At 43.6% G+C, this 41,678-nt stretch carries 38 protein-coding genes, 1 pseudogene and 1 other annotated feature; of the genes and pseudogenes, 9 read left to right on the top strand and 30 right to left on the bottom strand.

Annotated features, from left to right (window positions below; all coding sequences use genetic code 11):
- The 9 genes from AC1DSE_RS08915 to AC1DSE_RS08875 form a co-directional block, all read right to left on the bottom strand.
- Positions 1-304 (bottom strand): acyltransferase (locus AC1DSE_RS08915; RefSeq protein WP_477527597.1); only part of this gene is annotated, 304 nt, incomplete at its 3' end.
- Between the two features lie 15 nt (positions 305-319).
- Entirely contained in the window at positions 320-1,669 is a 1,350-nt protein-coding gene (locus tag AC1DSE_RS08910) for a glycosyltransferase family 2 protein (protein WP_477527598.1), read from the bottom strand.
- A gap of 630 nt (positions 1,670-2,299) precedes the next feature.
- Entirely contained in the window at positions 2,300-3,166 is an 867-nt protein-coding gene (locus AC1DSE_RS08905; protein ID WP_477512348.1) for a PHP domain-containing protein, read from the bottom strand.
- Positions 3,157-4,068: a selenium metabolism-associated LysR family transcriptional regulator gene (locus AC1DSE_RS08900; RefSeq protein ID WP_076268257.1), complete on the bottom strand. Its 912-nt coding sequence runs from the start codon at positions 4,066-4,068 to the stop codon at positions 3,157-3,159. The genes AC1DSE_RS08905 and AC1DSE_RS08900 overlap by 10 nt, the downstream gene beginning before the upstream one ends.
- A gap of 132 nt (positions 4,069-4,200) precedes the next feature.
- Positions 4,201-4,626, bottom strand: a complete 426-nt coding sequence (locus tag AC1DSE_RS08895) for a hypothetical protein (RefSeq protein ID WP_372238996.1) — start codon at positions 4,624-4,626, stop codon at positions 4,201-4,203.
- A gap of 287 nt (positions 4,627-4,913) precedes the next feature.
- Positions 4,914-5,177 (bottom strand): YlbG family protein, encoded by a 264-nt coding sequence (locus AC1DSE_RS08890; RefSeq protein ID WP_053375618.1) that lies wholly within the window; start codon positions 5,175-5,177, stop codon positions 4,914-4,916.
- A gap of 200 nt (positions 5,178-5,377) precedes the next feature.
- Positions 5,378-5,872 (bottom strand): YlbF/YmcA family competence regulator, encoded by a 495-nt coding sequence (locus AC1DSE_RS08885; RefSeq protein ID WP_477512350.1) that lies wholly within the window; start codon positions 5,870-5,872, stop codon positions 5,378-5,380.
- A gap of 70 nt (positions 5,873-5,942) precedes the next feature.
- The gene (locus AC1DSE_RS08880; protein WP_477512351.1) at positions 5,943-7,988 is read right to left on the bottom strand and encodes a helicase-associated domain-containing protein; all 2,046 of its coding nucleotides are present in this window, start codon (positions 7,986-7,988) and stop codon (positions 5,943-5,945) included.
- Positions 7,985-9,688, bottom strand: a complete 1,704-nt coding sequence (locus tag AC1DSE_RS08875; RefSeq protein WP_477512352.1) for a DNA repair helicase XPB — start codon at positions 9,686-9,688, stop codon at positions 7,985-7,987. Before AC1DSE_RS08875 ends, AC1DSE_RS08880 begins: the two co-directional genes overlap by 4 nt.
- Before the next feature lie 197 nt (positions 9,689-9,885).
- On the opposite strand from AC1DSE_RS08875, the gene AC1DSE_RS08870 reads away from it, so the two are divergent.
- Positions 9,886-10,731, top strand: coding sequence for a thermonuclease family protein (locus AC1DSE_RS08870; protein ID WP_339208820.1), 846 nt, complete (start codon positions 9,886-9,888; stop codon positions 10,729-10,731).
- 57 nt (positions 10,732-10,788) lie between these two features.
- Here the strand turns inward: AC1DSE_RS08870 and AC1DSE_RS08865 are convergent.
- Positions 10,789-10,977 (bottom strand): annotated as a pseudogene (locus tag AC1DSE_RS08865) (CBS domain-containing protein); the annotation flags it as partial.
- Between the two features lie 36 nt (positions 10,978-11,013).
- Positions 11,014-12,159 carry an amidohydrolase gene (locus AC1DSE_RS08860; protein WP_477512364.1) on the bottom strand — a complete coding sequence of 382 codons (1,146 nt, stop codon included), beginning with the start codon at positions 12,157-12,159 and terminating at the stop codon, positions 11,014-11,016.
- A gap of 335 nt (positions 12,160-12,494) precedes the next feature.
- On the opposite strand from AC1DSE_RS08860, the gene AC1DSE_RS08855 reads away from it, so the two are divergent.
- Together AC1DSE_RS08855 and ftsW are read left to right on the top strand one after the other, a co-directional pair.
- Complete coding sequence (locus AC1DSE_RS08855) at positions 12,495-12,839, top strand: YugN family protein (protein ID WP_076268251.1); 345 nt, start codon at positions 12,495-12,497, stop codon at positions 12,837-12,839.
- A 10-nt stretch (positions 12,840-12,849) separates the two neighbouring features.
- Entirely contained in the window at positions 12,850-13,998 is a 1,149-nt protein-coding gene (gene ftsW / locus AC1DSE_RS08850; RefSeq protein WP_477512354.1) for a putative lipid II flippase FtsW, read from the top strand.
- A gap of 50 nt (positions 13,999-14,048) precedes the next feature.
- On the opposite strand, the gene AC1DSE_RS08845 is transcribed toward ftsW, so the two are convergent.
- Positions 14,049-14,432 carry an Asp23/Gls24 family envelope stress response protein gene (locus tag AC1DSE_RS08845; protein ID WP_076268249.1) on the bottom strand — a complete coding sequence of 128 codons (384 nt, stop codon included), beginning with the start codon at positions 14,430-14,432 and terminating at the stop codon, positions 14,049-14,051.
- Positions 14,433-14,972: 540 nt separating this feature from the next.
- Here AC1DSE_RS08845 and cax point away from each other — a divergent pair.
- Positions 14,973-16,031, top strand: a complete 1,059-nt coding sequence (gene cax, locus AC1DSE_RS08840; RefSeq protein WP_076268247.1) for a calcium/proton exchanger — start codon at positions 14,973-14,975, stop codon at positions 16,029-16,031.
- Positions 16,032-16,061: 30 nt separating this feature from the next.
- Here cax and AC1DSE_RS08835 read toward each other — a convergent pair whose 3' ends face one another.
- The 5 genes from AC1DSE_RS08835 to AC1DSE_RS08815 all read right to left on the bottom strand — a co-directional run bounded on the left by AC1DSE_RS08835 (position 16,062) and on the right by AC1DSE_RS08815 (position 20,852).
- Positions 16,062-16,349 carry an Fpa/YlaN family protein gene (locus AC1DSE_RS08835; protein ID WP_054028048.1) on the bottom strand — a complete coding sequence of 96 codons (288 nt, stop codon included), beginning with the start codon at positions 16,347-16,349 and terminating at the stop codon, positions 16,062-16,064.
- Positions 16,350-16,485: 136 nt separating this feature from the next.
- A complete protein-coding gene (locus AC1DSE_RS08830) occupies positions 16,486-16,728 on the bottom strand; it encodes an HPr family phosphocarrier protein (RefSeq protein ID WP_076268246.1) in 243 nt (80 codons plus the stop codon).
- Positions 16,729-16,866: 138 nt separating this feature from the next.
- Complete coding sequence (locus AC1DSE_RS08825) at positions 16,867-17,982, bottom strand: aminopeptidase (protein ID WP_475448907.1); 1,116 nt, start codon at positions 17,980-17,982, stop codon at positions 16,867-16,869.
- Between the two features lie 35 nt (positions 17,983-18,017).
- A complete protein-coding gene (locus tag AC1DSE_RS08820) occupies positions 18,018-18,755 on the bottom strand; it encodes a hypothetical protein (RefSeq protein ID WP_477512355.1) in 738 nt (245 codons plus the stop codon).
- 123 nt (positions 18,756-18,878) lie between these two features.
- Positions 18,879-20,852 carry a sensor domain-containing diguanylate cyclase gene (locus AC1DSE_RS08815; protein ID WP_477512356.1) on the bottom strand — a complete coding sequence of 658 codons (1,974 nt, stop codon included), beginning with the start codon at positions 20,850-20,852 and terminating at the stop codon, positions 18,879-18,881.
- Between the two features lie 332 nt (positions 20,853-21,184).
- On the opposite strand from AC1DSE_RS08815, the gene rpsD reads away from it, so the two are divergent.
- On the top strand, positions 21,185-21,787 hold the full coding sequence (rpsD, locus tag AC1DSE_RS08810; RefSeq protein ID WP_054028044.1) for a 30S ribosomal protein S4: 603 nt from the start codon (positions 21,185-21,187) through the stop codon (positions 21,785-21,787).
- Between the two features lie 60 nt (positions 21,788-21,847).
- Here rpsD and AC1DSE_RS08805 read toward each other — a convergent pair whose 3' ends face one another.
- The 3 genes from AC1DSE_RS08805 to tyrS form a co-directional block, all read right to left on the bottom strand.
- Entirely contained in the window at positions 21,848-23,368 is a 1,521-nt protein-coding gene (locus AC1DSE_RS08805) for a flotillin family protein (protein ID WP_477512357.1), read from the bottom strand.
- A gap of 26 nt (positions 23,369-23,394) precedes the next feature.
- Positions 23,395-23,925: an NfeD family membrane protein gene (locus tag AC1DSE_RS08800; RefSeq protein ID WP_477512358.1), complete on the bottom strand. Its 531-nt coding sequence runs from the start codon at positions 23,923-23,925 to the stop codon at positions 23,395-23,397.
- Between the two features lie 131 nt (positions 23,926-24,056).
- The gene (gene tyrS / locus AC1DSE_RS08795; RefSeq protein ID WP_477512365.1) at positions 24,057-25,310 is read right to left on the bottom strand and encodes a tyrosine--tRNA ligase; all 1,254 of its coding nucleotides are present in this window, start codon (positions 25,308-25,310) and stop codon (positions 24,057-24,059) included.
- Between the two features lie 57 nt (positions 25,311-25,367).
- Positions 25,368-25,672 (bottom strand) — a binding site (T-box leader).
- Between the two features lie 121 nt (positions 25,673-25,793).
- Between tyrS and AC1DSE_RS08790 the strand changes: the two genes are divergently transcribed.
- A complete protein-coding gene (locus tag AC1DSE_RS08790; protein ID WP_441886041.1) occupies positions 25,794-28,868 on the top strand; it encodes a transglycosylase domain-containing protein in 3,075 nt (1,024 codons plus the stop codon).
- Between the two features lie 100 nt (positions 28,869-28,968).
- On the opposite strand, the gene AC1DSE_RS08785 is transcribed toward AC1DSE_RS08790, so the two are convergent.
- Complete coding sequence (locus AC1DSE_RS08785) at positions 28,969-29,928, bottom strand: aldo/keto reductase (protein WP_477512359.1); 960 nt, start codon at positions 29,926-29,928, stop codon at positions 28,969-28,971.
- Positions 29,929-30,152: 224 nt separating this feature from the next.
- Between AC1DSE_RS08785 and AC1DSE_RS08780 the strand changes: the two genes are divergently transcribed.
- On the top strand, positions 30,153-30,536 hold the full coding sequence (locus AC1DSE_RS08780; RefSeq protein WP_477512360.1) for a VOC family protein: 384 nt from the start codon (positions 30,153-30,155) through the stop codon (positions 30,534-30,536).
- A 95-nt stretch (positions 30,537-30,631) separates the two neighbouring features.
- On the opposite strand, the gene AC1DSE_RS08775 is transcribed toward AC1DSE_RS08780, so the two are convergent.
- From AC1DSE_RS08775 to AC1DSE_RS08755, 5 genes are all read right to left on the bottom strand, one after another.
- Positions 30,632-31,960 carry an IS3 family transposase gene (locus AC1DSE_RS08775; protein ID WP_477511861.1) on the bottom strand — a complete coding sequence of 443 codons (1,329 nt, stop codon included), beginning with the start codon at positions 31,958-31,960 and terminating at the stop codon, positions 30,632-30,634.
- Between the two features lie 122 nt (positions 31,961-32,082).
- On the bottom strand, positions 32,083-32,511 hold the full coding sequence (locus tag AC1DSE_RS08770) for a GNAT family N-acetyltransferase (RefSeq protein ID WP_339202589.1): 429 nt from the start codon (positions 32,509-32,511) through the stop codon (positions 32,083-32,085).
- Between the two features lie 82 nt (positions 32,512-32,593).
- A complete protein-coding gene (locus AC1DSE_RS08765; protein WP_477511860.1) occupies positions 32,594-33,670 on the bottom strand; it encodes a HAMP domain-containing sensor histidine kinase in 1,077 nt (358 codons plus the stop codon).
- On the bottom strand, positions 33,660-34,352 hold the full coding sequence (locus AC1DSE_RS08760; protein WP_477511859.1) for a response regulator transcription factor: 693 nt from the start codon (positions 34,350-34,352) through the stop codon (positions 33,660-33,662). The genes AC1DSE_RS08765 and AC1DSE_RS08760 overlap by 11 nt, the downstream gene beginning before the upstream one ends.
- Before the next feature lie 44 nt (positions 34,353-34,396).
- Complete coding sequence (locus AC1DSE_RS08755) at positions 34,397-34,966, bottom strand: class I SAM-dependent methyltransferase (RefSeq protein WP_477511858.1); 570 nt, start codon at positions 34,964-34,966, stop codon at positions 34,397-34,399.
- A 227-nt stretch (positions 34,967-35,193) separates the two neighbouring features.
- On the opposite strand from AC1DSE_RS08755, the gene AC1DSE_RS08750 reads away from it, so the two are divergent.
- Both AC1DSE_RS08750 and AC1DSE_RS08745 read left to right on the top strand, forming a co-directional pair.
- Positions 35,194-36,033 carry a sugar phosphate isomerase/epimerase family protein gene (locus AC1DSE_RS08750; RefSeq protein ID WP_477511857.1) on the top strand — a complete coding sequence of 280 codons (840 nt, stop codon included), beginning with the start codon at positions 35,194-35,196 and terminating at the stop codon, positions 36,031-36,033.
- A gap of 97 nt (positions 36,034-36,130) precedes the next feature.
- Positions 36,131-36,931 carry a (2Fe-2S)-binding protein gene (locus AC1DSE_RS08745; RefSeq protein WP_477527596.1) on the top strand — a complete coding sequence of 267 codons (801 nt, stop codon included), beginning with the start codon at positions 36,131-36,133 and terminating at the stop codon, positions 36,929-36,931.
- Positions 36,932-37,025: 94 nt separating this feature from the next.
- On the opposite strand, the gene AC1DSE_RS08740 is transcribed toward AC1DSE_RS08745, so the two are convergent.
- The 4 genes from AC1DSE_RS08740 to AC1DSE_RS08725 all read right to left on the bottom strand — a co-directional run.
- Positions 37,026-37,961, bottom strand: a complete 936-nt coding sequence (locus AC1DSE_RS08740) for a tyrosine-type recombinase/integrase (protein ID WP_477527595.1) — start codon at positions 37,959-37,961, stop codon at positions 37,026-37,028.
- Positions 37,962-38,126: 165 nt separating this feature from the next.
- On the bottom strand, positions 38,127-39,344 hold the full coding sequence (locus AC1DSE_RS08735) for a Ger(x)C family spore germination protein (protein ID WP_477511854.1): 1,218 nt from the start codon (positions 39,342-39,344) through the stop codon (positions 38,127-38,129).
- On the bottom strand, positions 39,341-40,435 hold the full coding sequence (locus AC1DSE_RS08730) for a spore germination protein (protein WP_477527594.1): 1,095 nt from the start codon (positions 40,433-40,435) through the stop codon (positions 39,341-39,343). The genes AC1DSE_RS08735 and AC1DSE_RS08730 overlap by 4 nt, the downstream gene beginning before the upstream one ends.
- A 19-nt stretch (positions 40,436-40,454) precedes the next feature.
- Positions 40,455-41,678: spore germination protein (locus AC1DSE_RS08725; protein ID WP_477527593.1), on the bottom strand; the 1,224-nt coding region annotated here is incomplete at its 5' end.

Below are 41,678 nucleotides of genomic sequence, written 5' to 3'. Positions count from 1 at the left end.
AAATTAATGACCATGTAAGCAAAGGAATGATCAGAGGCAGTATTCTTTTCTTATAAAATCCTTTATAGGACTTCACTTCGATTCTCAAAATCATGGCACCGCTGATCATAAAAAATACCGGAACAGCAAAGCGGCAAATTGAGTTGAACACATTGCTGACCCACCATGAGGTTGTCGTAAAGTCATTCGTTCGGGTCAGCAAGGATGCAGTAATATGAAGCACGATGACGGCTACTATGGAGAGAATCCTTAATAAATCAATATACATAATTCGATTATTTTGAACATGGGCTGTGCTGCTCATAATGTCCCTCCAATATTATCTCGAACTTGCCACTGTATTTGGGCTAATGGATGCGACGCCCTTGCGTTCGACAAAACCCCATCCTTCATCATTGTCGAAATATTTGAATGTTCCAATGATGTTAATGTAGAGGAGCACAAATCGGTAAGTGAACAATTCCAACTGACTAAATCCGAACATCTTAATATAATCTAGCAACGAATAATTACTGCCATATTTTTTGCACAAATAGAGTGATATCACGATTTGAATTGCATTCACTAACATCGTGACAAGGAATAGTACAATCGCTGCCCATATGCCGCTGCCCGATGTAATGGCGTGCGCCATGTGGAAAATCGTCGTAAATGCGGTTAACGTACCAAGTACGAAGCCGTCTATTGCAAAAAACAAGCTGACGCCGATGCTGAAGCTCCGAGATAATTTCGACCAATAAATGAGGATACAATCCACAAACGCTTTCTGCCAACGAATACGCTGCTTGTAGAAGTTTTTCATATTTTCCGGACATTCGGTGTAGCATACCGCCTCCGGCGCATAGACCAGTCTTTTTTTGAGTTTATTTGCTTTCATGTACTCGTGGATTTTTAAAGTGATGTCGATATCCTCGCCAACCGTGCTTCTGAACCCGTTCACATCAAACATGAGTTCTTTGTAGAAGGCTCCGAATGCCCCTGAGATAACGACGATGGAGTTAAATAGCGATTGTGTTAATTTGCGGACGTAGAAGCTGTGGATATAACTAATGACTTGGCTCTTTATAATGCCTTTTCCTATAAATTTCTCCATAATGACGCCGTCTTGTCGTTCTGCGCCTTGTACGATTTTGACGGTTCCCCCTAGGGCAATAATGTCGCTTTCGTGAAAATATTGGTTTACGTATTTTAAGGAGTTTACTTCCAGCATACTGTCAGCATCAAGCGTAATAACAATTTCTCCATTCGCATAATCGATGCCAGCATTGAGTGAATCGGCTTTGCCGCCATTCATTTTGTCCATGACGTAGATGTTGGGAAATTTGCTTGAACGGTAAAAACCTCTAATTCTTTTATATTTCAGTTTTTGACTAGCCTTTCTGTAATCATTCCGAAGGTCCAATAGCTCTTGCAGCTTGTTAAAGGTTCGATCTTTAGAGCCGTCATTTACGATAATGATCTCATGATTCTGATAATGCAGACCCTGCATCGCATCGATGCAATTTTTGATCGTAAGCTCCTCGTTATACGCAGGAACCAGGACCGATAACGACTTCTCATCAAGCTCGTTATTGAGCTTTCGCACCTTGCTGAAGAACAACGGAATAACCGTATACAGCAGTTGAAAGATGAGAAAAACAACGGTTGTCGCATACAGCATGTACTGAATAACTATCCACTCCTTCATTTAGCAATGGCGATTACGAACCATTGCTACGTTTCTTTTTCTACTTTCAACCTATCTCATCATTATCAGAATTGTAAAATCTCACCAGTTTTCAATAAAACGAATACATCTGCTATTATCTATCGTTTTCTATCATTTGCTTCGATTTTCTTGCTAAAAGCCAAATATTTAACTTCCAATCATTTGCAGATTTTGTCGAATCGAGGGTGTTGATGGAGGAATGAGCTAATAGTCATTTTTTTTGAAAGCGTATAACCAACCTCCCTAGTGGGTTTTTTCTTGGCAGCTTCTATTAAATAAAAATCGACAAAATCTATAATTTTCACTTTGTAAATGATTTATGAAATTTACGTTTGCTCATTTTCGTCACTATTTTGTCATATTTATATTGAATTATGGTGTTTAAAACCATATTTATGATTTATTAATTCAAAATTTGCATAATAACTACAAATATCTATTCCGCCCTTTTCCAAATGCAAAAAATTCGCCCGAAACCACAAAAAAGAGGCAGTCCAAAGGTTATAAGCCCTTAAGATTGCCTCTTTCAATAACAATTCGTTTCATTGCATAGTAAAGCGTTCACTTCAAGTCCTCAGATTGCTAAGGTCATCATCCTGAAGGCTGAAGCTGCTTTAGCACATTTGCATTTACGGTACGGCTGCCCACCTCGCCATGAAATACAACGCCTTGACGCGATCCATGGAAATCCGATCCACCTGTAACGATCAGGTTGAAGTCCGCTGCAAGCTGCCCGTATCTTTGCTCTTCTTCCGGTCCATGATCCGAATGGAACACCTCGATGCCCTGCACGCCATAACGTACCAGTTCTTCGACTAAAGAATCATTGTTGTATAAACCAGGATGCGCAATAACACTTGTGCCTCCCGCTTCTCTAATCCAGTCAATCGCCTCAAATGGAGTCAATCTCGGTGGATTGACATACGCCGCGGCTCCGGCAGCCAAATAACGATCGAAAGCTTCCTTCATATTTTGAACGAAACCTTTTTGGATAAGTGCAGCAGCAATATGCGGGCGACCAATACTTACTTCGGCTGCTCGGAGCTCTTCCTTCGAGCTTTCACCATGAGCCGCAGCGATAACATCATCCATAGACAGCACAACGCCAAGCTCATTTAATTTAGTTATAATCATTTCATTCCGTTGATCTCTTAGCCCGCGCAAACTCGAAAGACGCGATAACCACTTCTCGTCGTCATTATTCGTGTAATAACCGAGAATATGAATATCCGTTCCTTCTGCCACCGTGCTCACCTCAACACCGGGAACAACCGTAATGTTTAATCGTTCGCCTTCAAGCAATGCTTCAGCTACACCAGCCACCGTATCGTGATCTGTAATAGCAATCGCAGCAAGCCCTGCCTCTTTGGCTAGCCGAACATTATCCGCGGGGCTTTGCATGCCATCAGAAGCCGTCGTGTGCGTATGCAAATCAGCAAGTCCGTTCATTAGAGCCATTGCTGCAAATCCCTCTCTCTCAAAAAACTTAGAAAAGTAACAGCTGATATTGGCAATATAGCCGATTTTAAGTATATCGAATAAAACTGTCGTTGGAACTTGGAATCCGACACTTTAATCATCCGAATTAAATCAAGCGCAACTTCATGTTTTACAGAGGAAGATGAAATAAAAGATATGCCAAGGCCTGCTTCAACAGCAGATTTGACAGCTCCTGTGCTGCCCAGCTCCATTACGATCTTCATCGATGCAGGATCTATATTTTTTTTCCTCAGCTGCTCCTCCATGACAAGTCTTGTCCCCGAGCCTTGCTCACGCAGAACAAACGGATATTCCATCGCTTCTTCCAATGTAACCGATTCTCGATCGGCTAATGGATGCGATTGCGATACGATCAATCTAAGCTCATCGCTCATTACCGCCTCCATATGCATATCGGGATGATTAACAGGAGCTTCAATTAATCCGAAATTAAGCTGATGATTCAAAATATCCTCCATAATTTGCGAGGTATTCATAACTTTCATACTAATCGAAATATGCGGATATTCCTGTCCAAAAGGACCAAGCAAGCGCGGCAGAATATATTCACCTATCGTTAAGCTCGAACCGAGCTGCAATCTTCCCTTAAGCTGCTTCGTGAATGCTGACATCGCCTGATCTGTATCACGTATAAGATCGATGCTCCTCTGCGCGTAAGGCATAAGAGCCCGTCCAGCTTCTGTAAGCTCGATTCGCTTCGTTGATCGCTGAAGCAGCTTCGTGCCAAAATAATCTTCCAGTGACTGCACTTGCATCGTAACAGCTGGCTGAGTCATATGTAATGATTGCGCTGCAGCTGAAAAACTGCCGCGTTCCGCAACCGTGCAAAATATGTGCAGTTGATGAAAATTAAGCGCCATCGTCCAATCATCCTTTCTTCTGGTGCTTATTATACTATAAACCTTGTACAGAATCTTACAACACGCACAAAAAAAGCGTGCAATCTGTTTTAGGATTGGACGCTCCACTCTTTGATATATAGGTACAAAGTCTCATTTTCTTTTTCTGCTGCTTTTGACGAGAGTCATGCGCCGTGAATGGCGAAGCCACGAATAGTAGGACTTTAGATCCCTTAGCTCGATTGTTTCTGACATGCGCCCAAGGAAAGTTACTATGATCATTTTATGTAGCGGAGTTCCGGTTATATCCGTTTCTGTCATCGAATCCGCAAATTCAGCAACAAATACGAGATCGTCGTCAATTAAATAAACGTCCTGCTCATTGCGGTAGTAAGGCTCGATGCGGCCTTGTTTCAAGCATTCCCATAAATATTCAGCTATATCTTCATAACCGGTTTTCTCACTTTCTATCCGGTCAAGCCAACGACTTTTGGCATGGTTTGTAATAACGATATCCGCTACTTTTTTGTCACCTAGATCAATATAAAACGACTCATATGTGTTCCATCTTCTCGTCATTCTATCTTTCACTTCGCAACCCACTCCTTCCAAAGAACCAGGGCTTTTATACTATGAATTTAATTCCATTCTATCACGATTGTCCGAGATTACAACAAAAAATTAAAGTCCGACCATTTTTGTAAGTTTCTGGCTATTATAATAAAAAAAAGACGTTTCTCAGTGATATTGCACACCGTGAAACGTCTTTTAGTGCATTTTTTGAAGTTTTTACCAATATTTCCTTCGTTATGCGATTGATTAGCTTTACGAACAACGTCATCAGACGAGTGTTTTCGACTAAACCTTTACAAACTATAAAATCTAGTTTTATCTTCGCTGTCTTTGCTGTACTCTGTCTTAATCTCGTTTCGATACGATCGTTCAATCTTCCGTACGTACGAGAGCTTCCCCATCTGCCGCACAGCCTCTTCAGAGCGTTCCGCATTCATATACATCACAACGTAATGCATCTTCCGCGACATATAATGAACCGTCCCGAACCTCTCCAGTGATCTTGCCGCTTTCAAATCACTTACCCAAACGATATAACCTGTTCGATCCGGTAGCATCTTTTCCCTCCTAAAAGGTTTGCKTAGCAAACCTCACTTCGTAAGCATTTACCTGGGTTTGCGGAGCAAACCTCACTTCGTAAGCATCTACTTAGGTTTGCGGAGCAAACCTCACTTCGTAAGCATTTACCTAGGTTTGCGGAGCAAACCTCACTTCGTAAGCCTATGCTTCTTCCTTGTTCGCTCTTATGGCTTCTAACTTAACCGCAACCGCCGCTTCCACAGCTGCATGAGCCGCCGCTTCCACAGCTACCGCCGCCGGCAGCTTTTTCATTGCCAGGCACTTTAATATTGTCCGAAACGGACTCCGCTATCATGCGGGATACATCATAAAGCATTTCATCGACGATCTGCTCGGCTAGCTTGAAGCGGCGAACGCTTTCAATTTCGCTTAGCTCTCGTTCGATTTGCTTCACTTTGTCTTTCGCTTCGTTGTAGTCAGGATGAAAGCGCCCGAATCGTTGGCATTCCTCAAACAGTATCTTCGCTTTATCGAACCGTTTGGTAATTTGCTTCACTTCTTCATCTTCATTCACAGCTGACTTCCAATATAAATATTCGGCAACTTCCGCCGATTGATTAATCGAATCACCTAAATCATAGGCGCAAAGCAGCAGCGACGCCATATCGAGAGAAGAAACGCCGCCTTGCGGTTGCTCCAACTGAATAGCCGTTAAACCTTCAGCAGTTGGCATTTATCCACCTCTTTCCCATTCGCTAAATTCTACACTATCATATCATATTTAATTAGCCAATAGATAGAGATTATATTGGGCTGCCTTGGCCTGGTATCACTAAGCACATCTCTTCCCACATATCAGGAGTCAGCCTGATCTGCTCTCGCTGCGGGTCATCACGCAGCAGCCCAACAACGGCCCATCCGTCGCCTTGCTGCTCAAGCTTCTCAGGCACAAACGAACGAAGCTCTCTTTCCATGCGAAGCTGGACGGGCGTTTGCCATTGCAAGGCCTTCTCGATTAATTCTTTTCTTGTCGAATGATGGTATGCACGCAGCTGCTTTGTCCACATGGATGGCACAAGCTCCATTTCTGAAAACAATAGCAGTTTTTTCCTAGCGGCTAAATCACTGAGTTCATAATGATGAAGCGGAAAAGATTCATAAATATAAGAAGGAGCGGGTATTTTTGATTCCTCCTTCGGAAGAAGCTCAAGTAAGCGCGATCCCTCTATATCGATACTAACGAATGGGTATTTATATTCGTCATTCGCAAATTCTGTCTGAACCATTTTTCGTGCGGGATATCCTGCTTTTTGCAAACATGCTCGAATCTCACTTATATGAGACTTTTCAACAATGAAATCCAAGTGACCAAGCTTCTCCATCAATAAAGGGGCTACACCAGAATCATTTTCCACTATTGCCGCCATCTCTTCACTATCGCAGCGCAGCAGCGCAACTTCTGCGAAAAAAGTACGGCTAGCACGGCTCGTCCATACTTCCAACAAAGCGATTACCGTAGAAGGCAAATGATCTCCGCCTGATGCCTGCTCAAGAAAGCTTTGAATGGAGGCTCTTGATCTTCCTTGCTCCAGCGCCCTTGTAATTGATGCTGCTTCAAGACGGTAAACAGAAACCTGCTCATCTGATTTGCGTTCAGCTATCAGCTCCAGCTCCCACCTTATCCAGAAGGGACATTCTGGCTGTACAATTAATTCCCCATTCGGTTGAACAGTAACAACTGCATCAAGCGCCTGCACCTGCATCGGAGGCTCTTTACGTAATGGAGCAGCTGCTTTCCATCTGAAAAAAAACTCATTGTCCGCTGCTTGCTGACAATCTACTAGCTCCATCCAGCCTAGATTATGCCATAAACCAAACCAGCTTGGCCTTGGTTGAGTTCGATTTATGTTTTGCTCCGGGCCTATATCGGCAACAATCCGATTCTCATGAAGCCACGTATCCACACGCTGATTAGAATACCATTCACCTGCTTGAAGACTCGTCAACGAGGCAGCCAAATGGGCGTTTCCACCTGCGGCTGGAAGCAGCAGCGCCAAGCACCAATTCATTAATTGATATTCTCTGACAGTCTCATCAAGCATTAGCCACTTTTTAAGCTGGTCATCATTCCATTTCAATGCCCCATTCACTGCTGTTAACAGCCCAAACGCAAAACCTGCTTCCAAAATGAAGGCAACCTGTACAGGATAAATATCTGAGTAGGACCATTTCAGATCAAATGATTTAAGCCAGCACTCCTCCAAATCTGCAGCCTGCAGCAGCTTAGCAACCGTCTTCTTGGGAAGCGTGCCGTTTGTCGTAAGAGATAAGCCGCTTCTCCCCAATAACGAAAAGGCACTGAGCAGCTGTCTGCCAAGYGGCCTGCAATAAGGTCGCATGACACCATTCATTAGTCTTTCCCTCTGAAGCTCAGTCAGCGCCTCAGCTTTGTATGGGAATAACATCCTCTGCCACACTGCGAAACATTCTACAGGCATAAAATACAGACTCTCTCCCCATACTTTATGTACCGTGAATAATACGCCCCATTCCTCAAGCTCTGCCAATGCGAGCTGACATTCCGCCCCTGAGAGGCTTGTGTTGTTCCGAAGAACTTTAAGGAGCCGTTCTCCGTCTGCGGGAGCAGCTGCAAAATAACGCAGCATTTCCGTCAATACTTCCGCTGCATACGGCGAGAGCATAGAAACAGCTTCTCGGATTGTCTCATCGTCTACCGCTGCTTCTCCCCATGACAGGCCTCTTTGACCAGCTTTCTGCCAAAGCGGTCCCTCCATCATATGATCCAAGCGCTCAGCGGATAACTTGCCTAGCAGCTGTTTCATTTTCATAGAGCAGCAGCCTCCTCAAGCTTGTCCTCATCATCCGGCAAGCTAAGTCTCTCGTAGTGATACCCTTGCTCCAGCATAAAAAGCTGTCTTTTCATCGCAAATTCCGTTTCCTTCGTCTGATCCGTTACAATGGTATAAAACCATGCGCAATTGTTAATCGCTTTTGGCCGCAGCAATCTCCCAATCCGCTGAGCTTCCTCTTGCCGTGAGCCAAAGCTGCCGGATAATTGAATGGCTACGGATGCATCAGGCAAATCCACTGCAAAATTAGCTACCTTGGATACGATTAACACTGATATGTCGCCTGCTTTAAAGCTGTCATAAAGCATTTGTCTCTCGAGCTGCGGCACCTCTCCCGTCAGCAAGGGAGCGCCAATAACTGCGGACAGCTCATGCAGCTGGTGCAAATACTGGCCAATAATTAAAGTCGGTTTACCTGCATGCTCCTGCAATAGCTGCTCTACAACTTTGATTTTTGCAGGATTTTCCGCAGCCAATCTGAGCTTGGAACGCGCAGAGGCCTGTGCATACAAAGCCGCTTTACTTATATGTAGTGGAACCCTAATCTCTGTGCAAGCTACTGCCGCTATATACTCGCCAGCCTCGGCTGTCTTCCATTGCATGTCGAACTGCTTCGGACCTATTAATGAATATACATCCTCAGCACAGCCATCCTCACGTACGAGTGTCGCGGTTAAGCCAAGCCGTCTTGTCGCTTGTATATCTGCAGTCATCCGGAAGACTGGAGCTGGCAGCAAATGCACCTCATCGTAAATAATTAGTCCCCAATCCCGTTCGGAGAACAGCTTCATATGGGTAAAAGGAGACTCCTTGGATTTGCGATGCGTCAAAATATTGTAAGTTGCTATCGTAACAGGGCGTACCTGCTTCAATGTGCCGCAATATTGACCTACATCCGCATCCAACAGCGACGTTTTATCCAGCAGCTCGTCTTTCCATTGTTTTACGGAGGTAGAATTAGAAGTAAGTATAAGTGTTGCTCTGCCCAAACGAGCCAATGCGGCTATGCCCACAATGGTTTTACCCGCTCCGCAAGGCAATACGATTACGCCGCTTCCGCCTTCCACTTTGCCTTCCTTATAAAAAAGCTCGACAGCAGCCTGCTGATAGTCCCTTAAATCAAACAAACGATTTCGCAGCGTATGCTTCCTCAGCTCTACCGGTAGCTCCTCGCCCACATGATAGCCTGCTAGATCAATGACAGGATATCCAAGTCGTGTCAGCTCCTGCTTCAAGGCGCCTCTACAGCCTTCATCAAGCTCCCAAGCGGCATGAAGCCGTGCTTTTACCCAGCTTGTTATTGACGGTTGTTCCGAAAGCTCATCCAAAATAGCTTGTTCTCCGTGCAGCATCAGTTTGTTCGATTCCGTAGACAACCAAAGCTTGCCATATCTGCTAATCAGTTTGCGAATCATTACCTCCGCTTGAAATGGCAGCTCGTATCTGCTGTATTCTGTTAGCCAACCTATGATTTCTTCGCCAGTAATCCCAGCTGCTGCTGCATTCCAGAGAGTCAAAGGTGTCATTCGATAAGTATGGATCGCTCCAGCTCTTCTAATTGCATCCATGAAGAGAACGAGCTTATCTCTAGCTTGCTGTGCATGTGGCTTGCGTTCATCAAGCAGAACCATTAAGTCTGATTGCACAATTAATGGCCGATCGTTTGGATGCTGCATCATTCTCCTCCTTCAAAAATTCATCAAAACGGCCTCTCAAAAAAATAGCCTAGATCTTGCTCTTCCTCACAGTATGAAGAAATTAACACCATTTTATGCTTTAAGTATCTGGACAACTGCGCGATTTTTATGTTCAAGATGTGTTATAGTAATAAGAAGATTGTATATAAACTGCAAATTGGGGTGGAGGTACCGCATCTATGAAAAGAATTATAATCATTCTCCTCATGCTCATTTGCATGCCGCTTGCCGGCTGTACGGCCATTTCCGAGCTTTCTTCGAACGTTATACAAACCAACCAATGGTATCAGGTAGCTGGCTTTATAGATGGTGATACTTTCAAAATCAAAACAGGTTCTAGTGAAACGACGATTCGACTACTTTACGTAGATACGCCGGAGACCAAGAAACAAGATAGTCCAGCCGATCCATTCGGACCCGAAGCTGCTGCCTTCACTGAGACGCTTCTGACAGAGTCGCAAGAGGTTAGGCTTACCTTCGATAAGGAGCTTAAAGATCGCTACGATCGTACGCTGGCAATCGTGGAGCTGAAGGATGGACGAATATTAAACGAGGCACTCATTGAGGAAGGTCTTGCGAAGGTACTCATCATAGAGCCTAACGTCAAGATGGAAAACGCATACAAGCAGCTGGAGCAGCAAGCTGAACAAGCGAAGCAAGGTTTATGGAGTAATGATGCCGAAATTAATCACACAAGCTTCCCTGTAAAAAAAGCGGCGCGAAGCGGCATTACGATTGAGGTGGACAAACAAGCCGAGCTTGTCACCATAACGAATACGACGGATGATGCCATTCAAATGAAAGGCTGGAAGCTGGTTAGCGTTCGAGGCAATCAAACCTATCCGTTTGGCCAATATGTCCTGAATGCACAGAAAAGAGTAGTCATTTCCTCAGCAGACGAGGTGCGTTCATCAGATGATGACCTGCTCCTTTGGGGAGCAACAAATATTTGGAACAACAAAGAATCGGACCCTGCGGAGCTCTATAACGAATACAATGAATTAGTAGCCGTATGGGAAGACTAATAACAAATAAGGCTGTCCAAGCGCGTTTAACAGCGCACTCGGACAGCCTTATTTATATTAATGAAACGTTGGAGGAGATGCTGAATACTCTTGCTCCGAAATTGAGCTAAGCGCCTCCCCGGCTTCATCGGCAAAAATATCTCGTACAGCAAGATCTCCGATTGCCAGAATCCCTACTAGCTCTCCATCATCCACAACCGGAAGTCTGCGTATCTGCTTAGATGCCATCAGCTCCGCGGCCTCATCGGGAGCATAACCTTTTTAGAACCTGAGCATCCGCTTTTACGCGGTTGAAACAACTCCGCTCGCATATTCCTCAGCCATACCAATAAGAAGTCTGGCTGCCTGCTGCATCGCTCTCTCGTCAATGTCGAATTTAGGGTGATGATGCGCATACGTCGCACCGCAGCTCTCATTGCCAGCACCAACAAACATAAAGCAGCCAGGTACTTTTTCCAAGTAATAAGAAAAATCCTCAGCAACCGTAATGGCTTCCGAACGCACAACCGCGCTTTCACCGAACAGCCTTTCGCCAACCTTGAAGAAACGCTCAGCCTCTTCTTCATCGTTTACGACGGGCGGATAACCAATCCTCATCTGGTAATCGAATTCCGCGCCATGCATTTGGCATATATGCGTGACAAGCGACTTGAGCCGGTCATGTATCATCATTCTCGTCTGCTCGTCAAACGAACGGACAGTTCCTTTTAATCTGCAACGTTCCGCAATGACGTTATTGGTCGTACCTGCTTGGAAAGAACCAATAGTCACCACTGCCGGATGCAGCGGGTTCACATTGCGGCTTACAATGGATTGGACGGATTGCACAAGCGTTGAACCAATCATAATCGCATCAATAGCTTGATGCGGCAACCCCCCATGACCGCCTCGTCCGACAATATCAATAACGAATTCATCCGCAGCAGCCATAAAGGCTCCTGGTTTGGACGACACCAAGCCATATGCGAGCGGTGTCCACAGATGAACGCCATAAATGACGTCTACTCCATCCAGTGCTCCATCCTGAATCATCGGCATTGCTCCGCCAGGTGTAACCTCTTCGGCTGGTTGGAACAACAGTCTGCGCTCACCGCAAATAGCGGATCGATTCGCCGAATAATAAGACGCAATCGCTAGAAGCGTAGATGTATGTGCATCATGACCGCATGCGTGCATAACGTTTGGCACCTTAGACGCATACTCGCATTTTTTCTCATCTTGAATAGGAAGTGCATCAATGTCAGCCCGCAGCGCTATGACCGGTCCTGGTTGATCTCCCTTAATGGTTGCAATTAGTCCATGTCCGCCAACCCCAGTCTGGACCTCTATGCCCAGCTCGCTTAATTGGGTAGCAATCCAGCTTGACGTTACACGCTCATGGAACGAAAGCTCAGGATATTGATGAAGATGTCTGCGCCAATTCATCATTTTTGGAAATAGCTGCTCTAGCTGTAGATCTACGATATCCTCTGTTTGCAAATCGCAAACCCCCTTACATTTTCAAAAAAACTACGAATCCTATCATGCCATTTAGTTTACCAGATGAACGGCTTAATTAGGAAGCAAATGCATCACTAAATCGTTAGGAATATTAGTTTTCTTCAAAATGTCACTTTTGTTCACAACAAGGGGTGGGAGTAAGGGTTGCGCTTGCTGGGGAAACATACTATCATGAGAAAAGAATGTACAACTCTGTCTTTTGAAATGGAAGCATATGCTAGTAAAGTCAGTTTTGCTTCACAAAACCTTTGGGAGGAACTACCATGATTATTGAAAATACCGGCTTAAACGGTGTTAAAAGCGAACTTGACCACTTAGACGAATCTGCTGAAAAAGTTGGTTTTGTCCGTTGGCAGTGGGAATACTATCGCGCTACATACGACTTGAAACTTGAGGATCACGCTAGCGGATCCGATTATTATTTGAGAATTACAACAAGAGCCATTGAAGGTAAGCTTGAATCACCTCATGCCGTTCTAATTATCGAATCGGTTTATATCGGACGCTCCACTTTCCCGCATGGCCTTGAGTATGAGTCCCCGATTCCACAGCCAATTATGAGTACGGCGACGCAAAGACTTCAGCAATTGAAACAATTGTTAGCGTAACGGTGCAGTCATGAAAGCCACGCAGAACGGTAGCCGTGGAAGACCGGACTTTCTGCTTCTCATTTTAACTCTTCTGCTCGTTGGCTTTGGGCTTGTAATGGTATTTAGCGCAAGCTCAAGTGTCGCTGTCGTAACAGAAGATGATGCCATGTATTTCACCAAGCGCCAGTTCATGTGGGCTGGCCTTGGCATAATGGTTATGTTATTTATGATGAATTTGCGCTATCAGGTTTTCAAACGCCTTTTCATGCTATTTTTCATTCCAGTAGTCATCATGCTCATGCTCGTTCCGTTTATTGGTAAGGAGATCAATGGTGCACATAGTTGGTTCGGGATAGGTTCACTTGGCATACAGCCAACAGAACCAGCCAAGCTGGCCATCATATTGTATCTTGGTGCTCTTATAACGAAGAAGGGCGATAATTTTCGGAGCTTCAAAAAGGGGCTGCTGCCGGTTATCATTATCGTCGGCTTCGTTTGCGGCTTGATTATGATGCAGCCCGATCTTGGTTCCACTTTAGTGCTTGCTGCATGTGCTACGGTCATGATTATGGCTGGCGGTGCGAATTTAAAGCAGGTATTTATGTCAGGAACGATTATCGGCCTCTTTCTCACCGTCATATTCAGTATCTCGATGGCGATTGATCCAAAACCTTGGAAATACCGAATTGATCGGCTTACCGTGTTTAGAGATCCGCTCAGCGATTCTCAGGATACCGGCTGGCATCTCGTGTCGTCACTGCAAGCCTTTGGTCACGGCGGTTTAACCGGTGCCGGATTCGGTGAAAGCGTCCAGAAGCTGCATTATCTGAAATATCCCTATAATGATTTTATTTTTGCAATCATTGGAGAAGAGTTAGGCTTTATTGGCAGCGCCCTCTTCTTGCTCTTTTATTTATTTTTCTTATGGCGTGGCCTTATCGTTGCACTCCGCTGTCCTGATCATTACGGCACAGTTGTTGGTGTTGGCATTGTCGGCTTGATCGCCATTCAGGCTTTTGTCAACATAGGCGGCGTTACTGCGGCAATACCGCTGACAGGCGTTACACTTCCGTTCATAAGTTATGGCGGCTCATCCCTGCTATTTTGTCTAATGTCTATCGGCGTATTGTTAAGCATATCGAGGGAAGCAAATCGTGTAGAACCTACAAAGCGCTAATGGAATCAAAAAAAGGGTGCCTCTTTTACAAAAGAGGCACCCTTCTTTATTTACTTCAATCGCTGCTGCTGAACTTCTTCCAGCTCTTCTTCTTTGAAGGCAACGCCTTCTACCTTCACATTCACTTCAACAACGTGCAATCCTGTCATATTCTCAACAGATTCACGTACATTCAGTTGAAGCTGACGACATACCTCTTGAATCGGAATGCCGTAATGAACAATAATACGAAGATCAATGGCCGCTTCCGTCGTTCCTACTTCAACTGAAACGCCTTTTTGCACGTTCTTTCCGCTCAGCCGTTTGGCGAGTCCTTCGGAAATGCCGCCCGACATTGCCGCAATGCCTGGCGTTTCAAGCGCTGCGAGTCCAGCTATCGTTGCTACTACATCATCAGAGATTCGGATAAGACCCGTTTGAAGTTCTTCTGTCATGTGACTCACTCCTCATTTTGCCATATAGGCTTATTATAGCAGACGGACAATACCACAGCAAAGCTGAGTGTTAAAAGCTTTTGTGAACAAGATGCTATTCAGGCTAAATGTTTATAAATTGATAATTCTTCCACCATTCGCGCTTGCTAGCTTTTAATTCACCGTCGTTACGAAGGAGTAAATCTTAAACATATTAATGTTGGCAAGCATAACAATTTCCTTTAGCTCCGCGTTCTCGTCTTTGTAATTGATAACGAGATACAAATGTTGATTCTTTTTCGTCCATGAAGCTTTTGAGCCAGGCATATCATTAATGATCGTTCGACCAGCCAGGCTTCTGTCGAATTCCGTAAGGTTTTTATCCTATTATCATTCTACCAACTTTCTCCAATATGTGACAATAACTTTATCTCGTCGTTTATTTTCCATGAATCAGATAAACATATCGAATGCACCTTTTAACTGGTAAAGTTTACATGCTTGCTTATTTCCGCTATAGTATTATCAGGTTTTCAGCAACTATTTGAAGAGGTGAACGCTTTGAATCAAAAATGGTTTTTCTCAGGGTTAATCCTCATGTTTGCACTTAGTGCCATCGGTCATTACGCCCACTGGGATAACACAGTCCAATTTATCATTTCAGCCATCGCGATCATCTTTGTGGCCGGTTTTCTTGGTAAAGCCACGGAGAGTGTCGCACATTATGCAGGTCAAAGGCTGGGCGGCTTCCTCAATGCAACCTTCGGAAATGCCGCAGAGCTCATCATCGCGATATTTTTGATTAAAGCGCAGCAATTCGATATGGTAAAAGCGAGCTTGACAGGGGCTATTATCGGAAATCTATTGCTCGTTTTGGGTCTTAGCATATTGCTTGGCGGGTTGAAATATAAGGAGCAGCAATTTAACGGTCGATTAGCTGATCACAATTCTACGCTCATGATCATGGCTGTCATTGGTCTTTTTGTGCCAGCTGTATTCGTTGTTTCAGAGAAGTTTTCGTTTGAGAAGGATCAGTTTCTAAGTCTTGCTGTTGCAGGAATTCTGATTTTAGCTTATATTCTGTGGCTGGTGTTCTCCATGGTTACTCACAAGGATATGCTCTCTGATGTCGTCATGAATGCAGATCATGGTGAAGAGCCAGCCTGGTCAAAAGGAAAGTCAATCTTCTTCCTCCTCCTAGCTACCGTTATGGTGGCCTTTGTGAGTGAATGGCTTGTACATACCCTTGACGCATTCAGTGCGAAATTTGGCCTGTCTGAGCTGTTTATAGGGGCATTCGTAATCGCTATTGTCGGTAACGCGGCGGAGCATAGCGCTGCTGTCATGCTGGCAATGAAAAATAAGATCGGCGCAGCTGTAGAAATCGCAATCGGCAGCAGCTTGCAAATTGCTTTATTCGTAGCGCCTGTGCTCATTCTCGTTAGTAGCTTATTTGGAAACACGATGGATATTGTATTCACGCCTATCGAATTAACTGCCATCGGCGTTTCTGTCTTTATTGCCAAATCAGTTTCGCGTGATGGACGTACGAATTGGTATGAAGGTGTGCTGCTTATTATGGTCTATGTCATCCTCGGTATTGCGTTCTACCTTGTGTAAACAAAAAAAAGAGTAGTCTCCATTTGGAGGCTACTCTTTTCTTTCCAGTGCTTCGTATAGCATAGCTAAATTCCGCTCTAATCTACTCACTATTTCCTTGCCAGCCAGCTCTGCAATGAGTCCGGCRCGAACAGCAAAGTCAACCTCTCGCGAGAATCCATACATTTGTGTATCTAGCACTTCTTCGTAAAGTGGACATTGACGAGTAGTCAAGTTTTCCATCTGAACTTCGATTAGCTTTTCTATTTTACTCGCATCTTCTTGAAGGAGACGAAGCGCTTTCTCATGCAATTGTACCGTAATTTCCGGTGAAGACATCGTTTTCCCCCCTGTGCGCGTATCCGCCGTCTTCTATACCACTATATTAGACGAAATAGAGCGATTATACAAGGTCAAAACAGAAAAGCACCTCTTCAAAAGTGAAGAGGTGCTTATTCGTTAAAAATATGATCTACTAATCCGTAATAACATTAACATTTAAGTTGTGCTTAGCAAATACAGCAGCCATTGCTGCTTTTGCTTCCTCAGCATCCGGTCCGTGTACATGAAGTTCGTACGCATGTCCGCCTACTAGTGTAGTGAAAAGTCCGAGGATGCTTTTTACATCAATATATTTGCTCTCGGCTTGCAGAACGATGGATGAAGTGAATTGGCTAGCCGTTTGGGAAATTTCTACGATTGCTGCGTTGTTGGACATGGGAGATCCCTCCAGTTAAATTAGTAAAGCTTACCTTTGTCACCATGATAACCCGAAAAGAAGCATCCAGCAAGAGGTAAAATGAAAAACGCTTTATTTTCCATTTATTACATAGGAATACGATTCGAGCGTAATTGCTTATTTGAGGTTTTCAGCATTTAACCCTTCAAGCTCTGGAATGACGAAAACGCCATCTTTGCGAATAAGTACATCATCAAAATAAATTTCGCCACCGCCGTATTCTGGGCGTTGAATAAGTACGAGATCCCAATGAACAGCGGAACGGTTGCCATTATCCGTCTCTTCATAGGCTTGACCTGGCGTAAAGTGCAAACTGCCGGCAATTTTCTCATCAAACAAAATATCATTCATGGGATGCAAAATATGCGGATTAAATCCGATTGCAAACTCACCAATATAGCGAGCGCCTTCATCCATGTCTAAAATTTCGTTCAAACGAACATTGTCATTGCTTTCTGCTTTTACGATTTTGCCGTTTTCAAATGTCAGTGAAATATTTTGGAACGTAACGCCAGAATAGACGCTAGGCGCATTGTAAGTAATCGTACCTTGCACCGAATCGCGAACCGGAGCTGAGAACACTTCTCCATCGGGAATATTTCGGTGGCCAGAACATTTTTTCGCTCCGATATTCTTAATCGAGAAGCTTAAATCCGTGCCTGGCGATACAATCCGCACACGATCTGTTTCACTCATCAGCTTCTGAAGCGGGTTCATCGCTGCGTCCATTTTGGCATAATCCAAGTTACATACATCAAAATAGAAGTCTTCGAAATCTTCCGTACTCATATTGGCCAGCTGAGCCATGGATGGGCTAGGATAACGCAAAACGACCCATTTTGTTTTTTTAACGCGCTGTTCGGAGTGCACTGGATTTCTATAAATTTGATCGTATAGGCGCATGTTCGCATCAGGAATTCCAGCAAATTCATTCACATTGTCTCCTGAGCGTACAGCGATATATCCTTGCATATTTTTCATCCGCTCCAAATCAAGCGACGACCAAAGCTCCATTTGCTCCTTCGTAGCATGCTTCAGCAAAGTACGAAGAACAGAACGATCACTCGATTCTACAAACGGCCTTCCGCCCCGCCTTGCAACCTCTTCTATTAAACACTTGGTTAGCTCGCGTTCTGAACCAACCATGTCAATTAGCACATTCTCCCCTGCTTGAACATCGATAGAATATTCGACTAAATTTCGCGCTAGCTTTTGCAATCTTGGATCACGCATGTAAAATTCCTCTCCTTCTAACTTTCGATCATAAACTAATCCATCGTAACACGTTTATGCATCTGCTGAACAGTGTTGCTCAACGCACCGTTAAAGGATTGAAACCTTACTGTCGTGTATCTTGATTCAGAAAATGGACGTTTGTTATAGGTGTACTGAAAGGATGTTTTCTCTTCCATCTTCAGCGGAAGCAGCTTCGTGCGGTCGATAACGAGCTCATACTCCGTGGCCGCCTGCATGGTCGAAAGCATGGCATCAAGCTGGCTGCGCGATCGTGCCAATTCCTCCATCCATTCTTGGTGAAAAGGCTTATCTTTGGAAGGCATGTTTGCTCCAAGCTGATCTAGCTGCTGCCGCAAACGCTGTTCCCATTTCTCCTTTGAATCCTTTGCATTCTCAGTAATCAACAGCGTTACGGTTTTCTCATCGTTGCTGCCGTTTACGATCCGAACCTCATCATTGGACTGATTCAACGTCTCAAGCACCTTTACTGGATTCCAATGCATCGTTTCCTGACTATTCGTCTGCAATGTCAACTGCTGATGATCCACGACCTTGCCTTCGAACACTTCCGGTTTAAAAGCTAGACCACCGTCTGTCTTTATGCTCATCGACCCTGTAAAATAATATTGATCCGTTGCGGCAAGCCCCGAATAAGACAAAGACAGCCATTCCTCAGGTGAACGATGTTTACCCACATTTCCGCATCCGGCAATCGAGAGCATGAATACAAGCGTGACCACAATTACGCTAATTGCTTTCTCTTTTTTCATATGCTTACCTCCCGTCCAACATGTTCTATAGTAGCGTCCCTAACCTGCAAGCTCATTATTCCAAATAGGAACAAAAAAAAGGATGCTGCAATCAGCATCCTTCTCTTTATAATGTTCATGATTTTAGTTTTGACCAACAATGATGCAATTTCTTCCATTATGCTTAGCTTCATAAAGTGCCATATCTGCACGATAAAATAAAGACTCAACGCTAATTTTCTCATCCTCAAACTTCCATTCGGATACGCCGCAGGATACGGTTACGACAGGATCCGTTTCCATCTCCACATGTACCCGTATTCGTTCGGCGATGCGGTACGCTTGCTCAGCCCGAATGCCTGGCAAGTAAATCGCGAGCTCTTCACCGCCCCAGCGCGCGGCAATATCTCCTTGCCTGATCGATCCTCTAATAATATTGCTCACCTGTATGAGTATACGATCACCAACTTGATGTCCATACGTATCATTGATGCGTTTAAACAAATCGATATCTACAAGAATAAGTGAGCCGAATGGATCTTTGCGCTGACGGTTTTGAATTTGTTCATTTAAATAGTGGCGAGCATGCAAGCCAGTTAAGTTATCAGTTATAACCATCCGGCGCACTTCAGCGTGCAATGAAGCATTCGTTACAGCAAGTCCAATGTGCGTGCTCATCACTTGAAGTAATTTATAATTATCGTAGGAGAAGAAATTTGGCGCTTTGTGTGTAATCAAAATAACACCAACGACCTCTCCATCAACCATTATGGGTGAGGCGATAAGCGATCTTGAACCAGTATTATCCATTAGCTTGGACGTTACAACACGAGTATGCCAGTAATCGGATATGATCATTGGCTCCTTGGTTCGATAAACCATTCCGCAGAACCCGTAATCGGGCAAAAACTGCTCGCTCGTCAGGGATGGAAAATTACTGGACATGACGATGAATTGATTTTTTTCTTTGTTAAGCTGCAAAACACAGCAATAATCCGCATCAAATATCGTTAAAAGCTCAGTGGTAGCAAATTGAAAAATTTCTTTGAGCCTAAGCGACTGGTTTAATCGTTTCGTAAGCTCATTAATTAGTCGCAGCTCATTAATAAGCAGATTAGATTGCTCATACAGCTTCGCATTCTCGAAGGCTGATCCCGCAGTATCCGCCAGCTGCAGGAAGGCAGGCAAGTCTGCTTCATCCCATTTGCCTGGACCTATATACAAACAAAGCACACCATACGCGGCTTGTTTGCCGTTCATTGGAACAGCCAGCCTAAGCGTACCATCTCTGTCATGCTCCGTAACCGATTTGCCATTCAAAAAAGCCTTGGTGACGAGATCATGCTCCAAGTTTTTGAAAACAAGCGGCTTTACACGCGGATCACCGTTTAAGTGGTCCTGTGACAAATACAAATGAACTTCCGAGTTTGGATAAAGCTGTTCCAGGCTGCTAAGCAATTCCGATAGCACCGATGCAACATCGATTTGATCATAAAGCCGTTTGGCTGCTTGAAACAATGAATCTCTTCTACTTGCTTCCTGCTCAGCCCGCTGCTGCTGCAAAAGCAAATCCTTTACATAAAGCTGTTCAAACTTATGGTAAAAGCAGCTGCGAAAATGCAATGAGCACATTTGAAGCTGCGCGATGTCCTTCTGATGACCAATTGGAGACACATAAGCAAGAATACAAAAAACAGCACCATCGCCTCGCCTATGAATAGGCACTGCTGCTGTAAATAGATCATCTGCTTCATTATGGCAAGATAAACCGCTGCTTATAACGCTTTGGACAACCTTTGCAAGCGCAGCATCGCGTTTCTCGCAAGCCTCAGCGTCATAAAGACCTTCAGATGAGATCTCTTCCGCTTCATTATTGAATATCACAAATTCACCAGCCTCAAATGAGGCTAATCCTGATGTTTCACTTACCCACTGATTGAAACTGTCTTGGAACAATGGTGATAGCAAGGGCTTGTCCGCATCGCTAATATCTTCGCTGATGAACCAAATCGGTTGTGACTCTGCTGATGTATCCACAATTGTTGATGTTTTACGATATGCAAAATTGCTATTCATTCGATCAACCATGCAGCCCCAACCCTTCCATCTGTCAACCAAGGTGATGAGCTTCCTATTTTCACTTAATATTACAATCATCATACTCCATTTTTGAGAAATTTGCACTACTATGTATTTAAAATATAGGTCTTTCGATGTGTTTCAAACATCATTAAATTTCCTTAGTGAACCTTGACAACAGCTATCTATTTCATATATTATTTATTGATGAATAGATGGGCGTACGGTTTTGTGTCACCCTCATGAAATACGTTCACTATAGGCCAGCGGCTGACTAGCCTATCAGGGACGAGCTTGCTCGAACATTGAACGTATTCGGCGAAACACAACCCCATTCACAAATTTATTTGATGAAGGAGTTAATATTACGTATGTCACGTTATACAGGACCTAAATTTAAACTAAGCCGTCGCCTTGGAATCTCTTTGAGCGGAACGGGTAAAGAACTTGCAAAACGCGCTTTTCCACCAGGTCAACACGGCCCTAACCAACGCAGAAAAATGAGCGGTTACGGCGTTCAATTGCAAGAGAAACAAAAGCTTCGTCACATGTACGGTTTGAACGAAAAACAATTCCGCAACTTGTTTGACAAAGCGGCAAAAATGAAAGGTAAAGCCGGTGAAAACTTCATGGGCCTCCTTGAAAGCCGTCTTGACAATCTCGTTTACCGTCTTGGCCTTTCCAACTCCCGTGCAGGAGCTCGTCAGTTGGTATCACATGGTCACGTAACTGTAAACGGCAAGAAAGTGGATATCGCTTCTTACAGCGTTTCTCTTGGCGATGTAATCGGTTTGCGCGAGCGCAGCCGCAGCCTTAGAACAATTAAAGAAGCTATGGAAGGTCGTCATCACCTTCCGAACTACTTGGAGTTCAACGATCAAGCAATGGAAGGTAAATTCCTTCGTCTGCCTGACCGCGGTGAGCTTTCCCAAGATATCGACGAGAAACAAATCGTCGAATTCTACAGCCGTTAATAAACAAAAAAACCTTGAACCATTTGGTTCAAGGTTTTTTTCTGTTTACACTGCCTTACTTTATTGTTCAGGAAGCTTAATTACAGCAGGAGCAGCAATATCAACCGGCTTGCTAGGCACTGCAGGTAGATTACCGCCTCTATTCGTTAGTCCTTTAATGATTGCATTCACGTCGATTCCCGATACGCTCTTCAGCATCTCCGGAGCAGTAGACATTAATGAAGTCACATAATTGCTTATACGAGCCGCCCCTTCGCCATTCCCTGTATCAACGACAGTAAGCTTATCAATGTTGCCGATAGGATCGGCAATTTTGCCAGCCAGCTCAGGAAGCATTTTTACGATAATATCAAGGATTGCAGCTTCTCCAAATTTCTCAAAAGCTTCAGCTAGCTTTTCTTTCGCTTCCGCTTCTGCTAAACCGCGAAGACGAATAACGTCTGCCTCCGCTGTACCTTTCGCTCTCTCTGCTTCTGCAACAGCTAAACCATCCAAACGTTTCTGGGTAGCATGTGCCTTGGCTTCCGCTTCAATACGGTATTGCAGAGCATCAGCTTCATTAAGAAGCTTCGCCTTGTTCGCTTCCGCCGCTTGTACAACTGCGTAACGGTCTGCATCGGCTTTTTTCTTCACTTCTGCATCATACTGCTTCTCACGACGCAATATTTCTTTTCCTTCCAGATCGATCTCACGTTCTTTACGTACGAGTTCAACCTTCATTTGCTCTTCGACTACGTTTTGCTTAGCACGTGCTTCATGAATCGAATAAGCCTGATCCGCTTCTGCTCTTGCTGTATCTTGATCACGTTTAAATGTCGCGACCTTCATTTCCTTTTCTTTCTCTGCTTCCGCAATGTTGGTATCGCGCACTAGCTCAGCCTTTTGACCGGCCTCAGCAGCGAGTGCTTTCTGAATTCTAGCATCCCGAATCGCTTCAGCTTCCGCAATCTCAGCATCTCTTTTGACTGCAGCAATTCGCGGTTTACCTAGCGCGTCCAAATATCCATGTTTATCGCGCAAATCCTTGATCGTGAAGGAAACGATTTGAAGACCCATCTTCTTCAAATCCTTAGCTGCAACCCCTTGCACCTCTTGCGCAAATTTATCGCGGTTGCGATATACCTCTTCAACTGTCATTGAGCCAAGAATTGCGCGCAAATGTCCTTCCAATACTTCCTGCGCTTCACCCTTGAGCGCTTCGGTAGGCTTGCCTAGAAACTGCTCTGCCGCCGTCGCCACATCTTCAACCGCACCGCCAATTTTAATGATCGCTACACCGTCTGCCATGACTGGTACGCCTTGCTCTGTGTATACCTCCGGCGTCGATACATCCAGCTTATGGGACAATAGCGATAGAAACTCAGCCTTCTGGAATATCGGCAGAATAAACGCGCCTCCGCCTCTAATGATTTTCACTTTACGCCCAGATTCATCCGTGCTCGCATTTCGGGAGCCTAGAAATGATCCCGTTACGAGCATCGCTTCGTCTGGACTAACTGTTTTGTAGCGCGCCCAGAAGGCAAGACCTAATATAACAAAAACGCCAACTACAATAGCTGGTATAACATAAATATCTTCCATTGAATTTCCCCCTTATGCTGCTTTAATTAAGATAGATTTACTTCCGATACATACAAAGTGCTGTCCCTTACCTCAACAACGACAACCTTGGAGCCGCTTGTAATTTCAACGCCTTCAAAGCTAGCTGCAATTTGATTCGTAAATCCAGCTCCCACCTTAACCATCACTTCACCATAGCCCTTCGCAGAAATGGGGACCAGCACCTCCCCGAGCTTACCCGACAAATCATTAAGCGAAAAAGCGATCGAATTCTCGCTTTGCTCCATCGGCTTAATGTAGAGAAAGAAAACAGCTACTGCAGCTGTAAGTGCGATGAATAAGGCAATCACCACGATGGCTGTTGAACTAAAGGCAGTGTAGCGTCCGAGTAGGATCCCTGCTCCGCCAAAAGTGGTTATCCCGCCTACTAGCGCAGTCGGCGACAGCCATGAATGACCATCTAAGGATAAAAAATCGAGTGCTCCATCGAGTGCTTGCCCGATCAAATCCCCAAAAATAATACTTACGAGCGCATAAAGGATTCCTCCGACTAGACAAGACATAAATAGCGTCTCCAACTCTCTCCTCCTCCCTTAGTATCCATAACCTGTTAATGCTTCCGTTATTTAATACGTTGAAAACGCTCTTTTGTTTCTAAAAAAATAGAACTTGTTGAATTTTATCATTTCAACAAGCTCTATTATTCCAATTATGTTAATTTAATTTTTATAAATTTACGTTTTCCAACTTGAAGCACGTCGCCATCCTTAGGAGAAATATCCGTATTAATATCAGTTATCTTCTCTTCATTTAGACGAACAGCTCCTTGCTGAACACTTCTTCTCGCTTCACTGCTCGTTGGCAGCAATTCAAGCATAGTGAGCAGCTTCACGATGCGAATTTGGCCATCTTCCAATTGTTCCGCAGCAATCGATACCTCTTCGATATCATCAGGTAGCGCACGTTGTTGAAATACGGTAATAAAATGATTTTCTGACGCTTTCGCTGCCTCTTCGCCATGGTACATTCGTACAAATGTCGCTGCAAGCTGCATCTTCGCATCACGTGGATGTACAGATCCATCTGCCAGTCCAGCTTTCAATGCCGCAAGCTCCTCGTTGCTTAAATCGGTAGCAAGCTCGTAATATTTGAGCATAAGCTCATCGGGAATCGACATCGATTTGCCGTAGATTTGGTTTGGCTCTTCATCTATACCGATGTAATTGCCCAAGCTTTTGCTCATTTTATTTACGCCGTCCAACCCTTCGATCAAAGGAGTCGTAATTACAATTTGGCCTGGTTTATTATATTCCTTCTGCAAGGTTCTGCCCATTAACAGGTTAAATGTCTGATCCGTGCCTCCTAGCTCCACATCGGAATCAAGAGCTATGGAATCGTACCCCTGCATCAGCGGGTAGAAAAACTCATGAATGCTGATCGGCAAGCCGCTTGTGTACCGCTTTGTGAAATCATCACGCTCCATCATGCGTGCAACCGTTACTTTCCCGGCTAGATTTACAACATCCGCAAAGTTAAGCGGTGCAAGCCATTGCGAGTTGTAGTAGAGCTTTGTTTGCTGTGGATCTAATATTTTGTAAATTTGTTTTTGGTATGTTTCCGCATTCCGCTTCACATCTTCTTCCGTCAACTGCTTCCTCGTTTCCGATTTGCCCGTTGGATCACCAATTCTGCCTGTAAAATCACCGATAATCAGCTGAATCTGATGACCGAGTTCCTGAAATTGACGAAGCTTGTGAAGAACAACCGTATGGCCGATATGAATGTCTGGCGCTGAAGGATCAAGTCCTAGCTTTACATTTAATGGCTTTCCTGTTGCGACAGCATTCGCTATTTTATTTTTCAAATCATCCTCAGGTACAATCTCCACAACACCGCGGCGAATGACAGCCAGCTGACGCTCGACCTCACTTTTCTGCTCGCCACTTAAACTTTCCCACTTCACCATAGAACTTTTCCTCCTTTGTATGCGTCTATATAGACATAAAAAATCCTTCCAGCCCCAAGGGACGAGAAGGATTAGCTCGCGGTACCACCCTCGTTAGAGTACTCCTGCCTTTTTTCACATAAAAAAGAGGTACTCTCACTTCGTTGTTGATAACGGAGACGGGCTCCGAAGTGAACTACTACGGCTGATTCGACTGCCCCACAGGCTTTTTTGCCAAAATGTGCAGAGGATTGTCAGTATACGGTTCCTTCACTTAGCTCCAGGCGGTAATTCAACAAGCGGCGCATACCGGTTTCCACCACCCACCGGCTCTCTGAAAGTACGATTCGCTGTCTACTCATGCCCTTCAAAGCATTGATTAGATAAAACATTATTGAATTTATACCATAGCCATGCTGTGAAGTCAATGCAAGGAAAGAATGCGTTACTTTAGCGATTTATGTTATAATAGGTGTGCTATTTGGAGGAGGAGTCATAGAAATGCAAGAAGATCGTCAACCTGCGCCAAACAAAAGAAGCAAATGGCGTACATTTGGAATCGTAACTTTTATAACAGCTAAATGGATGGTATATTTCGGAATCTTCATCGGATTGCTTGCCGGTGGAGCAGTAACTGGTTATGTGGCCGCACTTGTGAAGGACGAAACCGTAAGACCTCGATCTGTTATTGTAGAGAAGATCGGCGAAAATGCCATCACTGGATTTGTTTACTTCAATGATGATTCACTTGTCGGACAGCTAAGAACGTCAGAGGACCGAATGATTATTACATATGATGATTTACCGCCGCAGGTTATTACTGCCGTACTTGGCATTGAGGACAATAACTTTTTGGAGCATCACGGCGTAGACATTAACGGCCTTGGACGTGCAGTAAAGCAAAAGCTTCTAAATGAAGATACGCAAACGGGCGGAAGTACGCTTACTCAGCAGCTTGCGCGACGTGTATTTCTAAGTTTGGACAAAACAGATAGCCGTAAAATTAAAGAAATATTTTTATCGCTGCGAATGGAACGTTATTTAACGAAAGAAGAAATTTTAGCAGCTTATTTGAATAAGGTTCCGTTCGGAAATGGTTCCAGCGGGTATAATTTGTTCGGCATTAAAGCAGCTGCCAAAGGGATATTTGATATTTCGGATCTAAACCAGCTGAATATCGCGCAGTCTGCCTATTTGGCAGGTCTACCGCAAAGGCCTTCTGCCTATACAGCGTTCACAGGTAAAGGTCAATTCAATGAGGCGGGCTTTGAACTCGCGCTTGGACGTCAAAAAACAGTTTTGAAGCGAATGTTCGAGACTGGGCGGATTACTCAGCAAGAGTACGACGAAGCGTCCAAATTCGATATTAGGAAAACGCTGGCTAAGCCAAAAGAAAAAGCCTATACAACCTATCCTTATCTCATGCTTGAAGCAGAACGTCAAGCAGCGGAAATTATGCTCATGGCGCAGGATTCTACTTTAACAAAAGCAGACCTTCGCAAAAAAGAAAATGCTCCGCTTATTGAGGAAGCTCGCGATCATTTGCTGCGCGGCGGCTACCATGTCTATACAACTATCGACAAGGATGTCTACCAGCTCATGCGTGAGATTGGCACTAATGATGAGAATTTCACGCCATACAGCGAGAAAAAAGGGCTGGAGCAGATTGCAGCGATCATGCTCGATCACAAAACTGGCGCTATCGTGGGAATGCTTGAAGGCCGAGACTTCTATGAGGAGCAATTAAACTATGCCACTCAGATGACAAGGCAGCCAGGATCAACGATGAAAACATTGGCGGCTTACCTTCCAGCTATTGAAATGGGGATCATTCAGCCCGCGAGCATAATTGACGATGCTCCAATTGTCCTGAAAGATGGCCAGAAGGGTTTCCATATCCCAATGAACGTAAACCGTAAGTTCGCGGGTCTAGTAACGGCGCGTGAGGCATTAAACCGTTCCTTGAACTTGCCTGCTCTGAAAATTTTCAATGAGGAAGTCAAAATTGAAAATGCTTGGGAGTTCGTTAAAAAGCTAGGCATTACAACGCTGCAGCCGCAAGATGCTTATGCACAAACCGGTGTAATTGGCGGTCTAAGCATCGGCGTATCGGTTGAAGAGCTTACGAATGCATACGGCTCGATTCCGAACAAAGGCGTTTTCAATGATGCTTATATGATTCAAAAAATTACAGATGCAAACGGAAAGATTGTATATGAACACAAACAGGAACCAACACGAGTGTTCTCGGAGCAGAGTGCCTTCTTGATGACGGATATGCTGTCGACTGTTATTTCAAGCAAAAGCGGATCTGCTAACAAATTGAAATCACAATTCGATAAATACGGTGAAATTCCTATTGCCGGTAAAACAGGATCCACTCAAAGCTACGGTGACGTGTGGTTTATGGGCTTCTCGCCAGATATTACGCTAGGCGTGTGGGCCGGTTATGAGGAACAAGTCAACTCCCTATCCGAGGTCGGCAAAACGCGTGCTCGTTCCATCTGGGCACTCATTATGAATAAGATGGCCGAGAAGAAGCCGGAAGTTTTTGTAACTAAAGAATTTGAACGTCCATCCGGCATTGTCAAAGCTACGGTGTCAAGCGCAAGCGGCTTGCTTCCAAGTCAATTAACGAAGCAAGCAGGCATGCTTGTTACTGACTGGTTTAACAAGAAGGATATACCTAAGAAAACAGATGACGCGCTCGTGAAGATGGCTTATATTTCCTTCAATGGCGTTAACTATGTTCCGAACCCAGCTACTCCTAGCGATATGATTAAGGAACAAATCGTTATTAAACGTAAAAAACCACTGGATGTTCTTATGGATGAAATTAAGGCAGCACAGCAGAAACTTCCGGCTAGCAGTCGTCGTCCACTTGATATTTACCTTCCTGCTGATGCAGAAAACAACGCGCCGTCTAAACCAGACCCTCGCGTTGATGATGGAGCAGCTCCACCGCCTCCGGCAAGCGTTAAGCTGCAATCGTCGGATGGCGTGCTTATATTGACATTTAATGATAGTACTGCTGCTGATGTCGTTGGTTACCGCGTGTACCGTTCGGTTAATCAAGGGCCTTATGAGAAGCAAGGGGAATCCATTGTTGTCGGTGCAGACAAACGTATGAAGGTTTATGCATCCAATGCTCAAAACTACACTTATTACGTAACAGCAGTTGATGTAGTCGGCAAAGAGTCAGCACCTAGTCAAATAGTACAATATGGCAGCACACCGAGTACCCCTCCACCGACAACAGGTGGAGACAACTCAAGCGGAAATGGAAGTGGAAATGGTTCTGGCACAACAACAGCACCTTCCACACCTACTGGCTTGCAGGCTGCGAAAACAGATCTAAGCGTACGATTAACTTGGGCGGCTAACAGTGTGTCAGACCAAGTAACGCAATATAATATTTACTACAGTGCAAACAACGATGGTCAATATTCCAAGATCGGATCGACCTTGGAAACAAGCTTTGAGTATGTTGCGCCGCTTATCACAGGTTCCTTCTATATAACCTCTGAAAACGCGAAAGGCGAGTCATCACCATCCTCCAAGCAAACGATCAGCTAGAGGTAAATGAAATAGGCAGCAGCCTCTCACGGGGCTACTGCCTTTTCTTTTGGGAATTTACTATTTAGAAAATGAATATAAGAGCAGCATTCTATGTTTATCAAATGACATAAGATGAATCCGTTTCAAACAAACGGCTTATTTGCTCATAATCTTCTCTGGATAGACGCCATTTGGTTGCAGCCGTATTTTCCTCCAGCTGCTTAACCGTCTTCGCACCAGCGATCACGCTCGTTATTTCCTGCTTATACAATAACCAGTTGATAGCTACCTGGCTTAATGGTTTCTCGATGGCTCTAGCAATTCCAGTAAAGGTTTCGATGATGACAATGTTTTTTATAAATTGTTTATCCGAAAATAAAGGATTAAGCTGCGCGCGAACATCCGTTTTGGGCAGCCTTGTCAAATAATTAAATTTCCCCGTCAACAACCCCTGAGCTAGCGGACTATAAGGAATAAAACCGATTTTTTGCTGCTTCGCATAGGGTAACGCTGCATGTTCAACATCGCGCTGGAACAAGTTATAGGGCAGCTGCAAAGATACAATATTGCTAACGGATTGTGCTGCAACTAATTGCTGAACGTTAAAGTTTGAAACGCCGATATTTCTGATTTTTCCTTCAACGACGAGTTGATTTAACGTTTCAAACGTCTCTTCAATCGGTGTTTTGCCGCTGGGATCGGGAAAATGTACTTGATACAAATCAATATAGTCCGTATTTAATCGCCGCAGGCTCTCCTCTACCTCACGAATTATATTTGCTTTGGATACATTTATACTAAACTGCCCTTGATCGTTCCAGATGAGGCCAGCTTTTGTTGCGATAATGACATGCTCCCTTACGGGCTGCAGCACTTTACCAAGCACTTTCTCGGAATGTCCCAGCCCATAGGATGGAGCGGTGTCATAGAAGGTGATCCCCTGTTCATACGCACGACGAATGACAGCCTCAATCTCGTTATCATCGACTTCTCCCCAGCCTGCTTTCCCAGCAGCCCAAGCTCCGAACCCGATAACGGATGGATAAAGCTCGCTATTGCCTAATTTTCTCTTATCCAACAAGCGAACCTCCTTTACTTAATYATTCCTACCTGATTACTCGGAACTAACATAATTATAATTGTGTCTGCATGAAAGTCAACCCATTTTTTTCAAAATGAACCAGCTGCTTAACTACCGCTCGACAATTATGACTTGACAACTGTTTTCCATCTCCTTATGATAAAAAGCATTCATTATTGCGATAAAATTCCATATTCCCGATTAGGAAGGAAATAAAAACAATGACTAAAAGACGTATTGATCATGTTGGCGTTATGGTAAAAGATATTAATGCTTCTATTTCTTTTTATACTGAAATTATTGGCTTTGAGCTTAAAGGAAGAACGCCTCATACGAATGGAATTATTGAGCTTGCCTTTCTTGGCTTTGGCGGTTCCGATGAAACCGAATTAGAATTAATTCAAGGCTATAATGACAACCTTCCAAGTGAAGGCAAGGTGCATCATTTTGCAGTGACAGTAACGGATGTCCATGCGGAATTTGAACGTTTAAAGCAGCTTGAAGTAACCTTTATCGATGAGGGCATCACTGTACTTCCGAACGGATACCAGTACTTTTTTGTAAGCGGACCTGACGGTGAGCGAATCGAGTTATTTCAGCGGTAATGAATGCTCGAATAAAACACGAAAAAGAGGATGGCCCCTGATCTGATCAGGTAAACTGACCCCTTAGACAAGGACACTTTGAAAAGAAAAGAGCACTAAGCCACACTTAAGAGATGATTCCTGTACTGAACAGGAGTCATCCTTTTTTGTTTCCACTGATATCTATGATGATTGTAATAACGAATATAGCGATTAATTTCTCGTTCTAATTCAGCCAAGGTTGTACAGTCTTGGCTCTTCACATGATCTTTCATATGACCGAAGAAGGACTCCTGAGGTGCATTATCCCAACAGTTTCCACGACGTGACATCGATTGTCCAAGTCCCTTACTCTTCAATAATTTCTGGTAGGTAGGGCTCGTGTAATGGCTCCCTTGATCGGAATGGATAAAGACCTTCTTATGAAGTTTTACGCGCTTCTGTTTCATTAATGATTCAATGGTGTTTGTGACTAAAGGCAGTTGGAGGGATACGGAGAGATTTCGGGCTAGAAGTTCCCCTGTAGAGGCGTCCAAAATGGTCGACAAATAAGCCGTCTGTGATTTTCCATACGGAAGATAGGTGATATCCGTGAGTAAAACAAGGCCTGGGATTCCTTTCTTAAAGTCCCTCTGCAGCTTATTTGGGAGCGTGCGGTGTTCGAGTGTAGCTTTGGTCATAAGTCGATACGGGTTAGGTTTTCGATGAGGACAAACGAGGTCGAATTTTTTCATTAGCCTTTGAATTCGCTTTAGATTGTAACAGGTGTCATATTCGCTCTGGAGCGTCATCTTAATGGATCGGGAGCCTTTTTTATAACCTCTTCGATGAAAGGCTTTCTTGATAAGTGCACCTGCTTGCTCATCCGCTAACGTACGCTCCTGACGCTTGTCAGCAGAGTGAAGATAGTTATAAAAGCCAGAGCGTGACACGTCAAGCAGTTGACAAAGATAACGTGTCATTCGCCCCAAACCTTGTTGAACGGCTTCCTGAATAAGGTTAAAACAATCACTCGGATTTAGGATCTTTCCGTTTGCTGTTAGCCTCCTTTCGTTCCAGTCTAACTTTTTTACGTATGCCAGTTGAGCTTCCAAAAGCCTAATCTTTGCATCCTGCCTGGCAATGATCTCTTCAGGAGATAAATCTCGCTTTGATGGACGTAGAACCGCTTCTTTTCTCGAGTCCGCAAGTCCCGTAATCCCATCTTTTTCGTACGCTTTCTTCCAACGATCTGCACATTGTTCGATCCGCTTCATCCCGAGGATCTCCACTTGAAATCCACTGGTTTCAAAAATCTCCCTCGGAGTTCGTCCCGACACATACTGGTCAATGAACACACGTTTGAATTCATTAGCATACGTAATCGATTTTTCGCTGACTCGTAAGACATATGGGTTATTAGCTAACTGTTCTTGTTCCTGTTGATTAAAGTGTTTTTTACTCATACGATCGCCCCCGCTGTTCACTCTAGTATACAAAAAAAGGTACCCATACACTAAACCCTTTTTTCAAAGTGTCCAGTGTATGGGTACCAGTTTAATGAGCAGGCTCTCTTCATTCTTTTTATTTAATGTGATAAATCTTTAACCATCTTAACATGCGGGATATTCTCTTCCATAAAGATGGTGGATGCTACTTCATAACCTTGCTTCTCATAAAAAGCTGCTGCTTGAACTTGTCCATGCAGCTTCGCTTTCTTAAGCCCCTTTTCACGTGCGATCAACTCAAGCTCGTCCATAATTGCTTTGCCGAGTTTATGCATGCGGTGTGAAGCCAATACGCAAATCCGCTCTATTTTTGCCATATCATCGACGATCCGCACTCTGCCCGTTCCAACAGGTACATTCTCGTAATATACAAGAACATGATCAGCAATTGCATCGTATTCATCAAGCTCTACTTCCTCCGCAACACCTTGCTCTTTGACGAAGACTGTTTTTCGAATCAGGTACGCCTCTTCCAATTGCTCATCTGTCGTAATCCGTTTTGTTTCCATCTTTCTCTTTCCTTCCATAAAGAAATCTCTATAAAACTGCGACTATTCAGCCTCTATGTTTATTATAATGCTAATTTGCTAATTAGCCAAAACTTATCGGTATTTCAATCCAAAAAATATAATGGCCGTTGTCATGAACAACGCCGATTTCTCCTCCATGCATCTCTACTATTTGTTTGGCAATGGTAAGTCCAAGACCTGTACCAGCTGGCATAGAGCTGCGAATATCATTCGACTCCCGCTTGAAAAAACGATCAAACAATTGCGCTTCCTCATGAGGATTAATCGGTACTCCTTCATTTTCAATGGTTAACCGAAATATATCGTTCGAGGCAGTTGCTTTTACCGTCATCACACTCGGTTTGATCGAATATTTGAGCGCATTGATTAAAAGATTGTCAATAGCTCTCACTATTTTCTGCGTATCACTCTCGACACAGACCGGTCTTGCACAAAAGCTTTTCACCACAATGATTCCCTGCTCGGCAGCAACAGGCTCAAATTCAATAATAAGCTGCTCTACTAGTTTGTTGATATCTACGGATTGCTTAATGAAGTTGTGATCTCCGCCAGTCAGTCGTGTATATTCAAACAAATCATCGATCAATTTCTTAAGCTGCTGCGTCTTGTGGAAAGCATTGTCTATAAATCGCTCTTGTTCACTTGGATCTTGAGAGGCATGTGATTTCAATAAATCCAAATAGCCGATAATGCTGGTAAGCGGAGTCCGCAAATCATGCGAAACATGTGTGATTAGCTCCATCTTCGACTGTTCGAGCATTCGTTCTCGCTCTAGCTGTGTTTGCAGCTGCTGAGCCATATGGTTAATATTTTGAGCAACGATACCCAGTTGATCCTGCCTTGTTAACGGAACGCGGTATTCCAGATCCCCACCGGCTATTTTGATTAGCCCATACGTTATTTCTTTGAAATAACTGACCACACCACGCGTAAAAACAAAGAAGAAAAAAATAAATATACCGAAAAATAAAGGCAACGATATGAAATTATTGAGTATAAACCCAAATTGTGTTCGAGTAAAATGATCCATTCCTACGATAAAAACCACGGCAATGATGAAACTTAGGACGGGCACCCACAGCATAAGACCACGAATGCTGCGCAGTCCCATTAGCATACTGCTCACATTATTTTTCAATCTTATAGCCCACTCCCCATACCGTTTTTATATATCTCGGTTCCCTAGGGTTTTCTTCGATTTTCTCTCGAATATTGCGGATATGAACCATGACCGTATTTTCGGAGTAAAAGGCGGATTGATCCTTCCATACGTTCTGATAAATTTTATCGATATTAAAGACTTGCCCCCTGTGCGATGCGAGCAGCAGCAATATTGCAAATTCGATAGGTGTTAGCGCTATTTCTTGGCCTTTTACTGTAACCAAATGCTGATCCTTATTGATGATAAGCGCATCTATCGTAATTTCGTTTGAAGCACTCACCGCCTGGACCGTCAAGGTTTGCCTTCGCAGCTGTGCTTTGACTCGTGCCAGCAGCTCCAATGGATTAAACGGTTTTGTAACATAATCATCAGCCCCTGTGGATAGACCTGTAATTTTATCGATATCTTCGCCCTTTGCAGAAAGCATAATAATGGGGACATCGTGTTCCTCTCTAATTTTGAGGCAAGCTTTAATCCCATCCCATTTGGGCATCATAACGTCCAGAATAATCAAATGAACGGGTTCGCGGTTGACAACCTCAACTGCATGCTGTCCATCGACAGCTTCCACTACACGATATCCTTCATTCCTTAAATAGATGTGTAGAATATCACGAATTTCCGGATCATCGTCAACAACCAAAATCGTCCTGCTCACTTGTTTACCTCCTTTAATGAAGTTCTGCGATATGCTTATAAAGGCTATTTTTTTCTACAAACGTAGACGAAAGCAGGCGGAACATTGATAGGTACAAAAATAATCTTTTCAATATGAAAATGTAAACTTAATTGCTTCTTCATTTGCTGCGAATACTGAAAGGCAACAAACCATCCATCATCCTTTAAGGAGTTTACTATTTGCGCGATCAGTATATCCCTCAGTGTCTGATGGAAATTGAAAAAAGGCAAGCCGCTAATGACACAGTCCAATTGCTCAATCCCTTCTTGCTGTAAGGCTGCTTGCAAGTTTGTCGTGTTCTCATAACATAAAAAATTTGGGTAATTTTCTTTCAATGTTTTTAACATATACGGATCTGTCTCAAAAAGCAAAACTTTCGTTTGTTGATGAGCAGCTTCCTGAATTTGCTTTGTAATCGCACCGGTGCCAGCACCAAGCTCCGCTGCCGCTAGTACCTCATGCCATGGGATGCTCTCGACCATCTTTTGGGCCAAATACTTGGAGCTCGGCATGACACTGCCGATTTCCATAGGCTTATATAAAAACTTATACAGAAACAAACATTTTTCCTTTAACGATTGTTTTATTCCCATGATTGTTGGTCACTCCCTCGCTTCTTTTCCTCATGCTAACAAGAAATTGTGCGGATAAAGCGAGGATAAATATGAATTTATTCTGAAGAGCATTCATTCTTTCACTTCAATATCCCACAAAAATGACCAACTAGAGGAGTAATATGCCAAAAGCGAAGCTTTTTTTCGGCTTGCTGCGTGCTATGCTAGCCTTAGGATTAAATAATATAGTAAAGGCGGGATATATAGTGTCATATCTATCAATTAGCACATGGAGCTTACATCGTAATCTTGGACCTCTTCACTGGACGGTATGGGATAACGAAACGAATACTCATCAAACGCGTGTACAAGAACAACCGCAGCTTACGACTTTGCTAGACCTTCCAGCTGAAGCAGCTGCTAGAGGTTATCAAGCGCTTGAAGTTTGCCATTTTCATTTTCCTTCAACTGAACCGGCTTATCTTGAGCAGCTTCGCCTCTCTTTCGAAAATGCTGCGATTAAGTTTGATACCTTGCTGCTCGACTATGGCGACATAACAACAGTTGATGCGGCTAAAAGAACAGCAGATCTTAGTTTCATTCAGAATTGGATCGATATTGCTTCACAAAGTGGAGCTAAACAAATTCGTGTCATTGCTGGTGAAGCTTCACCTAGTGATGATGCTGCCATTGAATTGTCCGCTTCCTCCTTGTCCGAGCTAGCTGAATATGCTGCTTCTAGAAATGTTCATGTTATAACTGAAAATTTCAAAGCGCTTACGTCGACATCGGAAAGCAGTCTTAAGCTGCTTGCGCATGCGGGTAAAGCAGTAGGCTTTATAACCGACTTCGGCAACTATCATAGCGCGGACAAAATCAGTGAAATTGGCGATACGGCACCACTAAGCGTCTCAGTTCATGTTAAGCCTACCTATGATGATGCCGGTGTCCCTGATAAGGACGAGCTAGTCCCCTATCTTACTGAGGTTGAACGAGTTGGGTTTAAGGGTGCTTATGTTCTCATATACGATGGCCCAGGAGATATGTGGGAAGGGCTTAACCGAGTTAAAGCAATTGTAGAGCCATTAATATTGACAGTCCGCTAGCCCCCTCCTATACTTATAGAGTGGAATAATGATAATCATTATCGAGTATACCTACTCTATAAGTATATTTTGAGAAACCGAAATGGGGCACAAATACATGGCACATGATATGGACTTTACACTTGTAGAAACATATTTTCACATTTCTCCGAAAGGTGCAGCTCATCCCTTGCTTGAGCTGCCAGCGATCAGCTTTTATGATAAAGAAACTGCTCATGCAACACTTATAAAAGCCGGAGAAATGGTGCAAGCAACGGGCATGCAACTAGCTGCTTCCTTTGTAGGCATGTCCTTCTTTAATCTGTGCATAACGAATCTATTTTTTGTTGCCCAATACAACCGTTATTTGGATTTATCGCTACATAATTTAACTTATCAGCTTGAGAAACACGATGATCATGCCCATCTGGGCTTCAAAATTAATGAGCTTCGCTGGACAGATGTGCCAACCGAAGAACAAGAAAGAAAGCAGTTTTTAGAGAATGCCTTTCGAACTAGCTTTACGGATGAGATTAACGATATCGTCGAAGCTGTAGCCATAAGTGCCGATGTGAAATCCRCCATGATCTGGAACCAGGTCGGTGGACAACTGCAGGGTGTGATTGATTTTCTGAAAAATAATATGAACGATCAGTCACTGTTGACAATTGTACAGCGCGATCTTGAGGTCATTCTCGGTCTGCCTGCTGAGGTATTTAATCGGAAACGGAACCCTTTTGTTCACAAACCTCGGTATATCGATGATCCGTGGTCACCTGGAGGTCCACAAATCGTTCTTCGCTCTTCATGCTGTATGTACGATTGTCGTGTTGATGGTGTGAAATGTTATACCTGCCCTCGTTTGCTGCCAGAAGAACGTGAAGAAAGACGCAAGCTGGTTGCAGCTAGCGTCCACTAATATAAAAAGCTGATGTCAGATACTACATGTACCTGACATCAGCTTTTTTTGCTGCATTATTTTATAATTTCAATATTTGTTTACATAATTATTATTATGTATCCTTATTCTGAAATTTCATTGGGATTTTACTGGAAATGTTGTTCATCGCATTTCGAAGCTGTTTATTATCAATATGCGTGTAAATTTGTGTTGTTTCAATACTCGCGTGCCCAAGCAGCTCTTGCAAGGTTCGTATGTCTGTACCGCTGCGAATTTGCATCGTTGCAAATGAATGCCGTAGCTTATGGCTCGATAGCCTTTTATCCGCAAGTGCAGRCATCGTCTCCTTTAGCAGCTTGATCGTTTCATCAGCGACGGTCTGTATCATTCGTATAGATAATCTTCGTCCAAACTGCGATACAAAAAACGGCTGCTCCTTACCCTGCCTGGATTCCTTGCGCTCAGCAAGCGCCTCATTCAATACATGCTGCAGTGCATCCGGCAAAGGGATAACTCGCCATTTACGCCCTTTCCCGAGAATATGAATCGATCCATCCTGCCTAAAATCCTGTACATTCATCCGGTGTACCTCACCGACGCGAAGACCGGCATAGGACATTAATAAAACAATTGCGACATTGCGAATATAATATTTCCCCTGTATGGCTTGCAGAAGCGCTTCGAGTTCATTTTCTTCCAAGTAAACCGGAATACGATTTTTCTCCTGCTTGGACTTTGCGATAAGTGCAGCAGGATTGCCTTCCAAATGCTCCATCTCGTTCAACGCTTTAAAAAATGAACGCAAAGAAGAAAGCTTGCGATTGCGCGCCTCATCCCCTGCCCCCTTCTCACGGCAAACGGCCATGTAGCGCATAATATCCATTTTCGTAATATGTTTTGTTTCTGTTGGATGTACCGTCTGTAGAAAAAAACGAACATCATTTATGTAGGCTTGATGTGTGGACTTGGTCATCCCTTTATTTTTCATCCAAATCGAAAATAAGTCCATTTCCAAGCCATAGCTATCCGTCACCTCATGTTGTCCCATTCGCAAGCAAATCCTCCATAAAAAACCTATTTTCACACTCTATTTAAGTGACCATTACTCTATTATGATAGCTTAAAAGTTGATATAAAAGCAAACTGCGTGAAATATGTATTTCACGCAGTTTTTTATCCGCAGAAATGATGATTTTTTCGATAAAAATAGCGATCAATGCTTCCGTTTTGCTCCTGTATCCGTAATAGCTAGTTTAATGCTATACGTAATCGGAATGCGACTGAATTCTTCATCCCAATCCTCTTTAACCTTTTGCCATACTTTTGGATGCGATATGCTTAGTTTAGTACCGAAACCCATGACGTCTGTTTTATATTCCTTTTGAATTTTATGTAAGGCTCTATTCACGAGTCGGCCTACTTCCTTCTCTGATGAATGTACAGCTTTGGTTACAAATTTATGATCCAGAGGCTCGTTGTCAATTAACCACTCTTCAATTAGTCGACCATCCGATTCTATATTTACGTGAAAACTAATTTTTCCATTCTTGACCTGTGAAATTATTTTACTTTTAAGCGTTTTGATCTCATAGGCAATGACCTGCTTCGTTTCAGGATCATAGCTTTTTACTAACCCGCCTTTGCCTTTGCCAGTCAACCACATTATGCCTAACAATTCTTCCTCCGATAACAGTCCTTTGAACTTTTGGGTTTTCCCCTTAATAACGGCTGCACCTGAAAATTCAATCTCGCCTTCAGCAGCAACAATATTTTGGAGTAAATAGCTGGACTTTGCATGCATTTTACCCTCTACTGCAATAAGCGACATCGGAGGTATGATCTTCAATGTACGATAACGATTACCGATCATCTCAATTACACGGAACGAAGGTATAATGTTAGTACCTTTTGATTCAAATACATCTCTAGCCATGCCGCTGCTCATGACAATTAAGCTATTCGGCCGAATATTATTATCCCTCAACATAAAGCTAAGGAGATTATTCATGCTGTATTTTCGAGACAACATCTCATTTATAACGATCACCTTCAAATGATGACCGATGACAGGCCGCTCCATTCGTGCAGAAAATCCTCTAACCATTTCAAAAAGTGAATCTCCTGTCTCCGAAACATTTATATAAGGTTTAGCTGTTACAACACCTGAAGATTCACCGTCTTTCCCCTCTGATTGTTTATCTATAATTTGCAGCGTGTAGGTGATCAGATCCTTTTTCCGATTAGAGGTACTCAGCTTATCCATTTTTTTCTCAATTTCCGTTTTGCTGGCAACATCAAGCGCTATTCCGACATATAGCCCAAGATCCTCAATCTCATCCTTGCTCCAACAACCCGTTTGGACAAGCAGCGTTAGCGTGCATAGGCATGCTAATATAAATCGTCCCCGACTGTTGCTGTGGATCTTCATCATTTTACACTCCTTTTTTTCCACTTCGTCATACCAAACAATATGATGGTCATAGAGACAAACAAATAAAGAGCGGTATTGCCTAGCAAGCTGCCGTATACAAACAAAGCGCTCGTATTTTTTGGAAGCGTGGAAACTAGAAATACAATGGGCAGTAAGAAATATAAGCATTTCATCATTTTTGCTTTGAATACTTGTGACAATCCCAAGGCTGCAGCATAATACGTAATGACAAAAGAAGAATAGATTTGCATAATCCAAATGACAAGGAAAAACGATTCAAACCTTTCAAATATTAGTCCAGAAAGCTCAAAGCTGCGTACAAGATCGAGTGTTGGCCACGTCCGTGTAATGACAACATCTATCGATAGCCCGCCAACTACAATAATTACGGTCAGCAAATAAATAAAGAACGGAATCGCTGTGCCATAGACGACTGCTTTTACCGATTTTTTCGGATTATCCATAAATGCAGTTAAAATCAATATAATTTCTACGCCTAGAAAGGACAGTGAGGTTGTTTGGACCCCCCTGAGAGGAGGCATGATTCCTTGCCCTAATACAGGCCGCAAATGATCGATTTCGAATATCCGTAAAGACATTAACATGACTAATACGTAAATAACGATTGTTATCGGCAAAATGACCTCAAATAACCTCGCAATGGGATTARTGCCGCTGGTCATCAAATAGAAGCTAACCCAAATAAAAACCATGACAATGACCCATGGAGGCGTTCCTTCCAGCAGGAAAAATTCCGTAACCTCAGATAAAACACGCACCTGATAAGCAGCTGTCATGAAAAAATAAATAACAAACGCGATGCCAATTATGCCTCCTATCCATTTTCCGAGAAGCTTCTGAGTAAACTGGTATACCGTTTGATTGATATGTAATTTTGCCAATGCAGCCATAAACACGCCTACTAATAAGGCAACCGTTCCCCCGATCAGTACCGATATCCATACATCTGGTGTCCCTACTTTTTCAACAGAAGCTCTAGGCAACGTAAGAATTCCTGAACCCAGCATAAAGTTTGAAATGATCACAGCGGTTTGAACGGTTGTAATACGATCATTGGACATCTTTTTCATATAATGCCTTCTTCCAAATTCAATTCTTCGTGCGTGTATTGTCTTTCGGCTTCAGCATTTCAGGTCGTTTTTTCATCATAAATATCGGCATGCGAACAATAAAGTCTTTCCAATCTTTAATACGGTACGGAACTGCTGGGCTCGCATAGGGTACGCCAAAACTCTTAAGTTTGACGATATGTGCGCATAACATTAAGGAAAACAAAATTACGCCATACATACCGAATGCAGCAGCGCAGAACATAGCAGCAAAACGCAGCATTCTTAGTGCTATCCCAGCATTGTATTGTGGTATTGCAAACGACGATATCGCAGTAACCGCAACGACAATAACCAAAATCGGACTCACGATACCAGCTCGAACAGCCGCTTCACCAATAATCAAACCTCCTACGATTCCCATGGCCGGTCCAATTGGTTTAGGCAGTCGAAGCCCCGCCTCTCGCAATATTTCTATCGCTACCTCCATAATGAGCGCTTCAACAAGAGATGAAAAAGGCACACCTTCCCTAGCACCAACGATAGAAATAGCCAATTTAGTTGGTATTAGGCCTGGATGAAACGATATGAAAGAAATGTACATCGCTGGTGTCAATAACGCGATCAAAGCGGCAAGAAAACGCAGCATTCTGAGCAGTGTGCCAACCATCCAACGCTCATAATAATCCTCCGGTGATTGCAGAAGCATGCTAAATGTAACAGGTGCAATCAACGCAAAAGGGGTACCGTCAAGCAGAATGGCAACCCTGCCTTCCATCAATGCGCCAATGACCCGATCGGGCCTTTCCGTACTCTGCACCTGTGGAAATGGACTCAAAAAATTATCCTCAATCAGCTGCTCAACGTATCCTGATTCGGGTAAATTATCAATATCGATCTTGCTTACCCTGCTCCTGACCTTTTCAACTAATTCAGGATCAACAATATCTTTAATATAAGCAATGATGAGCTGCTTCTTAGCACGTGTGCCAACATGCATGCTCATGAATGATAGGCTGGCATTTTCACCATGTCTTCTTAGAATCGCAGTATTGTCGGATAAGTTCTCATTAAAGCCTGCTCTCGGCCCTCTAACTAATGCCTCAGAGATTGGTTCCTCAATATTTCGAGATTTGCTCCTTGCAGTGCCAATGATAATAATTTCATCAATTCCATCAACGAGCACTGCTGTTGCACCCATTAATACTTTTGGCAGCATTTCTTCTAAAGAATGGACTTCACTTAATTGACTAACAGTTAATTC

This window comes from Paenibacillus sp. 01L418 (assembly GCF_056400045.1).
The sequence above is the reverse complement of the archived record's forward strand: the minus strand, read 5'-3'. Positions and strand labels throughout refer to the sequence as shown.

Coding starts and splice junctions, on each gene's coding strand:
- AC1DSE_RS08905 (WP_477512348.1), bottom strand. CDS start 3,166: ATGGCTCTAATGAACGGACTTGCTGATTTGCATACGCACACGACGGCT.
- AC1DSE_RS08900 (WP_076268257.1), bottom strand. CDS start 4,068: ATGGCGCTTAATTTTCATCAACTGCACATATTTTGCACGGTTGCGGAA.
- AC1DSE_RS08895 (WP_372238996.1), bottom strand. CDS start 4,626: ATGACGAGAAGATGGAACACATATGAGTCGTTTTATATTGATCTAGGT.
- AC1DSE_RS08890 (WP_053375618.1), bottom strand. CDS start 5,177: ATGCTACCGGATCGAACAGGTTATATCGTTTGGGTAAGTGATTTGAAA.
- AC1DSE_RS08885 (WP_477512350.1), bottom strand. CDS start 5,872: ATGCCAACTGCTGAAGGTTTAACGGCTATTCAGTTGGAGCAACCGCAA.
- AC1DSE_RS08875 (WP_477512352.1), bottom strand. CDS start 9,688: ATGATGCAGCATCCAAACGATCGGCCATTAATTGTGCAATCAGACTTA.
- AC1DSE_RS08870 (WP_339208820.1), top strand. CDS start 9,886: ATGAAAAGAATTATAATCATTCTCCTCATGCTCATTTGCATGCCGCTT.
- AC1DSE_RS08860 (WP_477512364.1), bottom strand. CDS start 12,159: ATGATGAATTGGCGCAGACATCTTCATCAATATCCTGAGCTTTCGTTC.
- AC1DSE_RS08855 (WP_076268251.1), top strand. CDS start 12,495: ATGATTATTGAAAATACCGGCTTAAACGGTGTTAAAAGCGAACTTGAC.
- ftsW (WP_477512354.1), top strand. CDS start 12,850: ATGAAAGCCACGCAGAACGGTAGCCGTGGAAGACCGGACTTTCTGCTT.
- AC1DSE_RS08845 (WP_076268249.1), bottom strand. CDS start 14,432: ATGACAGAAGAACTTCAAACGGGTCTTATCCGAATCTCTGATGATGTA.
- AC1DSE_RS08830 (WP_076268246.1), bottom strand. CDS start 16,728: ATGTCCAACAACGCAGCAATCGTAGAAATTTCCCAAACGGCTAGCCAA.
- AC1DSE_RS08825 (WP_475448907.1), bottom strand. CDS start 17,982: ATGCGTGATCCAAGATTGCAAAAGCTAGCGCGAAATTTAGTCGAATAT.
- AC1DSE_RS08820 (WP_477512355.1), bottom strand. CDS start 18,755: ATGAAAAAAGAGAAAGCAATTAGCGTAATTGTGGTCACGCTTGTATTC.
- rpsD (WP_054028044.1), top strand. CDS start 21,185: ATGTCACGTTATACAGGACCTAAATTTAAACTAAGCCGTCGCCTTGGA.
- AC1DSE_RS08805 (WP_477512357.1), bottom strand. CDS start 23,368: ATGGAAGATATTTATGTTATACCAGCTATTGTAGTTGGCGTTTTTGTT.
- AC1DSE_RS08790 (WP_441886041.1), top strand. CDS start 25,794: ATGCAAGAAGATCGTCAACCTGCGCCAAACAAAAGAAGCAAATGGCGT.
- AC1DSE_RS08780 (WP_477512360.1), top strand. CDS start 30,153: ATGACTAAAAGACGTATTGATCATGTTGGCGTTATGGTAAAAGATATT.
- AC1DSE_RS08775 (WP_477511861.1), bottom strand. CDS start 31,960: ATGAGTAAAAAACACTTTAATCAACAGGAACAAGAACAGTTAGCTAAT.
- AC1DSE_RS08770 (WP_339202589.1), bottom strand. CDS start 32,511: ATGGAAACAAAACGGATTACGACAGATGAGCAATTGGAAGAGGCGTAC.
- AC1DSE_RS08755 (WP_477511858.1), bottom strand. CDS start 34,966: ATGGGAATAAAACAATCGTTAAAGGAAAAATGTTTGTTTCTGTATAAG.
- AC1DSE_RS08735 (WP_477511854.1), bottom strand. CDS start 39,344: ATGATGAAGATCCACAGCAACAGTCGGGGACGATTTATATTAGCATGC.